Below are 57,671 nucleotides of genomic sequence, written 5' to 3'. Positions count from 1 at the left end.
CCTCCGTGCCATAGGTCTGCGCCGTGTCGATATGGCGATAGCCGAGATCGATCGCTGATGAGATCGCAGCCAACCCTTCGGCCTCCGTAAGGCCATAGGTGCCAAGCCCGACCCTGGGAATCTTGTCGTTCCCACCAAGCAAGAAAATGACCTCCCCGAAGCACCACTCTCGCGGCCGATTTGCGACCGATGATCACAAGCCCATTGACGTAGCGCTAAATCTAGCGTTATATTAACGTTAATACAAGGCACATTTTGACCGGTGTCGCACGGCCGTGTGGGGGAGGGCCCGCATGCTCGAGGGAGGAGATGATGGCAGTTCGATGGAGCTGGGCGTCGCCTAGGATTGCGTTGGTGCCCGCATTGGCAGTCACTGCCATCGCCTTTTTCGGCGCAATCTGCTGGACCGTCTGGATCTCCTTCACGGCCTCCCGCCGCTTTCCCGACTATGCCATCGACCTCGCAGACTGGACCCGGCAGTATCATCGCCTCTTCCGCGACGGCGCCTGGCAGACCGCACTCCAGAACGTGCTGATCCTCGCAGTCGGCAGCGCGCTCGCCATCGTCTTTGGCTTCATCCTCGCAGCCATGATCGAACGCGAGCAGCGCGGCGAAGGCTTCTTCCGCACGCTCTTCCTCTATCCGCTTGCCGTGTCGTTCATTGTCACCGGAATCGTCTGGCGCTGGATGTTCAATCCCGATCTCGGCATCCAGAGTTTCCTGCGCGGGCTGGGCTGGGAGAGCGCGACATTCAACTGGCTTTCGCATCCGCAGACCGCGATGTACGGCATCATCCTCGCCTCGATCTGGCATGGGCTGGGCTTCTACATGGCGCTGATGCTCGCCGGCCTGAAATCGATCAACACCGAGATATGGAGTGCCGCACGCCTCGACGGCGTCAGCGTCTGGAGGCTCTATCTCGAAATCATCATTCCGATGCTGAAATTCACCTTCCTGACCTGCGCTATTCTGCTCTCGCTGGGCGTGGTCAAAACCTATGACATCGTGCTTGCCATGACCGGCGGCGGTCCCGGCAGCTCGACATGGACGCCGGCCTATTTCGTCGTCAATTCCTATGCCGCCCGTGGCAATATCGCCTTCGCTTCTTCGGCAGCCGTCATGATGCTGTCGATGACAGCCCTGCTCTTCTTGCCGCTCGTTTTGGCCACGGCCTGGCAGGCACGGCGCCGGGAGGCGAGGGTCACATGACGGCAATCATCTCACCTGAAAGCATGGTGAAGATTGCGCCCGGAACGTTGCGCCGCAAACGCATCCGGGGCTCGTCGATCGCGATCCTGGTCTTCCTCACCATGTGCGCCGCCTTCGTGTCGCTGCCGCTCTATGTGGTGATCATCACATCCTTCAAGACTATGGACCAGATCGCGCTTGGCGAGATCTTCGCACTCCCGACCACATGGACCATCGAGCCGTGGCACGAGGCCTGGTCTGAAGTCTGCGCCGGCATGACTTGCGAGGGCGTGCAGGCCGGCTTCTGGACCTCGATCAAGATCCTGTTTCCAAGCCTCATCATTGCGATCGGAATCTCGGCGGTGACGGGATATGCGCTGGCGCTGTGGAAGATCCGCTGGGCAGGTACTTTCCTGTTCATTCTGTTCATCTGCGCCTTCGTGCCCTTCCAGATCATCATGATCCCGCTCGTCGTGCTGATCTCGTCGCTCGGCATTTTCGGCTCGATCTGGGCGGTCGCCATCGTCCACTCCATCCTTGCGATGCCATTGCTAACGCTGATCTTCCGCAACTTTTACAAGGATGTGCCCGAAGAGATCATCAATGCCGCGATCATGGACAGCGGCTCCTTCTGGCGGATCTTCTTCGAGATCATCCTGCCAATGTCGTCCAACATCCTGATCGTGGTGCTGATCCTGATGATCACCACGGTCTGGAACGATTACCTGATCGGCCTGGTCTTCGGCGGCGTCGGCACACAGCCGATGACCGTCATCCTCGCCAACACCGTGATCACCTCGTTCGGGGAGGTCAAATATAATGTCGACATGGCGGCAGCACTTCTGACAGCCATACCGCCGCTCGTCGTCTATTTCGCGCTGGGCAAGTTCTTCGTCCAGGGAATTACAGCCGGAGCCATAAAGGGGTAGCCGTGCCGCAGGTCGAATTCACCAATATCGTCAAGCGTTTCGGCGCGCTCACGGTCATGCAGGATCTCAGCCTGCGCGTCGAGGACGGCGAATTCTTGGTCCTGCTCGGCCCGTCGGGCTGCGGCAAGACCACGCTGCTCAACATGCTGGCCGGCCTGCAGGACGTGACGTCGGGTACGATCACGATCGGTGGCCGCGACGTTACCGAACTTGACCCCAAGGATCGCGGCCTTGCCATGGTCTTCCAGTCCTATGCGCTCTATCCGACCAAGACCGTGCGCGGAAACCTGAAATTCGGGCTCTCGGCGCAGAAGCTGGACAGCGCCGAAATCGAGCGCCGGGTCAACTGGGCGGCGAGGCTGCTGCAGATCGACAAACTCCTCGACCGCAAGCCGGCGCAACTCTCAGGCGGCCAGCGCCAGCGCGTCGCCATCGGCCGTGCGCTCGTCAAGAATGTCGATGTCTTCCTCTTTGACGAACCGCTTTCCAATCTCGATGCGAAGCTGCGCACGGAAATGCGCCTTGAGATCAAGCGGCTACATCACGAACTCGCCAAGACGATCGTCTTCGTGACCCACGACCAGGTCGAGGCCATGACGATGGCGACCCGGATTGCCGTCATGGATGCCGGCGTGATCCAGCAGATCGGCACGCCCGACGAGATCTACGAACGGCCTGCCAATCTCTTCGTCGCCCGCTTTATCGGCTCGCCGGCCATGAACACACTGCCAGCAATCGTGGATCGAAGCAAAGGATCGACAGCCGCCGTCCATGTCCCCACCGGCGCGCGGATCGACCTTTCCGGTTACCGCTTCCTGAAGGAGCCAAGGGATGGCGACGCCGTCGTCATCGGTCTGCGACCCGAACATTTCGACATCGGTGGTCAGGCGCTGTCCGACACAGGCGCGCGGTTCTCGCTGCCCGTCCGCTACACCGAGAAGAACGGCACCGACGTGACCGCCTTCCTCGACTCCAAGGACGGCCAGCTGCTGGCCGCGCGCTTCGACACCAAGCACCATCATGTCCCCGCGATAGGGGAGGTCATGGACATCCATTTTCCAAGGGACCGTTTCGACCTCTTCGACGCGGCCTCGGAGAAAAGAATCTAGGCCACAAGGCCGGATGAACGCAGGGAGGAAATGGCAATGAAATCGATTCTGAAAGGCATTTTTCTCGCATTTTCCATGACTGTCGCGCCGGCCGCCGGCGCACAGGCTGCAGAGCTGACGATGTTTCACTCCTGGTCGAACGAGAGCGAAATTTCGGCCCTCAACGTCTTCGTCAATGCACTTAAGGCGAAAGGCAATACGATCAAGGAACTGGCGATACCCCACGAGCAATCCGGCGCCGGCGGCCCGATCGTCGCGCTCGTGATCGCCGGCACGCCGCCGAACATCTTCCTGACCGGCAATGCCGATGTCTTTCGTGACCTCAAGACCCGCGGGATGAGCCAGAGCGTCGGCGAGTATTTCGACAAGATCGGTGCAACGGAGAAGTTCCCGCCTGCCGTGCGCGAGGCCATCAAGGTCGATGGCGACGTGGTCAAGATCCCCTCGGGCATCCATATCGACGGCATGGTCTACTACAACATCAAGGTCGCCAAGGCAGCGGGCGTCGACCCGAATTCCTGGACCAGTTTCGACGCCATGTTCGCCGACATGGAGAAGGTGAAGGCGGCCGGCTATAATTTCATGGCCATGGGCGGCAACACCTTCCAGGCCGGCTATCTCTTCCATGCGCTGATGGCCGGCATTGCCGGGCCGGACGTCTACAACAGGTTCTATCGCGTCGATGCTGGCGGCAAGCCGGACGCGACCGTGTTTGACGAGAAGGGATTGCGTGACGCCATCGAGGCCTTCCGCAAGATCACCGCGCAGGCCGACGAAGGCTGGACGAACCGGCAATGGAACGAATCCACCAACACTGTGATCGCCGGCAAGACGCTGATGCATTTCCACGGCGACTGGATGAAGGGCCAGTGGAAGGCGAGCAAGAAGGTGCTTGGCGAAGACTATAGTTGCATCAACCTGCCCGGCACAAAGGCACTCTCGGTGACAGTCGATGCGATGGGCATCCTCGGCGGCCCATCCGTTTCACCCGAGCAACTCGCTGCCGAGTTCGACATGGCTTCCATCGCCGTCGATCCTATCAAGAACGCCGAGTTCGCCTCCTTCAAGGGCTCGACGCCGGTCCGCACCGACGCGCCGGTCGATAAGCTCGATGCCTGCAACAAGCTGGTACTGGACTCGCTGGCAAAGGATAATTTCTGGGTGCTCAACCCGTTCTACATCAGCGATTCCGACTGGATCAACTCGGTCTGGAATACGATGTTCGCCTTCCAGGGCGATGCGTCAATGACGACAGACGCCGCCGTTGCCATGCTGAAGAGCGAATACGAGTCGATCTTCAAGTAACAATCGGAGTGCTCCCGAAGGCCGCGTCCCAGGCGGCCATCCTCCCAAGGGCGAGAGCGCAACAAGCTGCGCTCTCGCTTTATTGAGGGGTGTTCAGTCCATCTGGCGACGTCAGCCCCCTCTGCGCGCACCGAATTCTGTGCCTCCAGCATCGCGGGCAAGATCGGTCAGCAAGCCTGCGGCGACGGTGATGCGGGCGAGGTTCGGTTCACCGCTGTCGCTAAGGGCCGAGAGTTCCTCGACGATGCGGTTGATACGAACCTGGTCACCGGAATGCCAGGCCTCGACCGGACGTTTCTCCTTGCCGTGATTGGCGAGCGCGGCGATCACGATGTCACGCCGGGAGGTGGCGATCTGGTCGATACTGCGGGCCAGCGCCAGACTCTCGTAATGGTCCGACGTGACGATCCTGTTGCCCGCCGCAAGAAGGCGCTCGACGCGGAAGGTCTGCGACACGTCGAAATAGCCCTCGGCAGCACGCGCCAGTGGGGCCTCGGTACGCTCGACGATCTGCATGATCTCCGGCAACAAGGCAAACGCCGAGAGGCCCGCGATTTCGTCCGCCAGCTTCTCCGGCACGCCGCCGTCGACATACTCTGTCCGGCGCGTGGTATATTCCGCCGACCGCTGTCCGGCCAACGTCGGCTTGAGTTCCTTGAGCATGGCTTGAATGGTGCCGATGACGCTGGACATGTCATCCTTCACCATAGCGGTCTTCAACAGAAGGCGCGTGAGCACGGTGAAGACATGGCCAATTTCCGCATAAAGACGATTCTGCATCTGTCCGGAAATCTTGCCATCGAGCGCGTCGGTCTCCGTCCATAACCGTGTGAGGTGGAAACCGTCACGGGCGATGATCGACGCGCGCACGACATCCGGCGCGGCGGCGGCCGTCGCATCCATCATGTTGACGACGAAGGGCGGACCGCCACGATTGATCGCCTCGTTGGCGAGGACGGTCGCAATGATCTCGCGGCGCAGCCGATGGCTTGCAATATCGGCAGCGTTCGACTTCCGCATCTTCGCCGGGAAATATTGGGCGAGCGTTGCTTCGAAATAGGGATCGTCGGGCAGCGGGCTCGCGACCAGCGCATCGAAGAGCACGATCTTGGCATAGGAGAGCAGAACGCCGATTTCTGCGCGGGTCAGCGGCTTTCCCGCCGCATAGCGCTCGGCAAGCGCGGCCTCGTCAGGCAAGGTTTCGACCTTACGGTTCAGTTGCTTCGTGGCTTCGAGCACGGCCATGAGGCGCGCCAATTCCAGACCGTTGGCGGTGCCCTTCCGCTCCGTCAGCGAAATCGCCAGCGATTGCAGATAATTGTTGCGCAACACGAGTTCTGCCACCTCCTCGGTCATCGACGGCAGCAGCTGGTCGCGCTTCGCCCGCGTCAGCCGGCCGTCGTGCATGGCAGCGGCAAGCGCGATCTTGATATTGACCTCGACATCCGAGGTATTGACGCCGGCCGAATTGTCGATCGCGTCGGAATTGCAGCGGCCACCCTTCAGCCCATAGGCGATACGCCCCTTCTGGGTGACACCAAGATTTGCACCCTCGCCGATCACCTTGGCACGCACCTCATCCGCGGGAATACGGATCGGATCGTTGGCGCGGTCCCCAACTTCGGCGTCGGTTTCCGAGGCCGATTTGACATAGGTGCCGATGCCCCCGAACCAGAGCAGGTCGACGGAACTCCTGAGGATTGCACTCATGATCTCGAACGGCGTTGCGACGCTCTTGTCGATCCCGATGGCGGATACCGCTTCGGGTGTCAGCGTCACCGATTTCGAGGCGCGGGAGATGATCATCGCCCCTTTCGAGAGCACGCTCTTGTCGAAATCCTGCCAGCTCGAGCGCGGCAGATTGAACAGCCGCTGACGCTCGACCAGCGTCTTTGCCATATCCGGGTCAGGATCGATGAAGATGTCGCGATGATCGAACGCGGCGACGAGCCGAATCTTGGGCGAAAGCAGCATACCGTTGCCGAACACGTCACCCGACATGTCGCCGACACCGGCCACCGTAAACGGCGTGGTCTGGATGTCGATATTCATCTCGCGGAAATGGCGTTTCGCCGTTTCCCAGGCGCCACGGGCCGTAATCCCCATCTTCTTGTGGTCGTAACCCGCCGAACCGCCGGAAGCGAAGGCATCATCCAGCCAGAAGGCCGCCTCCTGCGCGAGCGCATTGGCAGTGTCGGAGAAGGTCGCGGTGCCCTTGTCGGCTGCAACGACGAAATAGGGATCGTCCCCGTCCAGCCTGGCCGTATCCTTCGGCGGCACGATGTCAGCGCCCGAGATGTTGTCGGTGATCGAGAGCAGCGTGCGGATATAGGTCTTGTAGGCCTCGCGGCCGGCATTGAAGACCTCTTCGCGGCTGCCGCCCGTCGGGAGCTTCTTGGGAAAGAAGCCGCCCTTGGCGCCAACTGGGACGATGACGGCATTCTTGACCTGCTGTGCCTTGACGAGGCCCAGCACCTCAGTCCGGTAGTCCTCGGCACGATCCGACCAGCGCAGGCCGCCGCGCGCGACCTTTCCGAAACGCAGATGGACGCCTTCGACCTCGACGCCATAGACGAAGATTTCGCGGAACGGACGCGGTGCCGGCAAGCCATCGACCAGCTTTGGGTCGAGCTTGAACGCCAGCATCGCCTTCGGCGATCCGTCGGAATTGCGCTGGAAATAGTTGGTGCGCAAGGTGGCGTCGATGACGTTGACGTAGCGGCGGAGAATGCGGTCGTCGTCGAGGCTTGGCACGTCGGAAAGCGCAGCTTCGATCGTTGCATGCAGGCCCTCGAGCTTCTTGGTGCGCGCTTTTCCCGCAAGCTTGATGTCGTGCTCATCGTGGAAGAGACGAAACAGGTTCGCGGCGATCTCAGGATATTCATCCAGCGTCTCGGCGATATAGTCCTGCGAATAGGCAATGCCGGCCTGGCGCAGGTAGCGCGCATAGGCTCTGAGCACATTGGCTTCGCGCGCCGAAAGTCCGGCGGAGAGGATCAGCCGGTTGAAGCGGTCATTGTCGATTGTGCCGTTGAAAGCGGCGACGAACGCCTCTTCGAGCGCCGCGCCATATCGTTCGAGATCGATCATGCGGCCACCGACGGCCTCGACCTTCATATCGTGCAGAACGACCAACTTCATTGCGCCCTCGGCAGCCGGCACCTCGATATCGAAGGTTCGTTCGCTGACGGCATTGAAGCCGAGATTTTCCAGGAGCGGCACCCGGCGCGACAGTGCGAGCTGACCGCCTGCATGGAAAATCTTGAGCGACAGGGCCGGGCCGTGCTCCTCCTCCCGGTGATAGAATTTGATGCGGATCGGCTCGCCCGTGGCACAGGCGAGGATGTCAGGAAGATCGGCCACCGTCTCCTCGGGCGTGAAGGAGTCCTGGAAGGCGTTGTCGACGTGGATCCTGCCTGTCTCGTGTCCGGCCAGGGCCTCGAAGCGCTGAACCCAGCGCGTGGTGATGCCACGGATTGCATCTTCGAGCGCTGCCTGGGGAACACGCGGCGTCTTGCCGCCCGACCGGCCGATGATGAAATGCACGCGTGCCACGCCGCCTTCCGGAAAGGCTGGATAATAGGCGGAGACACGGCCCTCATAGACGGTCTTGAGATAGGTCCCGATCTTCTCGCGGACGATGGAATCGTACTCCTCGCGCGGCACATAGACGAGGACGGAGACGAACCGATCGAAGTGATCGATGCGCGGCAGCACGCGCACACGCGGCCGATCGGCCAGATCGTTGATCTGTTCGGCGAAACTTGCAAGCAATGTCGCATCGATCTGGAAGAGGTCGTCACGAGGATAGGAATCGAGCGTGTTGGCCAGCATGCGCCCCGAATGGCTCATCGGGTCGAAACCGAAATGGGCCTTGACCCGATCGACCTTGGAACGCAGGAGCGGGATCTCGTCCGGGGTGGAGGTATAAGCTGTCGACGTAAAGAGGCCCACGATGCGCAGTTCGCCAGTGACATTGCCCTTGTCGTCGAAGCGCTTGACGCCGACATAATCCATATAGCCGCGGCGATGCACGACCGATTTCACGTTGGCCTTGGTCACGATCAGAAAGTCGGGGCCATCGAGGAAGGCAAGGATTTCCGGGGTAGTGGTCACGGCGTCGGAGCCGGTGCGGAGCACACGGACATCGGGGTCCGACAGAATGCCGAGGCCGGCGCCCTTGTCGCGCTCGACCTTGGCGTCCAATCCCTTGCCGGAATAGACATATTCGCGCATGCCGAGGAAAGTGAAGTTGCCGTTGCGAAGCCAGGTCAGGAAGGCGACGGCTTCGTCGCAATCCGCCTTCCGGCGGCCGGCATCATGGGCCGATAGTTCCTCGATGACGGTGTCGACCTTGGCAAGCATCGGTTTCCAATCGGAAACTGCGAGCCGCACCTGCTCGAGCAATGTTTGCACACGCTTCGCAAGATCGGCGGACTGCTGCTCGGTCAGCGGCGCGAGGTGGAGCTGGATGTGGCTGACGCGGCTGGCCTGAGCGCCGGTATGTTCAGACGAATAGAGTTCCGGAGACTTGCCCTTCTCGACAACCAGAATCGGGTGGACCGCCATATAGAGGTCGCGATAGCTGCTCGTCACCTCGCCCATGACCGACTCATAAAGAAAGGGCTTGTTGTGATCGGTGACCGAAAGCACCGAGACCGCCACGCCGCCAGGCTCGACATTTGCGATGGGTTCGATGCTGACGCGGGACATCTTGCCATCCCATGCGGCCAGCTCGCTAGCCGAATGGATGGCCGAAAAGGCCAGCATTTCCGGGGTATAGAGCTTGAGGTCGTCATCGCTCGCTCGATTGAAGAGAATTGCGGGGTCGAGATGCGGCTTCCCAGTCCCCGCGGCAACCTCCCGCGCACTATCGAACTGCTTTCGCCTCTTGAGTTCAGGTTTTCCCGCCATTGGTCGCTCCTCCGATTGACGTATTTTTTTGATATGGCCGCACCAACATCACCATAACCAACTTCTTCTGTTGTGGCTTCGAAAGAAATGCATTGTCCCCCGCGACTGCGCAGCCTTTCCTGTGTGCCTGACCTGAGAGGTAGGCGTGCCGGAGACATGGTTACACTTTTCGGTCTTGATCGGAATCGAACTCACAACCCAGCGATTTCCGCGATCCGGAAGGGCGTCAGGTCATGGATCTCGAAAACGAACCCGCTCGATCGGACATCGGCGATCCGGCAATGCCTCGTCGAAGGCGGTCGGTCTTCCTAATTGAAGCGCTGGATGTTTCCGTCGTGGCGGGCCTGAGCATTGTGCCCCCCATTTGCATCAACGCCGTAGGTCAGCCGGCGATCATTTCGCTCAGCCGGGCAAAGCCGGAATGTGGGCGGAGGTGCCGCCATCGACGACGATCATCTGGCCGGTGATGTAGCGGGCCTCGTCGGAGGCCGGGAAGGCCACGGCGACGTATAGGGAAAGGTCGGCGTCCACCAGACCTCGGTCGACATGCTGTTGCCGCGGTCGCCGAGATTGTCGACAGAGGAGGGAAGAGCAGGCCCGCTGTGATCGTGCAGATCTTCGGCGTGAAGCCGACCTGGATCGCCTGGTTCCAGAACGTGGCGAGATGGTTTTCGAAGGCATGACCCGCGATGATCTCGACGCCGGCATCCTTGAAGGCGGCGATCTGGGTCGAGAAATCGTCGGTGTCCATGCGGAACAGGCCGGCGTCGATGACGTCATAACCGGCGGCCTTGAAGGCGGGCGGGAAGCCGAATTGCGGATGGCTCATCGCGCGGCCGCCATCATTGTCGGCATAGAGCGTGCCGACCTTCTTGTTGGTCGGCAGCGTGTCCCACATCTTGGCATAGGCGGCGCCGAGTTCGTCGGCGCCCTAGAAGAAGTGGTAGGTAAAGGGAAAGCCCTTTTCCGGATTGTAGTTTCGCTGAAAGGCCCAGCCCTGCCAGGGGCCCGCCGGTCGAGATCTGCGGAATGCCGCGCGCATCGGCAATATTGGCGATGGCCGTACCACCCTCGGCGTCGGAGACCAGGATGATATCGGGCTGATCGTTGAGGATCAGTTCGTTGCCGACCTGCAGCGAACGGGTCGGGTTGGACTGGTTGTCCTTGACGATGATCTCGACGGCATAGGTCTTGCCGATGATTTCGATACCGTTCGCCAGTGGGGCATTGATGGCTTCGATCTTATGGTCGGTGGAGGCGCCGAACGAGGCGCGGATACCGGAAAGCGGCACGACGCAGCCGATCTTGATCGTGTCCTCGGCTGCCGACGCCCGGCGGACCCAGGTAGCGACAGCGCCGTGGTCGCCACAGCGAGCTTGCCGGCACCAACCAGCAGGCCACGCCGTTCAATATTGATGCCTGATATGTCCGAACCGGATCTTCCGCTCATCCCAACCTCCCAAGATCGTTCAAGAATCTCGCGTGCGCCATGACCCTGTTCCCTCCCAGGTCGGGGCTTGCCTGCGACAGTTTCTCGTTTATACATTCAACCAATGTTTGGTAAGGACGGATGGTTGGAGATCAGCTATCAGTTTCATCGATAGGCCGGGGGCTATCTGCCGGTGGAACGGGAACAGGAGCTGAACCCGGATCTGAGGAGACGATGATGACGGACGAGGGTGCCGCGAAGAAGAGCAGGCCGGCTGTGACGCAGACACGGCAGAATGGCGAGGAAACCCGCGCCAAGATCATCAACGCGGCCGAATTGCTGTTCGGCAGGCTGTCCTTCGACACGGTGTCGCTGCGCGATATCACGATCGAGGCGGGGGTGACGCTGGCGCTGGCCAGCTATCACTTCCGAACCAAGGAGAATCTCTTTGCGGCCGTCGTTGCGCGCCGCGCCGAAGTGATGAACCGCATTCGGCGCGAGCGGCTGGCGGCCCTGGACAAGAAGGGAAAACTGACACTCGAAGCGCTGCTCGACGCCTTCATGCATCCGCTGTTCGAACAGATGAAGGGCGATGACGAGGGCTGGCGGGCTTATCTTCTGCTACTGGCCTCGATGGGCACGAGCGAGCGCTGGCTGCCCTATCTGCACGAGAATTTCGACGAGACCGCCAATCTGTTCATCGAGCGGCTGAAAGTGCTTTTGCCTGACGTCGAGGAGGAGGACCTGCTGCGCGGCTTCTCGATGATCCTGGTGCTGATGCTGCAGACGGTGTCGAAGAACCGGCGCCTCGATACGCTGTCCGACGGACGCTATCTGAGCTCCGACCTCGACAAGTCCTATGCGCTGCTCTTGAAATTCGCGCTGGCCGGGATCAATGCGCTGAGGAAGGGCTGAAACTCACCCCTTGTGGGCAATTATGATGGGCGCCGCATTCCGCGCGCTTCGCTCGTCGTCAACAATTCACTCAAGATCGACGAGCTCGAGATGAGTGGCGGCTCGCCGCAGGAGAAGGCGGCCTGATGGGCGCTTCGATGAAGGCGATCGCCGAGCCCATAGATAGGGGCAATCGGGAACGCTGGCGGGGCCAGCCGCGCATCGGGCCACTGCGCGCTGGCCTCGTCGGGTGTCACGGCGACCGGCGACATGCTGCAGGGCGGCTTGGCCTGCACCCAGCCGAAGCCGGTCTTCATCTCGATCGGGGCGATGCGGCGAAGCGACCAGTCGTTGATCTGGACAAGCAACCGGATATGGCCGAGCGCGGCGTCGACCGATGTGCCCATCGGCACCCGGTCGGTGATGACGCCATATTCGCCCTCGAAATCGATGTCGTCGCCTTCCGAGGGAAGGGGAATATCATCGGTCGCGCCATAGAAGCAGTCGGAGACGCCCTGATACATCAGCGGCCGGTTGGTCCGTTCCTTCTTGATGCCGAAGATCGTGTCCATGAGGTTGCCGTGGCTTTCGAAGGCCGAGCCGTCGAGCCATTGCCAGGCGCGGGGCAGGGGGGCCATCGCCGCCGAGAGATCGAAGGCGATAGCGGGCGCGGCGTTGCCGGCATTCAGCGCGTCGTATTCCGCGGTCAGATCGGCGACGACGTTGGTCCAGTCCTCGAGCGCCTGCTGCAACGTCTTCGAAGCGGATGCGGGCGCGGCGCGCTTGAGGTCGCGCGAAACGACGTGGAGCCGTCCGTCCGGCGTCCCGTCCCTGAGGGTTGCGAGTTTCATACATCCTCCCTTGAACAGTCTAGAATGATCCGTCGACGAACGCGTCGGCATCGGTGTCGCGATGAAAGCCGAGCCGGTCGGCGATTGCCGTTTCCAGCGGCGGATAGGAGCCGAACAGCGCGACGAGCTGGTCGTCCGGTACGTAGGTCACTTTCGACCGGCTGTCGGGAAAGCGGCGGAAGAGGGCCTGCACCAGCTCCTCGAAGGACAGATGCAGCGCCGGCAGGGTGAAGGCGCGATCACAGCCCAAGACGTCCGCGGCCAGGCGCCCCGCATGCAGGAAATTGCGTGCCGCCGCGTCGACGGACGTGAACCAGGTCCTCGATGACGGATGGACCGGCAGCGCGATATCCTCGCCTCGCATGATCGCGTAGAAAACGCGGCTCATGAAGGCGGTCCGCAGGCGGGCATCGGCGCCATCGCGCGCCATCACGCCCGAGAGCCGGAGCGACACGCCATCAAGCCAGCCGCGGGCGACGAAGTTCGAGATCGCCACCTCCAACATCAGCTTCTGGGCGCCATAGACCATGACCGGCCCTGTTGGCGTCTGGTCGGTCACCAGATCAGGCATCGGCTTGGCGAAGACGGCAATCGTCGAGGCGAAGACGAGCCGCACGCCCGGCACGCGATCGCGCAGGAATTCGATGAGGTCGAGCGAGGCATCGACATTCACCTTGCGGGCGAGCGCATAATTGGCCTCGGCCGCGCCGCCCAGGATCGAGGCGAGGAGATAGACCTCTGTCGCGCCTTCGAGCGCTGCGAGCGCTTGTGGATCGGTGAAACTGGCCTGGATGGACACTACATGCGCGTCACCACCCGGTGCGGTCGTGGGCACGGTGTCGATGAGAACAAGTTCGTCGTCCGCGCGGCTGCCCTCCGCCACCAGCTTCGAGAGGCGCTGCCCAAGGAACCCGCCAGCGCCGATGATGACCGTCTTCATGTTCGATCCGAAATATTGATTGGTTGGTCAAGCAGCAAACTATCCTCTTTGGGACAGAATGCAATCCATGGGTCTATCGGTTCTATCGATAGGCCATATCGAAACCTCCCGTTTGTTCGATCAAACGTTCAGCGTTATCGATGCCCCAAATTTGCCGGAGGAGAGATATGGCTGAGTGGCTCAAGCAGGGGGCTGAACCGTCCAAGGTCGCGGATCAGGACCGGAAGGTCCGCGAGGTCGTCGAGGCCACGCTTCTGGAAATCGAGACCCGTGGCGACGAGGCCGTGCGCGAGCTCTCGATCAAGTTCGACGGCTGGGATCGCGAGGACTATCGCCTGAGCCAGGCGGAGATTGACGACTGCCTTTCGCAGCTCACCCCGCGAGACATTGCCGACATCCGGTTCGCCCAGGCGCAGGTCCGCAATTTCGCCGAGATCCAGCGTGGATCGATCCTGGATGTCGAGGTCGAGACCCTGCCGGGCGTGGTGCTGGGCCACAAGAATGTGCCGGTGCAGGCCGCCGGCTGCTATGTGCCGGGCGGCAAATATCCGCTGCTTGCCTCCGCGCATATGTCCGTGATCACAGCCAAGGTGGCCGGCGTGCCGCGTGTGGTCACCTGCGCACCGCCCTACAAGGGCAAGCTGGCGCCCGCGATCGTTGCCGCGCAATATCTCGCCGGGGCGGACGAGATCTATGCGCTCGGCGGCATCCAGGCCGTTGGTGCGATGGCGCTGGGCACGAAATCAATCGCGCCGGTCGATATGCTGGTCGGGCCGGGCAATGCCTTCGTGGCGGAAGCCAAGCGGCAGCTTTTCGGCCGCGTCGGCATCGACCTTTTCGCCGGTCCCACCGAGACGCTTGTTATCGCCGAGGTCTCCTGACCCGCGACGATGTCGATCATGACAGGATCGGCATTTTCGCCCTGTCGCTGGGCGGTTATTTCGCGCCGCGCGTGGCAGGCATGGACAGCCGCTTCAAGCTCTGCGCCGTGATGGGCGCCAACCACAATTGGGGCGAGATGCAGCGCCGCCGCCAGTCGCGCGAGGGCGACCGGCCGGTCCCGCATTATTGGGACCATTTCATGTGGGTCTTCGGCAGCGCGACCATCGAGGAATTCATGGAATGGGCGCCGAAGATGGATCTGACCGGCGTGGTCAAGAACATCCGCGCGCCCTTCCTCATCACCCATGGCGGCGGCGACCGGCAGATCCCGATCGAATAATGCCCAACAGAGCTATGACGAGGCAGCCGACAGCGCCAAGCGCACGCTCTACATTACCAAAGCTGATGAGTTCGAGATCGAGCATTGCGGTGCCGGCAATGGCACCATCCTGCGCGGCTACATTGCCGACTGGATTTCAGAGACTTTTGGCGAAATGGTGTGAGAGTCCCATACTTTGCTTGAATTCCTCGAATTCTGACGCTATTTTGCGTCAGAATGATTGGCGCCGGAGTTCAACCCATGGCACTCGCCCAATATGCTGATGATGGCATCTTCGCACCGCGCAAGATCGCGGATGCCTTCCGCACGACCAGCGAGGAGATCGCCCAGACGACCGGCCTAGGACGCGATGCGATCCAGCGCAAGGAGCGCATCCGTTCGGACAAGACCCAGCGGCGTCTCAGGGAAATGGTTGAAATCGTCAACAAGATCGAGCCGCGTTTCGGCTCGGCGCTGGTGGCCTATGCCTGGTATCGCTCCGAACCGCTGGCCGGCTTTTCCGGCCAGACGGCCATGCAGCTCGTGCGCAACGGCAGGGCGGCCGAGGTGCTTGACTATGTCGATGCGGTCGATGCAGGCGTTTATGCCTGACGCGCATGCATTATCGGGGCACGCTTTTCCGCGCACTCAATCCCGTCCATGCCCGCGAACCGATGTCCGGTCGAGTCGCGGAGCTTTATGGCGGCCGCTTCAATCCCAAGGGAATGCCCGCGCTCTATACCGCGCTCAGCGTCATGACCGCGCTCCGGGAAGCCAATCAGGTCGGGCATCTGCAGCCGACGACACTGGTGTCCTACCAGGCCGACATCGGCGCGGTTTTTGACGGCCGCGATACAGCGGCGCTCCGGTCCCAGGATCTCGGGCCCGACGATCTCTCCGATCAGAGCTGGCGCGACCATGGAGAAGCCCGGACGCAGACACTGGCGCGACGGCTGATCGCCGCCGGCTATAATGGGCTTCTCGTCAGAAGTTATGCGCCGGGCGCGGGACCCGACGATTGGAATCTGGTTCTCTGGACATGGAGCACATCCGGTGGCGCCCGCCTCACACTGATCGACAACGAGAACCGCCTGTCGCGATAGGCTCTACCAGTAGATCAGAGGCAGGCCCGCCACCGGGCTGCGGAAATAGGGAATGCGGTTGCCGCGGAGCGAGCCGAGATAGACGGTCTTGAGATCCGGCCCACCAAAGGTGAGGCTCGCCATCCACGGGCAGAGTGTGCCGGTCGCCTGCGCCATCAGGTCCGGTGTCACGCGACCTTCCTCCCAGGCCTTGTCGAGAATGGCGGTCTTGTCGGGCTGGCCGTCGTCGAGCAGAGTCAGGAGATCGCCCTCGGGCGTAATGGCGACGAGCCGGTCGGCCATGATCAGCGTCGTCCAAAGATTGCCGAAACTGTCGAAGGCGATGCCGTCGCAGAAGCCACCGACATTGGACGGGCCGTAGACCTCGGGGTTGGTGAGCCGGGCATCGTCCGTGACGCGGAAGCGGGTGATGTTGCGCGAGGTCGTCTCCGCCACATAGAGCCACTCCTCCTTGGCATCGAAGCGCAGCTCGTTGGTGCCGCAGAGGTCTTCGGCGACGATCCGGACTCCGCGCTCGTCGATGACGGCGATGTAGCCGTCCCGGCTCATGGTCTTCACGTGATCCGTCCACGGAATCATCTGGGTGGTGACGGTCAGCCAGAGGCGGCCCCTCCTGTCGCGGGTCACGAAATTCGCCTTGCCGATCGGCCTGCCGTCGATGTTGTCGAGCAGCACTCGGCTCTCGCCATTGCGCCTCATCAGTTCCAGCCGGTCAGTGCCGAAATTGGCGATCAGGAAATCGCCGTTGGCATCGAAGGCGAGCCCGTTCGGCAGGCTTCCCCTGGTGTTGACATAGCGATCCTCGAAGAAAGATTCCTCTGCTGTGCCCAATCCCTTTTGCAGGACCAGTTCCTGCGTGCCGTCGGGCGCGATCCGCATCACGCCGCCCCGCGCGTCCGCGGCCCAGAGCGTGCCGTCGCGCTCCGCCAGAATGCATTCGGGCCTTTCGAGATCATGGCCGATGAAGCGAATGGCCTCGCGTTCGACCACGAAACCTTCAAGCGGATTCTTCACCTTTGTCCTCTCGATTCAATCCAAATACTGCTTGTACAACTAACCAAGAATATTTGCATGGCTTTGTCAAGCCGCCCTCGCCGGAGGCGCTGAAAATCTCGGGGTGGGAACAAATATGTTCCTCCTTCTCAGGCGTTTGAGCCTTCATTAGAACAGGCGGAAGTCGGGGTCGACGTTGGAGGAGGGAGGTTTGGGCAACCATCGCGGCCTTCGTCGGTCTGGTCCATCATCGCCATGAAGGCGCCCATCGGGAAGGGCGGCGCGTAGAGGCCCGACATGAACATCGGCAGGAAGGCCATGGATTTCATCGCAAAGCGCCGATAGGCCTCGGCATCGCGGGCTGAGAATTCGGCGATGCCCTGGCAGGTCCTGTCGAGATCCCTGGAGAGCTTGACTGCGGTACGGGCTCCAGAATGGCGTCGTCGCGGTCAAGCAGGATGAGGCGCGCGCCGGCGGCGCCGAAGAGTTCGGCGATCGCACGGCCCAGCCCGCCACCAGCGCCGGTGATGAGCGCGGTCCGGCCCTGGAGGCCTAAGAGATCGTTGATACCAGCCATTCAGCGCCCCTAAGGCTCTCGGCGATCTCGGGCGCGAAGGCGCCATCGATCAGCACGAACGCCATCCGTGCCATCTGACCGGAGCGGTTGGCCCAGGCATGATTGGTGCCGCGTTGCACCACGACGGAGCCCGGTCGGAGGACAACCAATTAGTCATCGAGGATGAGGATCAGTTCGCCCTGGATCAGGATGCCATAGTCGATCGACTCGGTGCGATGCATCAGCGGATGCGGCGAGTCGGCGCGAACAGTCGAAGCCTTCTCGTCACCGATCTCGGCGAAGGCCGCTTTCATCGAGGCCGCACCATGCCTGAGGAAATCCTCGCTGTCGGGCGGGATGTCGACGAAGCGAATGCGCGTGCCGTGTCGGGGTGGGGCAAGAGCAAGGGCTCCGAGTGTCGGGTCATTGCCGTTGTCGACCGGCGCAGGCGTGGCCGCGGTCGACCAGACTTCATGAAACACCGTGCACGGGATGGCTTCGAGACGGTGAACCGAGGGCAGGGGACCCTTGGAGGTGACGTGAGCCGCGCTATCGAGCCGGTGCCCGGTCACGACCCTTCGATCGGCGGAAGTTCGGCATGGGGCGGCTGCGGCATGGGCCTGTTCTCTTCGATGACGGAACAGTCATACGGACGCTCGGGGCGGGCAGTGAAATCGTTTTTTCGGATTTGCGCTATCGGCCGGGCGAATTGGCGGTGGGGTCTACCTCGACTTGACAACACGCAAGCAAAGCTAATTAGCTGGTCAGCTAACCAATAAAGTGCGGTGATCAAACTCCGGGAGGCCGATCCCGCTTGCTGGTCACGGCGCATCGGGACGGAGAGCAGCAAGGCCTGGTTTGAAACGAGCGCTCATCGCAGCGCAGATCGGCGCCGCCGCGGCACGTGCCGCGCTCTGGGCGGCCGGCAATGCGACGGGGATCGCCGAAACGGGCGTGTGCCCGTATGCAACACTACCGCCCCCCGCATATTAAGGAAGGTGCCAGGAGGACCTGGGGGTTTTGTCCCATCACGCCGCCAAGTGCTCGGCGATTTTTGCCACCGGCAAATGGACGAGATCCTTGTCGAGTTCTCCGACAATCGATGCCCTAACGGCGTCCGAGATGATATTCCTCAGCTCCGCCAGAGCCTTGGGCGGGGCGACAAGAACGAGCGCGTTGAACTCTTCACGACCCTTCGCAATTTCAACAGCCTCTACGGCAAGTTCGAGAAAACGCCGCCCGGCGATAGCATGCCAGTCGGTCTGCTGCACGCTGCTATGATGGCTGCCGGCATACACTGTGCCAGGCGCGTCCGCGCCCTGTTCATGCGTCGACGGATTGTCTGGCGCCTCGAGCACCTTTCTCACCTCCAACTGCGGAACAACGGGCGTGCCTTTGTTGACGAGCAGGATTGCCTTGCTGTGATCGGCGACCATGATCCATGCGCCATTCGGGATACTGACCTTCTTCATCGAACGCTCCTCATCATCTTCAAACCGACTTTGGCCCTGATGGGTCGAGGCGGCTTTGACCGAAGTCAACGAGATTGGCGATGTTTGCGAGAAGGTCATCGCTGAGACGTGACGATGCTGGTCGGAGACGTCATGACCAGAACGGCCGGTCTGGCAAACCAGCTCACTGCGTCCGCCGCGTCGCAAAGCTCATGCTTGATCACCCCGAGCCGTCTTCGCGAAGGAACTCGGCCGCCGCGGGCCGCCGATTTGGTCCGGTCAGGACTCGATTGCCCGCCGGATCTTTCGAATTATCACCCCGCGAGACTTGTCGTCGGCAGCGCTTCGCAACTCGTTGTTCAGGTCTTGGAGCAATACCTGGTAATCGTTGTTCCAGTCACGGTGCCCTGCGAGATCGGGGTCAATGCGTGGCATAGGTACGGAAGTCGATATGTCCACCGGACCTTGGGCTTCCAGCCGGAAGGCCGAGTCGAGACGCGGGATGTAAATTTGATTTTCGGGCACGACATTGCAAGCGCGTGATTTCATCGATGCGAGCGCATCCTCTTCGCCATGGACGAGAAATACCGCTTGTGCGATTGGCAGCCGATCGCGCAGCCACTGTTCCAATTCAGGTCCGTCCGCGTGGCCGCTATAGGCATCAATCGATCGGATGCGGGCGCGCACCGCGATTTCTTCACCCTGTATTCTCACGGTCGGTGCTCCATCCGCCAAAATGCGCCCGAGCGTCCCCGCGGCCTGGAAGCCGACCAACAGCACCGTGCCTTCCTCGCGCCAAAGCCAATTCTTTAGCCGGTGGCGGATGCGTCCGGCCTCGCACATGCCACTTGCCGCGATCACGATGTGGAAGCCCTGGACATAGTCAAGCGACTTCGATTGTTCCGCACTCTCGGTGAAGCGGACGTTTTTCGACCGCATGGCGCGGACCATGGCGTCACCGTGTTCCAGTTCGTTCTTGTGTGCCATGAAGATCTCGCTTGCCCGCGTGGCCAGCGGCGAGTCGATGAAGACAGGACAGGTGGGGATTTCCCCTCGCTCCATGAGCAAGAACAGGTCGGCCAGCAATTCCTGCGTACGTTCGACCGCGAAAGAGGGGATGATCAAGGCGCCGTTCCGGTGGCGCGCTGCGGTGCGGACTTCGTCGCCGAGTATCTTCTGTCGGCCGGCATCGGTGGCGTCAATTCGATCCGTATCGCCATACGTGCTTTCGCAAACCACGTAATCCCAACCCTTCGGCGCCACGGGGCCGGTTTGCAGCAGTTTGTGTTCGGGGCCAATGTCACCCGAAAACAGAATCCGAACGGGTTTCTCGTCGCCGATTTCCATTTCAACCGAGGCCGAACCCAGCAGGTGTCCGGCGTTCCAGAAACGGACGCGAACGCCCGGCGCCACCGCCTGCCAGAGCTCGAAGGGCACCGGTTGAAACTGATGCAGCATTTTGAAAGCGTCGTCAGCGGTATAGATCGGCTCGACGATGGCGCGCGCTTGCAAGCGGTTGCGGCGGTTGCGCTGTTCGACCTCCACTTCCTGGATATGCCCCGAGTCCGGGAGCATGACGCTGCAAAGATCTACCGTGGCTGGTGTCGCGAATATCTTCCCGTCGTATCCCTGCTTCGTGAGCTTGGGGAGAACGCCGGAATGGTCGATATGTGCATGAGTCAAGACGACGGCGTCGATCTGCCCGATTTCGAAGGGAAAGGCGCGATAGTTGAGTTCCTTTTCGGTTTTTGACCCCTGAAACAGACCGCAGTCGACGATCACGAGAGCCGCTTCGGTCTGGATGGCATAGCAGGAGCCGGTGACGGTCCCTGCGGCGCCATGAAATCTGATCGTGGGATATTGCATCTATCGTCTCCCTGAACATCCATGGCATCTATGCAACCTGAGGCAGGCCAGCATTTGTCGGCTCATTCCGTTCGGAACGATCTCCGTCACGTTCGCTTCGCATTCTCGGCAATGCACTCCATGCAGAGTGCTGCATGGGGAACCGCGTCCAGGCGCTCCTCTGACATCGGGCGGCCGCATTTGGCGCAGCGACCGTACGTGCCGTTGTCGATGCGGGCCAATGCTGCCTCGATGGCCTTGAGTTCAGCGAGGCCGGCCTCCCCGAGAGATTCCAGAACTTCTTCATCTTCCCGCTCGGTCGCACGATCATCGTCATCATTGCTCCTGGGAATGTCCAGATCTCCCTCGATTCGCCGAAGGCGGTCCAAAAGCTCATTTTGCCGCCCAGTAAGTCGGCTTCGATAATTTGCTGTCTGCATCTGGAACTCCCATCGGCGAGTGGCAGGGATCGCACATTGCTCACCCCTAATCTTAACTTATGCCTTCACTGCGAAATCGATGACCGCTTACTGGTGCTGCGGGTCTCCGCCACGTCGCTTCAAAAAGCGCAGCAGCAAGCCCAAAAGTGGAGCAACAATGCCAACCAGCGTCCCACCCGTCGTGGCGCTGCGCAGGAGCGCCTGAACATTGGCAAAGTCACTGCCGGCGAGCCGAGCTTCTTCAATCAGCGAGTCAAATGCCATCTTGTGCATATCATGCGCGATCTGCAGATCATTTCTTGGCCGACGATAAGCGGCTAGTGTGACGAGCAACGCGGAAAATGCCAGGCTTCCCAGCCCTACCGCGATGGCTGCCCAGATCATCCCGCACAGATCCCTGAGCGCAAAAAAAATCGCGATCCCAAGCATGACCAGTCCAAACACCCAGACGCAAAAAGCGGCTGCGCGAAGCACGATTTCGGACAGGCGCGCCTTGAAGGCCGCTTCGGCGATCATTGCGTCGGCCTTGGCGAGGAGCCTGAGCGACTGGATCATGTTGTCGATGCGCATGGGTCCCTCCGGCAGCAGAAGCTGCCCGTTGTGCTTGGAAAGGGAGCGCCGTTCTATGCGAGACAGCCAAGCATGGGCATGTCCAATGGCGCGCTCCACCGCTTCCCGTCGTTCGTCAATGCGCCATGAGAACCGGCGTATCGACATGGCCCAGCATGGTTTGCGTGGTTCCGCCAAAAATGCGCTCACGCAAGCGTGAGTGGCCATATGCGCCCATCACGACAAGCTCGGCGCCGATATCGCTGGCATGTCGCTGCAGAACGAGCGCGGGATCGCGGCCGCCGCTTGCGAGTGTCTCGACGGTCACCTTGACGCCATGTCTTGACAGGTATGTGGCCACGTCAGCGCCGGGTTCCTCACCCATTGCATGAGGGGTTGCGTTGGGATCGACGACGACGACGTGAACGTTTTCCGCATGGGCGAGCATGTCCAGCGACTGGCGCACCGCGGCGCCCGCTTCGAGTTTGGAGTTCCACGCGACCAATACGGTCTTGGGCGCGAGGGTTACCTTCCGATTCTGGCCCGCGAGGATGACAGGCGCAGGGGATGCGAAAAGAGCGCCATCCAGAACGCGCTTCAGCAAGTGATTGTCCTTGAGCATCCTGGTTCCGACGAGGGTTACGTCGACATAGGCCGCTCTCGTGGCGACCTCTTCATGGACACTCTCATTCAGGCAATAGACAGGCTGAACATCGCCCTCGAGACCGTGCTGGGAAAGCAGTTCGCGCAACTCGGCGGCCCGTGCAGTCACTCGGTCACTCTCCTCCTCCCATGCAAAAGCGTAGGTGGAGTAGGTCTGACCGACAAGGTCGCCGACCGGCAGCGGCGGCACGCAAGAAATGACAATGGCGTTCAGATGCGCACCGGATTGCCGCGCCACTTCCGCGGCAGCGAGAAGGTCTTCATTGCCATGATCGACCCCCACAACGCTCAAAATAGTCTTCGCAGGCATGACGCGGTCCTTTCGCATGAAGTTGATACGCGAAGCCTAGAAAGAGTTTGCCGTATTCACATTGATTTGCGTCAAGCTGTTGATCGATTGCGCGAAATCAATTGCGGATGCGATCGGTGAGATAGATTACGCGGAAATGCTTGGAGACAGTGAAATGGCAAAGCGCATTCTTGTGATCAATGGCCATCCGGACCACCGACATCACCACCTCTGCACCGCCTTCGCTGAAGCATATATCGAGGGTGCTTCGGGGGCCGGACATGAAATCCGGCGCATCGATCTCGCGGGATTTCAATTTCCGATGCTGCAGTCGCAGAGCGAATTCGAGAACGGCGACCTTCCCGAAGAACTCGATGTCGCCGTGGAGAATATTCTCTGGGCAGAACATTTGGTGTTCGTCTTTCCCCTTTGGCTGGGAACCATGCCCGCTCTGGTCAAGGCCTTTCTGGAACAGGTCATGCGGCCGGGGATTGCCTTTGAATACGGAGCCGGTGGCATGTCGACCAAGGCCCTGCTTAAGGGTCGAACCGCCCGACTCATCGTGACCATGGGGATGCCGAGCTTTGTCTACAGGTTGTGGTTCATGAACCATGGTATCGCCGCGTTGCGTCGAGGCATTCTGAACTTTGTGGGCATCAAGCCGGTCCGCGAGAGCCTGTTCGGCATGGTCGGCAATGCAGGCGAAAGCAAGTGTCGCAAGTGGTTGAAACAGGTGAAACAACTTGGCAGTCGGGGGGCCTGAATGCCGGCTGGACGAAACCTTCTAGCACTATCGACGGCGGCGCGTTGCCCGTCCGGATGAGAGACCATGGTAGCTCCGGAACGACGGCGCACTGCTGGAGCCACGCCTGAAGAAACCTCGTTCATCGTCATCAGACAGTTTAAGTCGTCGATACCCTCAAGCGCTGGGTCACTTATTCCTCGGCAGTTTGGCGGCCACTCATTCGATCAATCGAGATCGTATAGAACAGATGTGACCTGCTCTCCACGATGGCATTCGAGGATTTCGGCTTGAGTGCACCAGGCTCCCACCAGGTGCTCTGGTGCTGCAAAATTTCCCAGGCCCGCTGACAATCGTCAACTTCGGACAGTTCGCGATACCGGCCCTCGATAATCACGGACTTCCAGTGCCGATGATCCTGCAATTCATCCACCTGAAGACAAACATTGGGATTTTGTCGCATGTTGTCGATCTTCCGCCCAGGCAGGGAAAAGCTATAGAGCAGTCCTCCAGAGGCAACATATTGCACCGGGACGACATAGGGTTGGTCTTTCGCGCAACTTGCGAGCCGGCCAACGAACTGCTTGTTGATGATCCCGTAACAATCGGCATCGCGCATTTCACACACAATCATCTCGCATCTCCTTATCAATGAAGTTCACTTCCTGATCGATACCGCCCGTTCCGGCGCCGCTCAGTCTTGGTGCGGATGCGCCCATCGACCGGCGATCAATGCGACATCAGAACAGGGAGCTTCGGCTTCGAAAGGACTTCCGCGGTCGCGCCGCCGAGCACAAACTCTCGCAAACGGGAGTGACCGTAGCCGCCCATGACGAGCAGATCGGCCCTCAATTCCTGCGCCTTCGACTGGATGGCTTCGCCGATCGATCCTTCGCTCGCATGAAACGAAAAGGCATCCGCCTTCACGCCTCGCGAGACCAAAGCGTCGGCCAGCTGGCTCGCAGCACTTTGACCGATCGGCTTTTCGCCCAAGGCAGAGATGACGGAAACCTGCAAAGCGCCGTCGATGAAGAAGGTGGCGTCCGCCAACGCCCGGGCCGCCGCCCGGCTGCCGTCCCAGGCGACGGCAACACGCTCGATCCGACCAGAACAGGTCCGATCCGGATACAGAATGACCGGCCGGCCGGCGCCAAAGATCAGCGCTTCGGCGAACGCTGCGAATGGTGCTTCCGATTGCGCGAACGTCACATCGTAGAGGCGTGCTTGTTCCGTCGCAAAATCAATCGCGTCCGGCTGGGAGACATTGCTTGTCACGATCTCCAGAACGACGCCCGCTTCGGCGCAGCGCTTGCGGAGCGCGCCCTCCAGGGCCTCGCCGTTCTGCCGGCTTTGGCGCTCGGCCTTTTGAATCATTTCGTCCGTATCAAGGAACAGGGGCCAGGGATTGACGATGGGCGGTATGGAAACATCGAAGATGTTCGCACAAAGGACGGCGTCGAGATTGTTCGCAAGGCTCACCGCATTCTCGAGTATCGTCTCCGAGGACGAATCCGGATAGGTCAGCAGGGGAAGAAAGAGGCGCTTTTTCATCGTCGATCCTCTGGGCGCTCAAGCCCGGCGAGCCTCGGCACCAACAACCGGGGCCCCGCTGATGTCTGGCAAGAAACTTGCCGCGAGGGCCGATTTTACCAGCGGTTTTCGCGCTCACCTTGACGAGGATCAATTCGGAGTGCGATAATCGAGGTCTAACGCTCAATCTCATTTGAGATCGTCAAAGTGACGCGGACAGATCCGGGTTCGTTCAGACGGCTGCTTCTTTCGAACCCCTGCCTTTCGCAAAGCTCCAGCATCCTGCTGTTTTCCTCGAGAACGATGCCCTCGATAACGCCTATCCCCCCGGAAGAGGCGTAGTCGCGCAAATGAGACAGAAGCGTGGAGCCAAGCCCTTGGCCCTGCAAATCGCTCCTGACGAGAAGCGCGAATTCAGCCCGTTCCCGATCCGGATCACAGACAAGCCTGCCGATCCCTGCCAATGCGCCGCTGGCTTCCAGGGCGACGAAAGCCATCTCGCGATCGTAGTCGATCTGCGTCAATCGTATCAGCATCTTGTCTGATACGGTTACCGGCGCGAGGAAGCGCAGTCGGAGATCGTGCTGTGTCGTGTTCCGCAGAAAGGCGGGATAGAGCACAGCGTCATCGGGAACGATGGGCCGGATCGAAAGGACTGTGCCGTTTGCCAAACGGGCCTGTCTGTCCCATCCTTCGGGCACCGGCCTGATCGCGAGACTGGCGTTCGGCCCCTCATCCTCCACATGATCGGGATCGATCTCGATCCGGGCATCGAGCGCCATGGCACCGTGCTCATCGGCAAGCAGCGGATTGACGTCAAGCGCGGTCACGCAGCGAAAATCGACCGTCAGCTGGGATAGTGCACAAATAGCCTCGACAATCCTGGCCCGATGCGCCGGGGGGCGGTCGCGATACCCCGCCAGCAGCTTGCCGATCCGGGTGCGATCGATCAGGTCCGCCGCGAGCACGTCATCGAGCGGCGGGAGCGCCACCGCCGTGTCGTCGACCACCTCGACCGACACGCCGCCGGAGCCGAACAGGATCGCCGGCCCAAGCAGCGGATCGCGGGTCAAGCCGAGGATCAACTCATGGGCGTGTTTGCGTTCGACCATCTCCTGCACCGTAAAGCCATCGAGCTGAGCGCTTTTGCCGAGCCGCTCGAGATTGACGGCGATCTGCTCAGCGGCCACTCGCGCCGCAGCCGGTGTGTCCAGACCAAGCACGACCCCGCCGACATCGGACTTATGGGTCAGCGTCTTGGAAAGCAGCTTCACTGCCACTTTGGGCGATCGCTGCAGCAACTCTGCCGCAGCAGCCTCGGCCTCCTCCGGCGTCGAAACGAAAACGGTCTCGGGTGCAGGAATGCCGTATGCGCGGATGACGATCTTCGCCTCGACCTCAGTCAACATCCGTCTGCCTTCGGCCGCCGCCATGCGGAACACGTCGCGCACGGCCGTCCGATCGGGCTTGAGATGCCCTCCAGCGCGCGGCGTCCTGACCAGGCTGCGCTGCGCTCCCGACCAATCCGTCAGATAAGTGATCGCCGCCGCCGTTTCCGCGGGCGTATCGTAGGTTGGAATGCCGCTTGCAGCCAGCACCGACCGCCCTTCGCGGGCAGCGTAACTGCCGAGCCAGCAGCCCAGAACGGGCTTGCCCTCAATCAAGCCGGACGGCGCCGTGGCGGCGACTGCCCCGGCTGCGAATTTCGGCGAGGCGAGCCCCGTCGGGCAGTTCATCACCACGATGATGTCAACGTTGGGATCGGCCGCAACCTTCTCGATGGCGGCTGCGTAGCGCTCCGGCGGCGCATCACCAATGATGTCGACGGGATTGGACCGTGACCAGTTTTGGGGCAGGACCCGGTCCAGCGCCTCGAGTGTGGTCTCCGAGAGCGGCGCCAATTTGTGGCCTCTGTCCAACAACTGGTCGACCAACAGCACGCCTCCGCCTCCACCATTCGTGATGACAGCGACCTGCGACCGCGGCTGAGCGGCAAAGCGTCCGATGGTTTCAGAGGCGGCGAACAGTTCGCCGATGTCGTCGATCCTGAGTATGCCCGCGCGCCGGAAAGCTGCATCGACCACACGGTCGGCACCGGAGAGCGCGCCGGTGTGCGTTGCGGCGGCCTTTGCCGCTTCCGCGTGCCGGCCGGCCTTGATCGCCACCACAGGCTTGAGCCGGGCGGCGGCGCGGGCGGCCGAGATGAATTTTCGGGGATTGGGAATGGATTCCAGATACATCACGATCGCTTTGGTGCTCGGGTCACCCGCCAGGAGGTCGAGGAAATCTCCGGCGTCGGCGTCGGCCATGTCGCCCAGCGAAACGACGTGTGAAAACCCGACATTGTTATCCGCTGCCCAATCCAGGAGCGATGTCATGATCGCGCCCGACTGCGAAAGGAGCGCGATGCCGCCAGGTGCAGCGGAAAGATGAGCGAAACTGGCATTCAGCCCGATCGATGGAATGTTGAGACCCACGGTGTTGGGGCCCACGATACGGAAGAGATACGGCCTGGCGGCATCAAGCATCGCCTGCCGCAGGCCATTGCTTGCGGTGAGCCCGGCCGTAATGACGACTGCGGCACGGGTCCCCTTGCGTCCCAATTCGTCGATGATCGCGGGCACCGATGCGGCCGGCGTCAGAATGATCGCGAGGTCCGGCACGCCGTCGATGTCGTCGATGCGCCGGAAGCACCTCAAACCGGCCACGTCGTCATATTTGGGGTTGACGGGCCAGACTGATCCCGAAAACCCCGCCGACAGTATGTTCGACATGACCACCCGGCCGAGCGAGCCTTCGCGGTCAGACGCACCCACCACCACCAGAGATTCCGGCTTAAGCACATGGTTCAGATTGCGGACCGTCATCGGCTTGTTGCCTCACGAAAATCACTGGCTGCCGTGCGCCTGCGCTCCACGAACTTATCCAGTTCCAGTACCGCCATCAGCAACAGGGCCGGAGCGATGAGAATCGCCCAATCCGAAGGGGAGATCGGCTCGATCTCAAGTGTTCCGCTCAGGGCCGGGAGATACATGGCAGCCGCATGCAGCAACTGCGTGACGACAACACCCCCGAGCAGCAACGGATTGCGGAAAAAGTTGCGGCCAAGGACCGAAGACCGCTCTGAACGGGCACAAAGAGTGAGGACGTTCTCGAAGATGACGAATTGCAGCAGGAGCTGATTGCGAACACTTTCGAGCGGCACGCCGCTGTGCAGCTGCCAAATGAACAGCCCCACTCCGCTAACAGCCATCAATGCCGCGGAGAGAACGATGCGCCTCACCATGATGCGATCGAAAAGCGGATCGCCCGGCCGGCGCGGCGGCTGGGCCAGTTCGTCGCCCTCGGCCTTCTCGGCGGCCAACATGACGTCCTGAATTCCGTTGGTGACGAGATTCAGCCACAGCAATTGAACGGCTAGCAAGGGTATGGGCAATCCGAACGGGACGGTGGCCAAAAACAGAAGCACTTCTGCGGCTCCGGTCGCCACCAGCATGAAAACCACCTTCCGGATATTGGCATAGGCCACGCGGCCCTCCCGTATGCCGGCGACGATCGAGGCGAAATTGTCATCGGTCAGGATCACATCGGCGCTTTCGCGTGCGATGTCGGTACCGTTCCGGCCCATTGCCACCCCGACATGAGCATGCTTGAGCGCCGGCGCATCGTTCACGCCGTCCCCGGTGACCGCTACGACGTGACCGTTGCGCGCAAGCGACTCCACGATGCCGAGCTTTTGCAGCGGCTCCACCCGCGCGAAGACGTTTGCGTCACGGGTCAAGACATCGAGTGCGGCATTGCCTTGCTGCTCGGCAGCGCGCAACTCGGTTCCGGTGACCGATTTCAGACCAGCCATGTCCAGGCCCGCGTCGCGCGCAATCGCCGAGGCGGTCGAAGGATCGTCGCCAGTCACCATTGCCACGCGGATACCGGCCGCTATGCAAGCGGCAATCGCGGCGGGAACTTCCGGCCTCAGCGGATCCTTCATCCCGGCAAAGCCGAGAAATGTGAGATCGGCGAGATGACTGTGGCCGAGCGAGCCATCCTGGTCGGCGCTGATATGTCCTTCGGCGAAGGCAAGCACCCTGAGCCCTTGCGAGGCCAGCTCCTGTTTCTGAGCAAGGAGCAGAGCGCGATCTATCGCAACCACGCTTCCGTCGTGCAACATCGTCTCGGCCATGGCGATCAGAGTCTCGGGCGCTCCCTTGACGAAAATGGCAATGTTATCCTCCGCGTGGTGGAAGGACGCGGCGTACTTCTTCTCGGGCTCATAAGCGATGCGCGAAATCAGCGGATGGGCATCACAGACGCTGCCATGCGACAGGCCGGCGCGACGCGCAGCGGCGAGGAGAGCAAGATCGACGGCGTCACCCGACCCAACCCAATTGCCATCGTCAAAATTCAGGCTCGCCTCGTTAGGCAGAACGGCTGCCCTCAAAAGGGATGTCATTTTTCCTTGTGCAACTGGTGTTTCATGGTCGAGGCTTTCTTTCCTTCCCAGGCCCGGTTCGAACGATACGCGGGTTCCGTCCGGCAGCAGGACATCAGTGACGGTGAGCTCGTTGATCGTCAGGGTGCCCGTCTTGTCGGTGGCAATCACGGTGCAGGACCCCAGGGATTCCACTGCTGGCATATTGCGCACGATCACATGTCTCCCGGCCATGCGCCGAGCCGCGATCGCGAGCGCCACGGTGATCGCCACCGGAAGTCCTTCCGGGATGGCACTGACGGCGAGACCGACCGACGCCATGAAAAGCTCGGTCGGATCCATCCCCCGGATCAAACCCGCCGCGATGAGCACCGCAATGGCGACGAAAACACCAATGGCGAGCGTGCGGGCAAAACCCTCCAATCGGACCAGCAGCGGTGGCTTCGCCACGGGCTGGGTGCCAAGCGACGCAGCGATCTTGCCAAGCTCCGTGGACATGCCGGTCGCCAGGACTTCGCCGCGACCGGTGCCGCGCATGATCATTGTGCCCGCGAAGACCATGGACGTTCGATCATTCGGCGCCTCGTCAGCCGAACATTTCCGCACGGGAACGGATTCCCCCGTCAGCAACGATTCGTCGCTTTTCAAACCGTCCGAGACCGAAAGCCTGATATCCGCAGGCACACGCCGGCCCGCTTCGAGCACCACGCAATCGCCCGGAACAAGATCGCGCGCATCAATGTCGCGGCGCGTGCCATCGCGAAAAACGGTAGCAAGCAGTCGTTCGTAGGATCTCAGCCCAGCTGCCGCCCTTTCCGCCGAGTATTCCTGGATCGTGCCGACGACCCCGTTCACAAGGAGCACGACAGCTATGAACACGGCATCCTTGATATCGCTGAGAAACGCCGACACCACGGCGGCTGCGACAAGGATATAGATCAACGGGCTGAGAAACTGCCTCAAGAAGATCTTGAATACAGATTCGCTTTGCGATTCAGGCAACGCGTTGATGCCATGTCGCCCTCTTCGCAAGGCGACTTCCTGCTCCGTCAATCCCACCTGCGACATGCTGCTCCATCCTGCTGGCCGCGAGTAAGAGACCATATAGCGTGTCGTCATTCCTTGATTTCAGTCAAGCAACATCGCGACTGCGCAGTTAACATGGCTCCGATACCGCTCGGTAGGATCTGGTCGGAATTCAACAGGTTGCTCGGGAATGCCGGAGATTCGCATGATTGATACGTTGCTCATATTGAATGCGGGCTCATCGACGCTCAAGTTCCAGGTCCTTCGCTATGATGACCTCGAGGTTCTGCTCAGTAGTAAGGTCGCCAATATTGGCGAGGAAGCCTCCATCTCCGCGCGGCTTGCCGGGCGTGATGGAAAACTGGCCTCAACACTCGCGGGTAGCGATCATGATGCTGCGCTCAGGTCGGTGCTCGACCTGGTCGAACAACATGACGACGACTGGAAGATCCTGGCAGTGGTGCATCGGGTCGTTCACGGCGGATTGCGTTTCGCTGCCCCGGTCATCGTTACACCGGATGTCGTCAAGCAACTCAAAGCACTCGTCCCCCTCGCCCCGTTGCACCAGCCGCACAACCTGGCCGGCATAGTAGCCTCGAGGCGACTTGCCGGGCATGCGACCGACATCGCCTGCTTCGACACCGCTTTCCATTCGGGCCAGGAGGAACTCTTCCGTTCTTTTGCGATCGGAAAGCGCCTTCGCGACCAGGGAATAAGACGCTACGGTTTTCATGGCCTGTCATACGAGTGGATCGCCCACGTCCTCAGGGATCAGCACAGCGATCTTCACGGTGGCCGGGTGGTCGTCGGCCATCTTGGTAACGGCGCAAGTCTTTGCGCGATGCGGGGCGGCGTGAGCATCGACACAACGATGAGCATGACGGCGCTGGATGGCCTGCCGATGGGCACTCGCAGCGGCGCCGTCGATCCCGGTGCGGTCATCTACATGCTCAGGGATCTTGGCATGGACGCAAACCAGATCGAGCACGCGCTCTACGAGGAGTCCGGGCTCAAGGGCTTGTCGGGCATCAGCAACGACGTCGAAACACTGCTTTCCAGCAAGGATCCCCGCGCCGCCTTCGCGCTAGACTTCTTCGCGATGAAATGCGCCCAGTTCGCCGCGATGATGGCGGTTTCGATGGGCGGCATGGATGGTCTCGTCTTCACCGGTGGTATCGGCGAACATGCTGCGCCCGTGCGGCAGGCGATTGTTGAACGCCTGGCGCTCCTTGGGGACTTTCGGACACTGGTGGTGCCCGCGAACGAGGAGCGCATGATGGCCATCCACGCCAAACGTCTGCTGGAGGGATAGTTCGCAGCATTTTGTCTTTCATTCAATAACGCCACGTCCAATTCAGTATCTCGGGCATGTCCTGACCTTGTTCGCGGATGTATTCGCTGTGCGTGTCGAGCTTGCCCCGGAGAGCCGCTAGCGCCTCGCCAGCCTTCGCCCGGAGGCCAGGCACGCGCTCTATGGCGTCGATTGCCAGGTGATAGCGGTCCAGTTCGTTCAGCACCGTCATGTCGAAGGGCGTGGTCGTCGTCCCCTCCTCAATGAAGCCGCGCACGTGGAAATTCTCGTGGTTGGTGCGTTTGTAGGTCAGGCGGTGGATCAGATAGGGGTAGCCGTGATAGGCAAAGATCACCGGTCGGTCGGTGGTGAACAGCGCGTCAAAGGCTTCGTCGGTCAGCCCGTGCGGGTGCTGATCGTGCGATTGCAGCGCCATCAGATCGACGACATTGACCACGCGTATGCGAAGCGAAGGAAGCATCTCGCGAAGCAGCGAAACGGCCGCAAGCGTCTCCAGGGTCGGCACATCGCCGGCACAAGCCATCACGACATCGGGTGCCGGTGCGCTCTCCTCCGTACCTGCCCAGTCCCAGATACCGATCCCGGCCTCGCAATGCTTGACCGCCTCGTCGATAGTCAACCACTGCTGCTCGGGCTGCTTGCCGGCAACGATGACATTGATGCGGTCATAGGTCTTCAGGCAATGGTCTCCGACCCAAAGCAGCGTGTTGGCATCCGGCGGCAGATAGATGCGGACAATATCGGCCTTCTTGTTGGCGACAAGATCGACGAAACCCGGATCCTGGTGGGAAAAGCCGTTATGGTCCTGCCGCCATACATGTGAGGTGAGCAGATAATTGAGCGACGAGATGGGTCTCCGCCACGGGATTTCCCGCGTCACCTTCAGCCATTTGGCGTGCTGATTGAACATGGAATCTATGATGTGGATGAATGCTTCGTAACATGAAAACAGGCCATGGCGTCCGGTGAGCAGATAGCCTTCGAGCCAGCCTTGGCAGAGATGCTCGCTCAACACCTCCATGACGCGGCCCTTCTGCGCTAGATGGACATCATAGGGTTCGATTTTCTCCATCCACACGCGGTCGGTGACCTCGAAGACGCTGCCGAGCCGGTTGGATTCGGTCTCGTCAGGACCAAAGATACGGAAATTGGCATTTTCGCTGTTCAGCGTCAGTGCGTCGCGCAGATAGCGGCCGAGGATCTCGGTCGATTGCACCATTTTCGAGCCGCGGGCGCCGATATCCACCGCGTGCGCGCGCATATCCGGTAGCACGAGTTCCTTACGCAAGAGTCCGCCATTGGCGTGGGGAGTGGCGCTCATCCGCCGCGTGCCTGATGGTGCAAGTGCCCGAAGCTCTGGCCGCAACTGTCCGTTTTCGTCGAAGAGATCCTCCGGATGGTAGCTGCGCATCCAGTCTTCGAGGATTTTCCTGTGCCCGTCATCCTCACGGCAATTGGAGACCGGCACCTGATGCGACCGCCAGAAATCCTCGACCTTCTTGCCGTCGACCTCCTTCGGACCCGTCCATCCCTTGGGACTGCGCAGCACGATCATCGGCCAGCGCGGGCAGCCTTCCGGGGCCTTGCCAGCGCGGGCGCCGGCCTGGATAGCACGGATCCGGTCAAACGCCTGGTTAAGGGTCGCTGCCATTTTCCGGTGCATATCGCGAGGCTCGCTGCCTTCCACGAAGAAGGGCTCATAGCCGTATCCTTCGAAAAGGTGCTTCAGGTCATCGTGTGCCGCCCGTCCAAGAATGGTCGGATTGGCGATCTTGTAACCGTTGAGATGGAGGATCGGCAACACCGCACCGTCGACAGCAGGGTTAAGGAATTTATTGGAATGCCAGCTCGCCGCCAGCGGCCCCGTCTCGGCTTCACCGTCACCGACGACGCAGGCGACGATCAGGTCGGGATTGTCGAATGCCGCGCCAAAGGCATGGACCAGAGCATAGCCGAGTTCTCCGCCTTCATGGATTGATCCGGGGGTTTCCGGCGCTACATGGCTCGGAATACCGCCGGGAAAGGAGAACTGCTTGAATAGCGTCTGCAATCCCCCGACGTTCTCCGCCACATCGGGGTAAACTTCGCTATAGGTGCCCTCGAGGTAAGCATTCGCGACCATGCCAGGCCCGCCATGACCAGGTCCGCAGACATATAGGACGTCCAGGTCGCGGGTGCGGATAGTCCGATTGAGATGAGCGTAAATGAAATTGAGGCCCGGCGTCGTGCCCCAATGACCGAGCAGCCGCGGCTTGATATGCTCGGCTTTGAGAGGTTCGCGCAGCATCGGATTGCCGAGCAGATAGATCTGGCCGACCGAGAGATAGTTTGCCGCCCGCCAATATCGGTCGATAAGAGTTGTTTCGGTGTCGTCAAGGGTGTTGGAGATGGTCATGCTTGCCTCTTCCATCGCAGTTGCGAGATTGATGTGGCTTGCCAAATGGCTAGCTGAGCAGGCCGTCGATACTTTGACCGGGATCAATCAAGCGGATGATTGTGAGAAGTACGAGAGCGCCTTTGCCGAACTCAGACCATCTAGGCGCCTGCGATGACACGCAAGCAAGCGTTGAAAACGCGATCTGCCGGAATTCACTCCAAAGATTGGATGGGGCTTTGACTATACAATGATCGAGGTCAAAGCGTCGTGGCCGAAAGCACTGTTATCGAAGTGCCAGAACACGTCAGAAAAGCCTGCAACAGACTGACTTTGCGATATGCGGGGTTATGGCAGTTCCGATCCGATCACTGAAAACGGAGAGAGGACAGGCAGCGAGCCACCATCGGCGCTCAGTTTGCCTCCGCCCTTTCCGCTGAGCCAACCCGCGAGGTCGCGGGCGGTCCCCCTGATGGCTATTGCTGGCGCCCGGCCCATGATCAGCGGTGCGGCCCGATCGGTCGCCACCAGCGCGAACCTCCCGGCAGGAAGCCGTCGCGAGGCCTGATCGAGAATCAGGGCATCGACGAAATCCGCCGGCATATCCGCAAACCGGCCGCCGGAATTCAGATCGATGGCAAGAAGCCAGAGTATGCGGGCCCGCATCAAGGGCGTGTCCCGGAGCGGGGTCGTTCGACCCGTTGTGTCGGCCACCGAACGGCCCCAGTCTTCATTGCTCAAGTCGCGCCATTCGACATTGAGATGAACCGCGGAATGGTCAAAGAGATAGCGCAACGCCCGCGAAGGCTGGGTGATGCCGAATTCGAGATCGTCGGCGGAAACCTCGAGATTGCGTGGAAAGGGTCCGGCCTCGCCGGTCCTGCCCCAAGCCAGGAATTCACTCATGAGACGCGCATGATAGCCGACATAAGCCACCAGCCGGCGGCGGCTGAAACCTTCCACGCCACTTGCCTCATCAAGCGCGCGATCGGAGAGGTCGTTGAGAAGCCGCGCGAAATAAGCGGTGCCCCGCCGGGCCCAGTCGAGCGCGTGCGAGGGCGCGAGCGCGGCGTCGTGGCGCGCCCCGCTGCCCTGCCTTTCGCGCAGTGCGATCCGGGCCTTCTCCAGCGTCAGGTTCATGTCCCGGCCGCTTCGACATGGCTGCGCATGAAATTGAGCCGCTCCATGATCGGCGCATCGGAAAAGCGAAACAGGTCGAATTGCGTTTCTGACTGCAACGACCAGGGAACCCAGGACGGGATCACGAAGATATCTCCGATATCCAGCTCGTGCGTAACGTCGCCGATTACCGCCGCACCCTTGCCGTCGAAGACCTGGAACACCGTCGAACCAACCTCGCGGCGCGTCGGCGTCTCGGTGCCCGCACGCAAGCGGTGGAATTCGCAGCGGATGGTAGACATGACATCGCCGCCGGTCGTGGGGTTGACGTAGCGGATGGCGGCATGACCTTGCTCGACGGTCGCGGGCTGACCTTCCTCCTCGAGCAGCAACTGCTCGGTCAGCGCGCGGTCCGTATGTTCCCAGCGATAGGCACCGATCGGAGAGGCGACGGTGTCGCGCAGGCCGGACAGCGGACGAAGGCCCGGATGGCACCACAGCCGTTCTCCCCGCGAAAAGCGTGGCGTCGCGTAGTCCGTCACCCGGTCGGAACCGAGTTCGAAGAAGCCGACATCGTTCTGCTGCGCAAACGGAATATCAAGTCCGTCGATCCAGGCCATCGGCTTGTCGGTGTCGTTGTGATGGCCGTGAAAATGCCAGCCGGGCGTCAGCAGCAGGTCGCCCCGGCTCATGCGAACAGGATCGCCATTGACGACGGTCCAGACGCCTTCGCCTTCGACCACGAATCGGAAGGCGTTCTGCGCGTGGCGATGCTCCGGCGCCGTTTCGCGCGGGCCGAGATACTGGATCGCCGCCCAAAGCGTGGGGCTGACATAGGCATGCCCGCCGAGGCCCGGATTGGCCAGGCCGATGGCGCGTCGTTCACCACCGCGTCCCACGGGCACGAGATCCCCCGACCTCTGCGCCAGCGGCAACAGATCGGCCCATTTCCACACATGTGGCACAGCCTTTGGCTTCGGATGGCGCGGCATCAGATCGCCGAGCTGCGTCCAGAGCGGCATCAGATGCTGCGCCTCGAAGCCCTCGTAGAGCGCACGCAGTTCCGGTGTCTCCTCCGGGTTCATGGCATTGGCCGGCGTGCCTGGTGTCTGATCGTGCATGGCGTGTTCTCCTGCTCGCGCGGTCAGGCCGCATCGGGTTGCCGGGACGGCGCGGCGTTGCTGAATGCCGGAATCGCGTCAAGCCGCGCAAAAATCCATTCGATCGTCGGCCACGCCGATGTGGCAATCCCGAAGCGCTGATTGTTCCAGACCTGCGCATAAAGGCAAATGTCCGCGAGGCCCGGCGTGTCGCCGTGGCAGAAGGTGCGCGTGCGCGGATCGGAAGCCAGCGTGATCTCGAGCGCGTCGAACGTCGTGGCCACCCAATGAGTGAACCATTCCTTCTGCCCATCCTCGCCTGCGCCGAAGCGGTCTGCGAGATAGCCGAGCACGCGCAGATTGTTCAGCGGATGGATTTCGCAGGCGATCATATAGGAAAGCGCCCTCACCCGCGCCCGCCCGTCGGGATCGGCGGGCAGAAGCGCCGGCGTCGGATGCGTCTCCTCCAGCCACTCGATGATCGCAAGCGATTGCGTCAGGAAGCTGCCGTCTTCCCGCTCCAGTACAGGCACGAGGCCCTGCGGGTTCATTGCCAGATAGTCAGGCTTTCGCGTATCGCCACGGCGCAGGACATAGGGGACATAATCATAGTCCAACGCCTTGAGATTCAGCGCCGCACGCAGCCGCGTCGATGTCGATGAGCGGAAGAAATTGTGGAGCTTGAGGACCATTGTCAGGCCCTCGGTCCGATCGTGGTGGAAATCTCGCCGAGCCCCGCGATGCTGACAGTACAGACATCGCCAGGCAAAAGTGGACCGACGCCGGCCGGCGTTCCTGTCATGATAAGATCGCCGTGCGCCAGTGCGATGGAGTGCGAGAGATAGGAGATGATCTCCGGAACCGACCAGATCAGTTCGCGAAGATCGGCATCCTGCTTGACCACGCCGTTCACCGCCAAGCGAATCGACCCCTTCGCCAGATGCCCCGTCTGCGATACCGCATAGACCGGGCCGATGATGGCGGAGCGGTCGAACGCCTTGCCGAAATCCCAGGGGCGGCCCATGTCACGCGCGGCGAACTGCAGGTCGCGCCGCGTCAGGTCGTTGCCGACTGCGTAGCCCCAAACGTGCTCGAGCGCGTCGGCTTCGGCAATGTCGCGGCCGCCCTTGCCGATCGCCACGACCAGTTCAGCCTCGTAGTGAAAATTCTCGGTCTGGGGCGGATAGGCCACGGTCTCACCGGAATCGACCACGGCATCGGCAGGCTTGCTGAAGAAGAACGGCGGCTCCCGATCCGGATCCTTGCCCATTTCGCGCGCATGCGCCGCATAATTGCGGCCGACGCAGAATATCCTGCGCACCGGAAATCTGGCATCCGATCCGGCGACGGCGACGGTGGGGGTGGCAGGAGCGGGCAGAACCAATTTCATCTAACTTTCCTTGTTACAGTTCAGCCCCGCGGCGATACCGCGGAGCGTTGGGCCTTCGCCTTGGCGAGACTAGCGGTTTCAATCTCGTCCGGCTTCCATGATCTTCTCGCCCAGCAGTATGGGCGCGGTCACATGGGTCGAATGGCTGCCAGGCATGTTTACCAGCCGGTAGAGCCCAAGCTTTTCGGACAGGCGCGGATGAAAGGGCATGGACTGCGGCAGCGACGTGTCTTCCGTGCAATGCAGGAAGGACTTGCCGATCATGAACTCGGCGGGATTCTTCGACAACCTGATCCTGTCATTCATGGTATTGAACGGCTGGGCGTTGAGACTGTCGAAGAGCGACTGTGCCTGCTCCTGGCTTCCGTCGTTGATAAAGGCTTCGCGCAGGATCGGAAAGGGGAACAGAACTTCCCCGGTGTCGCCGGCTAGCTGCGGGAACAGCGCCTGATAATGCGGCGGGCACATGTCGATCAGGCTTTCGCCATTGTTGGGCACGAAGGCGCTGAAATAGACGAGACGGCGCACGCGGCCCGGACCCAGCCGGTCGGCCGCTCCGGTGATTGCCATGCCGCCCCAGCTGTGGCCGACCAGAATCGCGTCGTGGATGTCGTTCTCCTCGAAGAACGCGACCAGGGAGTCGATCGCATCGTCCAGCGTCACGGCCTTGCGGTCGTCGCCTGGCCGGTTGCCCTTGAGCGTCGGGCAATGGACGGTATGCCCGGCCGCGCGGATTGGCGCGGCGCAGGCTTCGAAATGGCTGCCGTCATGACATGCGCCATGAACAAGTACATAAGTTCCCATGGTTTACCCTCCTCTGGTCATGGTCTTCAAAGTCCGATTGCCGCATCCTGCCGCACCGGCATCGCGGCCAGCGCTTGGCGATCGATCTTCCCCGTTCCGGTCTTCGGCAGGTCGGCGACATAATCCACGATGCGCGGATATTTGTAGGGCTGCAGCCGCGTCTTCACATAGGCGCGCAACGCATCCGACTGCGCGTTGCTGGCCAGCCGGCCCTCCCTCAACCGGATCACGGCCCGCAGCGTCATCCGGCGGTCTTCGAGCTGATGGGCCATGACAGCGCATTCATGAACGTCCGGATGCTCGTTGAGGCACCGTTCGACCTCGAGCGGCCAGACCCATTGGCCCGAGACCTTGATGAGTTCGTCGGCACGGCCCTGGAAATAATAGTGGCCGTCGATCTCGACGAAGCGATCGCCGGTATAGATCCAGTCGCCCCGCATCGTCTCCTTCGTCTTGTCCGGTCGGTTCCAGTAGCTCGGAGCCGATGAATCGCCGCGCACGAACATGACGCCTTCTTCGCCGGGCTCCGGCACCCTGCCATCAGGCGTCTCGAGCCGGATCTCATAGCCCGGCACGCGCTTGCCCGCCGAGCCGATGCGATGATCGGAGAGGCTGTTCGAGAGATAGATGTGCAGCAGTTCGGTCGATCCGAGGCCTTCGGTCGGACCGTGGCCGGTCAGGCCTTTCCAGGCATCGTAAATATCCTGCGACAGGATTTCGGCCGCCGACATCGACTGCCGCAGCGAGCTCAGATCGCGCGCGCCGACACTCTCCGCCCGCGCCAGCGCGGTGTAGAGCGTCGGCAATCCGAACAGCACCGTCGGCCGGTATTTTTCGATCGTATCGAGCACCGCGTCGGGCCTTGGCTGGCCCGGCATCAGAAGCGTGGTCGCACCGATCGAGAACGGGAATGTGAGCGCATTGCCAAAGCCATAGGCAAAGAAGATCTTCGGGACGGAGAAGCAGATGTCGTCCACGTCCAGCCTGAGCGCATGCCGGCCGAAGGAGGCCTGCGTATAGGCCATGTCGTGGTGCAGGTGGACGATCCCCTTGGGCCGGCCCGTCGAGCCCGAGGAATACATCCAGAAAGCCATGTCCTCCGGCCCTGTATCGGCGCAATCGAGCGTATCGGGCTGGCGGGCGAGAAAGTCTGCCGCCGCAACCCGACCGTCTCCCCCGACCATGCCATTGACGATGACCACTTGCTCCAGCGTCGTGCCCTGAATCGCCTCGCCCTCGAAGCGCCCGGCAAGCGCGGCTTCGCAGAGCGCGATCCTCGCGCCGGTATCCTGAAGGAAGAAATTCAGCACATCGGGCGTGGTCTGGGTGTTGAGCAGGACCGGCACGAAGCCGGCGCGGACGGCTCCGAAGAAGGCTGCCGGATAGATGGGCGTGTCATCGAGGAAGAACGGGATACGGTCGCCACGTTTCAGTCCCGCGGCAATAAAGGCATTTCCCCAGCGCGCTGCGTCGGCAACCAATTCGGCATAGGTCAGCGATCCCGCCGGGCCGATCAGGGCCAGCTTGTCGCGATTGCGAGCGAGATTGTCCCAGAGGATCGAAGAGCCATTCGGATGGTCTTCGCGCCGGAAACCGATTTCCTTGGCGCCGGCGCTATCCAGACCGACGGGATCGGCGATGTTCGCACCGCTCTTCTCCGCATCATATCGCGCCATGAAACCGGGGGCCATCCGGCGGAGCCGCTCCATGTCGATGCGGCCGGAGCGCATCAGATAGTCGAGCCCGAAATCGACCGGCGACAGATCGATCTTGGCGGCAAAATTCTCATACCATCTGGCGGAGGTGTTGGCGGCATCGACGATCTTGCGGGCGATCGGCTGGCGCTCCGCCTGATAGGCCGCGAGCGCCTGGTCGACATCCTCATGGGACGACAGCGCCCGGACGAGCGCAATCGCGTCTTCCATCGCAAGCCGCGTGCCGGAACCGATGGAGAAGTGGGCGGTGTGCGCCGCGTCGCCGAGCAGCACGGCACGCCCGGCCACCCAGTTTTCGCACCACAGGCGCGGAAACTGCCGCCAGGCGGATTTGTTGGTGCTCAGGGGCGCGCCATCCAGCACGTCGCCGAAGATCGCTTCGCAGGCCCGAGCGCTTTCCGCTTCCTCCATGGCCGCGAAGCCATAGGCGTTGAACGTGGCGTCGTCGCATTCAACGATGAATGTGCTGCGATCGGGCTGATATCGGTAATGATGTGCGTTGAACGCACCCCTCTCCGTCTTTACAAAAGTCTGGGTCAACGTATCGAAAGGCCGGGCCGTACCGAACCAGGCGAAGTGATTGCTGAAATGTTCGATCGTCGGCGCAAATACCGCCTCATGGGAACGCCTGACGTGCGAATTCAGCCCATCGGCGCCAATGATCAGGTCGGCCTGCAATTCGTCCAGCGATCCGACCGCATGCGAAAAGCGGAGTTCGACACCCAACGCTTCTGCGCGCTTGCGCAGGATCTCGATCAGTTCGAGCCGCCCGATGGCCGAAAAGCCGACGCCATCGAGTACCGCCTGCCCACCCGGCAGGTTCAGGGTCATGTTGCGCCAGCGCTCCATGGCGGGCGTGACCAGATCATGGGTTTCAGGATCGTCGGCCCTGAGGAAATCCAGCGCCTGATCGGAAAAGACCACGCCAAATCCAAAGGTCGCGCCTTCGGGATTCTGCTCCGTCACCCGGAGGCGAACATGCGGCATGGCGCGCCGCAGAAGAATTGCTGTGTACAGCCCCGCCGGACCTCCCCCCAGTATCTCCACGCTAGACAGTTGCGACACGCCTTCCCCTCCAAAGTCACTCGACAATTCCCAATCCCCATGATAGATATTTTTCCGCACAGCGCAATAGGTTTCACATAGGAGAAAAATGGAACCCGTCCATGAGCTTGAATATGCGGTGAGTTTTGGTGACTGCGACCCGGCGGGGATCGTCTTTTATCCGCGGATCTACGCCTGGTTCGACCGTGCCTTTCACGACTGGCTGCGCGGATTTGGAGGCCACGGAAAGGTCTGCGAGGCCCTCGGCGCCGTCGGCATCGGCCTCTTGGAAGCAACGGCACAGTTCCGCAGGCCGATGCGCGACGGGGACAGGCTTCGCATCATGCTTTCCATCGAGGCGTGGGGCCGCAGGACTTTGCGGCTCGCCTATGAGATTACCGTCGATGGCGAGGTCGCCGCTGTGGGTTGCGAGGTCCGGGGCCTATTCAAGTTGTCGGGCAATGCTATTGTCGCCGGCGAAATGGAAGCGCTTCGCAAATTGCTGGATCAAGATGGATAAGGACGACGAAAGCGACCGCCAGTCCGGCGGGATCCATTCCCTTGACGCGGCGTTAAAGCTACTCAAGGCGATGGGAGGCTATCCTGGTCCGACGTCGCTCTCCGAACTGGCGCGCGACTGCGCCATGCCGCCGAGCAAGGTACACCGCTATCTGACGTCCTTTCTAAATGCGGGCCTGGTCATCCAGGCCGGCAAATCCGGCAAATACGATCTCGGCGAAGGCGCGATTGCATTGGGGCTTGCAGCGCTCGCCCGGCACGATTTCGTCAATCGCGCGTCCGATGGCCTGCCCGAACTCTGCCTCGAAACCGGCCTGACGGTGCTTCTCTCGGTCTGGGGCACGCATGGCGCCACCGTCGTCCGCTGGGAGCGCGCCGCCACGCCCACGGTCACGTCGATGGGCCTCGGCACCATCCTGCCACTCCTCAATTCCGCGACAGGCCGGGCCTTTCTCGCCTGGGCGCCACCTGCGCCGCTCGAGGCAATCCGCCAGACGGAATTGCGCGCCGCCCGCAAGGCTTCCTCCACGATCGGCGATCAGTTGCGAACGGATCAGGAGATAGAAAGAATGACCGAAAAGATCCGTGCGCGCGGCTATTCCTCGGTTGAGGGACGCTTCATTCCCGGCCTCGTCGCGATCGCAGCGCCGATCCTCGATTGGCAGGGAAAGGCGCAATGCGTCGTGACCTTGATTGGCACCGATCCCGCAGTCACGGAACCAGGCTCGCAGGCCGTCGAGCAACTCATAGGCTTTTGCGAGAAACTGTCTTTTTCACCGGTCATCACCGCAATGAGAAATGCCGATCTACCCAGGACATAACAAGCAAATGGTCATTTGCTGCCGATGCGGCGTCAAACCGATGTTAGCGAATGATATTTTCCCGCCAAACGACGTCGATATGTCTGAAATCGAGCGGGGGATACGTTCCCGATAACAGCGCGAGAACGCGCGGTGGAGTGAGGGGTAGGCTCTGCACCCTGTTGCCCGTGGCATTCGCCACCGCGCAGGCAACGGTGGCGCCGACATTGAGAATTGGCACTTCCCCCGCCCCCTTGGTGCCGAGCGGACCGATCGATGGTGCGCCTTCGTAAAGATCGATCGCTACAGGCACGACATCCTGGGCCAGAGGCAGCCGGTAGGTCTCGAACCCGGACTGGGCGATGCGGCCCGTGGCGTCAATGGTCACGTCCTCATGCAGCGCATAGCCTAGCCCCTGGACCACCCCACCCTGAATCTGGCCGTGGATTGCGCGGGGATTGAGCGCCCGGCCGACATCCTGCACCACGGTATAGGACAGGATTTCGACATGTCCGGTCTCCCGATCGACGGCGACCTCGCAATCGTGGACGGCGAAGACCGGAATGTCGATCGCGTCAATGAAATGCGCCATGGCACAACCGGCCATCGCCTGCACGCCGGGCTTGGTAAAGGCGCCTGAACCCATGACGGGGCCCGAAAGCTGCTGCACGCGCTCGACCACCTTGGCGATTGTCGTACCGGAGCCTTTTCGGCCGGCGATTTCGACCCGGCCATTGGCGAGCACCAGTTGGTCGTGGGGCGTCTGCAGCATTTCGCTCGCGACAGGCAGGATCCTGTTGCGGACTTCCTCGCAGGCCTTGAGGCTTGCCGCCCCGATCGAGACGGTGGTGCGGCCACCGCCGACGCCGAGATCGAGCCCGGCTGCATCCGTATCCGCTGCCTTGACCACGACGTCTTCCGGCCGGAGGCCGAGTTCTGCGGCGACGATCTGCGGCAGCGACTGGACCATGCTGCCCGAACCGATCTCGACGCCTGACGTCACAAGCGTCGCACTTCCATCTGCGTTAAGATTGACGGTCGCGGAAGAAGGCCCGACGAAGATGAACCACGTGCCGACCGTCGTCGCCCGGCCGTAGAGCCTGCCGTCCGCCAGCGATGCTCTCGACGGCACACTCGCCTTCAGTGCTTCCATGCGCTCCAGCATCGGCCGCAGCACCTCGCCTTCAAAGACCTGACCGGTCGCGCCGATGTCCCCGTCGCCGAGCACGTTGCGCCGCCTGAATTCCAGCGGGTCCATGCCGATCGCAGCGCAGATTTCATCACTGTGACGCTCGAGCACGAAGGTATTGTAGACGCCGTTGCAGGCGCGGAAGGCGCCATTGGGTGCGGTGTTGGTATAGACCGCACGGCTGTTGAGGCGCACCGAGCCGAGTTTGTAATTGCCGCCCAATGTGTGGGCGGTCATCGTCGTCAGGAAGATCTGCTCGCCGCCATAGGCGCCGCAATCCATCAGCACCGTGGCTTCCCGGCCGACGATCTCGCCTTCCTTCGTCACGGCGGAACGGATGCGAATCTCGGCATTCTCGCGGCAGAGACAGGTGATCTGCTCCTCATACCGCGAATTGATCATCGCGACGCGCCGGCCGGTCCGCCTGGCCAGCAGCGCGGCGATCGGCTCGATCGTGCAGTCGAACTTGAGGCCGAACCCGCCGCCGACGGCAGGAACGGTTACCCGCACCAGCGACGAGGGGACGCCAAGGACTTCGGCCGTGACCTTGCGGACGGTCCAGGGCACCTGGGTCGAGCAGATGATGTGATAGCGGCCATCCTCGAAGGTGGCGACCGCCGAGCGCGGCTCGAAAGGCACATGGCTCTGGCGGCCGACGGCGAAGCAGCTATCGACAATCGTGACATCAGGCCGCGCGAAGGCGGCATCAGTATCACCGCGAATGACCTTGGCCTCCCAGGCCACATTGCCCTCGCGCGCCGCGCCATCGAGCTGGACCTCGTAGCTCTTCCAGTCGGGATGGACGAGCGGCGCACCGGCCGCCAGTGCCTCCGTCATGCTCAGGACTGGAGTGAGGGCCTCCGTTTCCACCAGAATGGCCGCCACCGCCGCGCGCGCCTGTTCGATCGTATCAGCGGCGACGGCAGCGAGCGGCTCGCCGTAGTAGCGGATGACATCGCGGACAAAGAGCGGGTGATCGATGACCCCGATCCCATGCCGGCCCGGTGCATCCCCAGCCGTGATCACGGCGCGGACGCCGGGCATAGCCCGGGCCGTCGATACGTCGATACTGAGAATGCGTGCGGACGCGATCTCCGATCGGAGGATTGCGGCTTGCAGCGTCCCGGGTCCGGCCTGGTCGGTCGTGTAGCGCGTCCGTCCGCTCAGCTTGTCGCGCGCGTCGCGCCGGGGAAGGTTCATGACGGCGCTCGCGTCGGGCAGGACCATGTTCATGCAGGACGTTCCTTTCGCATTGCCGCGACGAGTGCCGCGTCGACGATCCGCTCATAGCCCGTGCAGCGACAGATATTGCCCGTCAGCGCGGCCTTCACAGCCGCGCGATCCGCGCCAGGATGCTCATCGACATAGGCGGTCAAGGTCATCACCATTCCGGGAAAACACATGCCGCATTGAACGGCGTCGAGGTCTTCGAAGGCTCGCTGGACGAGGTTCGGGGCCCCGTCGGTCGCAATACCCTCGATCGTCGTCACCTCCCGGCCGCCAACGAGAGCGACAGGACATAGGCACGAAGCTGTTGGCACCCCGTCGATATGCACCATGCAGGCGCCGCAGAAACCCTCGCCGCAGACCGCCTTGGTACCGGTCAGAAACAGGTTGTTGCGCAACACATCGACGAGCGGTGTCAGCGGATCGCCATGGATGTGGTGCAGTTCGCCATTGACCTTCAGCGTGATGGTCATCAATTGCTCCATTGCCGATCGAGGCTTTCGAATGCGCGGCGAACAAGGGCTGGCAGCACTTGGACGCGATACCAGCCAGGTGCTTCGATGCCATCGCGACCGGAAAAATCGCCGGCCAGGTCGGTCGCGACGGCAGCGATCTCGGAGGCGCTCAACGTCCTGCCCTCGATAGCAGCTTCGAGCGCCCGCCATCGACGCGCGGTTGGCTCGACCGATCCGACGGCGATACGCGCGGTGTGGAAAGCGCCATCCGGACCCCGGCTCGCTTTCACCGAGACGATGGCGACGGGATAATCGCCGGCGTTGCGAAGCGGTAGGCGCGCATGCGCGGTGCGAAAGCTGCCGCGCGGAACCCGTATGCGCGTGATCAATCCTGGCCCGAGCGTGGTTCGCGTGGCGAGAAAAGTCTCAAGGCCCATGCGCTTTGCCCCGTCGGCGGCGTGATAGTCGATCTCCGCCTCGAGAGCGAGCAGAGCCGGCACCAGATCGGCAGCGGCGAAGTCGACAGTCGACAGATTGCCGCCCACGGTCGCCACGGAACGGATTGCCGGATTGGCCGATTGCCCCGCGGCATCGGCCAATCCGCGGCATTCGTCGACGGTCGCAAGCGTGGCTGCGAGCCTCTTATGGGTGACGCAGGCGCCGATCGAAAGGTGAGTTGCGCCGATTTCGATTTCGCAAAGCTCCGTGATGCCGGAGATCGAGACGACGGATTTCGGTAGATCTTCCCCGCGCAGCGGTGCCCGCATCAGCCATGTGGCCCCGGCGACGACCTGCGCACCGCCATGGTTGCAAAGCGCCGACACGGCCTCCGCCACTGATGTGGCGCCTATGAATTCCGTTGTTGTCATTGGCTGCCTCAAAATCTGGTGCGACGACACGACGCCGGCCTCGCATGCCGCCGCAATCCGACATCACTTCCAGTGCGCGACGGTTCGCTTTTCGTGCATCTCGCGGAACTGGCGGGTGGTCTCCGGCAGCAGATCGCCATTGTCCCAGTCGAGGATCACGGCGTAGTGGCGAACGACATCGAGCACATCGATCCGGCCCGCCTTGTACATGGCGGAGACATCAGCAGGATCAGTGGCCGCCCATCCCCGGCGCTCGGCGCGGATGGCCCTCCGCACACGCTCGGTCGCCGCCTTGTCGACCGCATAGTCGGCGAGGTCTCCATCGACGAGCTCGAGCACCACGCCATAGTCCTTGCGGGCACGGTCGACGGAGACATAGTCGTGTTCGACGTCCTCTCGCACCATTTCGGGATCACGCTCCAGTGGATCGCCGAAACCACCGCCGCCGGCGGTGGGTCGGGAGAAGATGTCGCCGGTTCCGAGCGGCACGTCCGAGAATACGGAACCGAGCCATTCCTCCCGATCCTGACCGGCGCGGCGGATGGTCAGACCATGCGGCATGGACGGCAGACCCCCATTGGTGCCCCAGACCACGGCCCGTTCGCGGTCGCAGATATAGGAAATCACCGATTTCTCCGCTTCGAGCAGGACCGAGGTTTTCTCGACGCCGGCGCCACCGCGGAACTTGCCCGGTCCGGGCGAATCCGTCTTGATCTCGAATTTCGTCGTCAGGACCGGATTGACCCGCTCCTGCCCCTCGACCGGCTGCGCCATGAGCCCGGTGCCGAAGCAGGCGGTCGTGGCGTTGCAGCCATCCAGCCCGTTGCGGCCACCCCAGCCGCCGGGAAGCCAGTCGTAGAACATGAAGATCGGTTTGTCGGCCCGGCGCAGGTCGTGGCCGCCGGTGAGCAGATATTCGAGGTTGAACGAGCAGGAAATGGCGCGTTCGGGGATGATCTTCGACCACATTTCGAAGATCGAATTCATGATCTTCTCGAAGGGCATCAGGAAGCCGGTGACGGCGACCGGCCATTGCGCGCTGACCACGCTGTTTTCCGGGCTGACGATCTCGAAGATGCGATAGAAACCGCTGTTGAGCGGAAGATCGGGGAAGAAGGTCTTCATGCCAGCCGCGACCGCGGAGAAGGTGGCGCCGGGCGCCGAGTTGTAGATCGAGCCGATCGTTCCATGGCTGCCGCTGAAGTCGTAATAGACCTTGTCGCCCTTGATCGTCATCTTGATGCGGATCGGGATCATGCCCTCGCCAGCAGCCGGGTCGCGATCGATATAGTCGACGGTTTCCCAAGTGCCGTCAGGCAGGGCCGCGATGCGCTGGCGCATGGCGCGCTCGACATAATCCTGAACGGCGGCCATGCCCGATGTGACCGTCTGGCGGCCGTATTTCTTGACCAGCCGCAGCACGTCGCGCTCTGCCACATGGGTCGCCTGGGCCTGGGCATGGATATCGCCGATGATCGAGCGCGGGTCGCGGGTATTGGCGGCAATCAGGTTCGCGACGTCGCTGCAGAAGCGGCCGCCATTGAACAGGCGTACCGGCGTAATGCGCAAGGCTTCGCGGAACATGTCCTTGGCCGTAACATCGAAGGAGCCGGGAACACTGCCGCCGAGATCCGACCAGTGGCCGTTCGACTGGCTGAAGCCGATCAACTCATCTTCATCGAAGATCGGGCGGATCAAGCGGACGTCACTGAAATGCGTGCCGCCCGCATAGGGATCGTTGATCGCATAGACGTCGCCCGGCAGCATATCGCCTTCGAAGGCGCGGATGACCTCCTTGCAGGTGAAATGCAGCGTGCCGACGTGGACCGCGATATCCTGCGTGCCCTGCGCCACCGAATTGCCCTCGGCATCATGCAGACCATTCGAGAAGTCGCGATTGTAGATCACGAAGGAATAGCAGGTTCGCAGCATCTGTTCGGCCATCTGATCGACCGAAGTAATGAACGAATTCTTGAGCACCTCGAAGGTGACAGGGTCGAGCCCGTCCGACTTTCCGTTGTTCATCGGGGATCTCCTCAGAGATGAATGAGAATGTTGAGGTATTTGTCGACCACGGCCGTGGTGTTCGGCGGCACGACCACGGTCGAGTCGAACTGCTCGACGATCGCGGGACCCGTGATCTTGAAGCCGGCCGGCAGATTGCTGCGTTCGAAGACAGGCGTGTCGTGCGGCTGTCCCTCAAACCAGACGTGACGGCGGACCTTCGGGGCCGGCTTTTCCATGCTCGGCTTGTGCTCGGACAATTGCGCCTTCGGCACCATGCCGATCGCCTTCAGCGCAACACGAAAAAGGCTGACCGGAGCGTCGTCGCGGCGGAAATTGTATTCCCGTTCATGCTCGCGATGGAAACTGTCGACAAGGGCTGCGACGTCGGCAACGGGGCTCGGCGCCGACACCGAGAGCGAGCGCCACTGGCCTTGATACATCATCTCGATGCTGCGCTGGAGAACGATGTCCTTGTGGGCCACGCCCTCATGCAGCAGGCGCTCGAGTGCTTCCCTCTCCAGCCGCTGGAAAGCCGCCTCGACATCGCCGGGCGTGGTTGTCGCGGCGTCTGCCATGAAGCTGTCGGAGAAATCGTGCTGAATATCGACCAGCAGGCAGCCGAGCGCCGATGTCACCCCGGGATTGGGCGGCACAATGACGACGGGAATGGCGAGTTCCTGGGCAATCGCGGCACCATGGAGCGCGCCTGCACCGCCGAAGGCCACCAGCGCGAAGTCGCGCGGATCGTACCCGCGGCTGATTGAAATGAGCCGGACGGCATTGGCCATATTGGCATTGGCAACCTTGACGATCGATTCCGCTGCGGTGTGAATATCGATGCCGAAGCGCTCGGCGACGCCTGACCGGACTGCCTGTTCGGAGAGCTCGGGGCGCAGCGTCAACTTGCCGCCGGCGAGGCTCGTTCCGAGCCGGCCGAGCACGACATTGGCATCGGTATTGGTGGGCACCGTATTGCCCTTGCCGTAGCAGGCCGGGCCCGGCTCTGAACCGGCAGATTGCGGGCCGTTGCGGAGCGAACCGGCCTCGTCGAGCCAGGCAAGCGAACCACCGCCGGCACCGATCGTCAGCACTTCGATGCTTGGAAAGCGGATCGGGTAGCCGAATTCGATATACCAGTCCTTGCTGACGCGGGATTCACCCTCATAGGCCATGGACACGTCTGTGGACGTGCCGCCCATGTCGAGCCCGATGGAGTTTGGATAGCCGCACAAAGTCGAAATGTAGCGGCTGGCAATGGCGCCTGCGGCAATGCCCGAGCCCGCCAGCCGTGCGGCGAAATCCTTCACGCTCTTCGGCGTCATCACGCCGCCGCCGGTGTGCAGCAGCAGGAGATCCCGCTTGTAGCCCTTGCTCTGAAGGCTCTCGCCGAGCTGGGTCGTATAGTCGACGACGACGGGGCTGAGTACAGCGTTGGCGACCGTCGTCGAAAAGCGCTCATGCTCGAAGATTTCAGGCATGACCTCGGATGAGATCGAGACCGGAAGCCCGGGGATCTCGTCCTGGAGAATGGAGCGCATGCGCCTTTCGTTCTCGCCATTGACGAAGGAATTCATGAAGCAGACCGAGATCGCCTTCACGCCGCGCTTCCTGAGGACGTGGGCGACGCGCCTGGCGCCCACTTCATCGAGCGGGGTTACGACATTGCCGGAAGCGTCAATGCGTTCGGCGACCGTCAAGCGGTCCTTGCGCGGCACATAGGGCTTGGCCACGTCCTTGTAGGCGTCCCAGAGATCCTGCTTGTTGGCGCGGCGGATCTCGATCACGTCGCGGAAGCCTTCTGTGCAGATCATGGCGGTGCGTGGCAGCCGGCGGGTGATCAGTGCATTGGTGGCGACAGTGGTACCATGCGAAAACATCGAGACCTGGGAGAGATCGACCTTGGCGTCCTCCACGCCCGAAATGATCCCGTCGATCGGGTCCGGCGTCGAGGAGGTCTTCTCGATCCTGATCTCTCCGGTGGTTTCGTCGAGGATGCAGATATCGGTGAACGTGCCGCCGACATCCACCGCAACGCGGATGGTCTCCATTATACTGTCCTTTCGATAGGCAAGCGGAAGCCGTTCGCTGACGCAACGAATTGCCGCTTTCATGCAGACGTTTGAATGTGATGGGTGACCGCCGCTCGGCGGTCAGCTGGTTTCAGCCCTTAGCAGAAAGCGTTCTGCCGATACTGGACGCGCGCCTCGCTGGGCGAACGGCCGAAATGGGCACGGTAGTGCTTGGAAAACTGTGACTGGTCGGAGAACCCCCAGTTATAGGCGATTTCCGAAATCGTCAGATGCGAGTTCTTCTTGCGCAGTTCCTCATCGCACATCAAGAGCCGCTGCTCGCGGATCCATTCGCAGATGGACCGGCCGCTGTCTGTGAAGAGCCGCTGCAGATATCTGAGCGAGATGCCGCAGGAATCTGCGATGTCCTGGGGCAGGAGCTCCTGCTTGTTGAGATGGTTGCGGATGAATTGCTCCGCCCTGAAGAGATGCGCCGAACGTACTGAACTGAGACTGCTGCTCAGCACGCGCTGATCGCCCTGGATTGCGAGACAAAGTAGGTCGACCAGCTGCTGGCCGATCATCTCATGCGCTGCCGCATCCATCTCGCCGATCCGACGTGCACTTGTCCTGACGGCATCCACGAAATAGGCGCCCACACCCTTGGTGGCATCGAAGGACATCGCCGAAAGCCGCTCCGGCGGCCCGACCCGCGCCCTCAGCGCTGCGGCCGGTACCTTGAAAACCCAGAGCAGGTTGGCGCCCGGATGGCAGAACTCGTAAGGCGCGTCGCCGCGCTCGAGGATGAAGCCGCCCGGTGCGCAGGAAACTTCGCGTCCGTCCTGAGCAAAGCTGATATCGGCAAGATCGGGAATGGTGACCAGGAAGCTTTTTTCGCGCTCGCTGATGATCTGCCGTTCGTGGCGCTTGTAGAGGATCGCGTCGCATTTGATCCGCGAAAGCGATACGCTTCCCATCGACCAGTAGTCCAGGGAGCCGTTGAACCGCTCCTCATCCCGATACTTGAGGTCGAGCGGGAAATAGGCATTCGAAATGATGTTCTGCCAGTAGCCCGCACGCGCGGCCTGAGGCGAATTCGCCGTCGAATAATGCAATGTCCAGTCCTCCTGTGCGAAGGCGGCGGCCGGCTTCTGCCGGTCTCACCAATTCGTTCCCATTCGTTCTTTTGTCGAAGATACCATGAATTGGCCGGGTGTCTTGTCGCTATGCGCATAAAATCTCGTCAATCTTGGCATAGGGCGCCCTGCACACCAGACCAAAACGCCCTGCTTGTCAGGCCGCTGAACTCAAAGATTGTGGAACATGACCCGCATCGCCTATTTGTATCCGAATTCTTCGCGCGCGCGTATCTATTCATTAATTGTCGACCGAAAGGCAGTATAGATAACCGCATCCATGGTCTCGGCCCGAGACGACTGTGCGCAGTCGAACCAGAGTTTGTTCGCGCAGAAATGATGTATTTCCCGGCCCCTCTGCTACGTTGGTGGACGTTGCGCATGGCGCGAAGGACGGGCACGTCACAGGCACTTCGACGCTCGGATGCAGGCGGGCCCCATTCGGTGCGTCGAGGTGCAAGAGTTTAAGATTCATGCGCGCAAATATAATTCCAATAAAAGAGGTGGAACCAATGAAACGCGCAACTATCAGGAAAATGATGCTGTCAGGTCTCCTGGCGCTTATTCACCCCACATTGTCCAACGCCGCCGATCTGTGGCCGTTCGACGTCACCGATGTCGTCGCCGGCAAGACCGTGCCCTATCAGGGCCTCGATAAGGCGTCGAAGAAGTGGCACATCTGCGTGCTCTTCCCGCATATGAAGGACAGCTATTGGGTGGGTGTCGACTACGGTATTGCCGACCAGGCGAAGAAGCTCGGCATCAAGGCGACGATCTTCCAGGCCGGCGGATATACGGAGGCCGCCAAGCAGGTGGCACAGTATAACGACTGTGTGGCCCTCGGCGTCGATGCCATCGTCATCGGCGCGATTTCCGAAGCCGGACTTGCGAAGAGCATGGCCGAGGGCAAGGCGAAGGGCATCGTACAGGTCGGCGTCATCAACCCGCTGCAGGGCGACGTCGCCGATGCCAAGATCTACGCCAATTACGATGTCGCCGCTGCTGCCGGCGCCAAATTCCTGGCCGAGAAATTCAAGGACAGCGCGGAGCCCGTCAAGCTGCTGCACTTCCCGGGTCCACAGGGTTCCGGTTGGGCCGAAGCGTCGACCGAGGGCGTCAAGCTCGGCATCAAGGACTCCAAGATCGAGCTCGCGGACGCCAAATACGGCGATACCGGCAAGAGCATCCAGCTGCAGCTGGTAGAGGATGCGCTGCAGACCTATGACGATGTCGGCATCATCTACGGCACGGCGGTGACCGCCGAGGTCGCCAAGCAGGCGCTCCAGGAAGCCGGTATCGACCGGGATATCACCATCGCGTCCTACTACTCCAACGAGGGCATCGTCGATCTCGTCAAGAAGGGCGACGTGACCGCCACCGTTACGGAATCGCCTGTGATGGAGGCCCGTATCGCGGTCGATCTCGCCGTCCGGATTCTCGAGAAGAAGGAACACTACAAGCACCTCAATCCGGGGATGAGCATTGTGACCAAGGACAATATCGATAGTATCGATCTGACCCGCTCCTTCGCTCCCGCCGACTGGAAGCCGGTCTATTCGGTCGATTGAAGGTCATGTTGATGAAGACTGCCAACGTGGACGATGCGGGTTTGAAAGAGCCCGCATCGTCGGGCCCGATCCTTTCGATGCGGGCAATCGTCAAGCGGTTCGGCGCATTCGCAGCACTCTCGGGGGTGGATTTCGATCTTCAAGCCGGCGAAGTGCACGTGCTGTTCGGCGAGAACGGGGCCGGGAAGTCGACGCTCATCCAGATCATGGCCGGCGTCCTGCAGGCCGACGAGGGCGAGTATCGGCTGCTCTCCCAGACCATCGAGAATGCCACACCGGCCAGGATGCAGCGCGCCGGGATTTCCGCGGTGTTCCAGGAATTCAGCCTGATCCCTGAGATGTCCGTCACAGAAAATCTCTTCCTCGGACGGGAATTGATGCGCCGGGGCCGGCTGGACAAAAGTGCCATGCGCAAGGCGACGCAGGAGATACTCGGCAAGCTCGGTTTTCCGCTCGACCCCGATGCCAGGGTAGTCACGCTTAGGCGTGCCCACAAGCAGATGGTGGAGATCGCCAAGGCACTGCTGCACGACGCCAAGGTCATGATCTTCGATGAGCCGACCGCGTCGCTTGCCGACCAGGAGGCGGCCGCGCTGTTCGATCTGATCGAAACCTTGCGCGAACAGGGCCTCGGGATCGTCTATATCACCCATCGCATGGCGGAGATCGATCGCCTCGCCGATCGCGTCACCGTGCTGCGCGACGGCAACTATGTCTGCACCCTTTCCCGCGACGAGATCAGCCATCCGACGCTCGTCAAATCGATGACCGGGCGGAGTTTCGAGACCTTTTATCCGAGGATCGAGCGGAACGCATCGTCGACGGCTGTCGAGGTCAGGGGATTGAAGGCCGCCAACGGTCTCGTGAACGCCGTCGATGTTCAAATACGCCGTGGCGAAGTGCTCGGGATCGCTGGGCTGGCCGGCTGCGGCAAATCCGAACTGATCCGCGCGATCTACGGCCTCGAGCCCATTCAGGACGGCACGATCACGCTCGACGCCGAACCGGTGAAGAAGCCGACACCCGACGCGATGCTCGGCCGCAGGCTCTGCTATTTCCCGTCCGACAGGGCGACAGAAGGCCTGGCCATGCGCCAGAGTCTCGGCTGGAACGCGACGATTGCCGCGCTTGACGATGGTGCCTTCTCGAAGAGCAGGCTCTGGCTGCGGCAGCGCGCCGAAAGGCTGTTCGCCCAACGCATGATCGACCGCCTCGGCATCAAGGCGCGCGGCGTGAACGCCGCGGTCGAAGGAATGTCGGGCGGCAACAAGCAGAAGGTCCTGCTCGCACGCGGGCTTTCCCGCGATCTCGACATCTATCTGTTCGACGAACCGACCGTCGGCGTCGACGTCCAGGCCAAGATCGAGATCTACAATTTCATCAAGGAACTGACCGAAGCCGGCAAGGCCGTGGTCGTCTGCTCGTCCGACATGGCCGAAATAATCCATATCTCGCATCGGCTCCTGGTGATGCAAAACGGCGAGGTCGTCGCGGAACTGGAAGGTGATGGTATATCGGAAGCAGCACTTTTGTCCGCCTTCTTCGACCATCCCGTCGAGGCCGAGGACGTGGAAAGCGAGTTGCCGGAAGGAGTAGCGTATTGAACACCCTCGTGGAACGCCCCATGCTCTGGAGCAAGGTGGCCCGGCCCCCGGCCCTGCCGCTTCTTCTTGCCGCGACCTGCCTGCTGTTCGCTCTCCTCGAACCCAAGTTCCTTCGGTTCGAGAACATCATGAACATCCTGCGCAACACCTCCTATCTCTCGCTGGTGGCCGCGGGCCAGATGCTGGTGATCGTGGTCGGCGGCTTTGACATTTCGGTTGGTGCGGTCATCGCGCTCACCAGCGTCACGAGCACATTGTCGATGGTCTATTTTCTCGAGATGGTGCCGGACTTCGCGGTCGCCGGCGTGGTCTTCGGCTGCCTTGCCGGACTGCTGGTCGCCGGCCTGCTGGGTCTTGCAAACGGAGCCTGCGTCGCAATCCTGCGCGCACCGCCCTTTATCGTCACCATCGGCACGATGTCGATTGCCGCCGGCCTTGCGCAATATCTCTCGGGCGGCACGCCGCTCTACGGACTTCCCGAGAACTTCACCGACACGATCGGACGGGGGCGCTTCCACGGCATGCCCGTGGTGATCGTGATCGCCGCCGTCATTCTGGCCGTACTTGGCTATGTGCTGACGTCGACGCGAACGGGCAGGTATTTTTACGCCGTCGGCGGCAACGAACGCGGCGCACATGTCTCGGGTATCAATGTGAGGCTCGTCACCATCCTCGCCTATTGCCTCGGCGGCCTGCTCGCCGGGGCGGCGGGTCTGCTGCTGACCGCCCGGGTGGGGTCGGGAGAGGCGACGCTTGGCAGTTCCTTGATGCTCGACAGCATCGCGGCGGCCATCTTGGCCGGCGTGTCGCTCAAGGGTGGTTCGGGCCGCCTTTCCATGGTGGTAACGGGCGCCCTTTTCCTGTCGGTGCTCGCCAACGGCATGAACCTTGTCCGCATCGACAGCCGCTATCAGGTCATCCTGGTGGGAGCCATCGTCATTGCCGCGGTGGCGCTCGACAATTTCAAACGCCTGCGGAGCACCAGCCCATGAAAGCGGCGACCTTCATTCCCTCGTCCCCGATCCGCGCGTTTGGCCTGCCGATCGTCATCCTGGCGGCTTTCGGTCTGTTCGCGATGCTCCAGCCGGCGATGGCGTCGTTCGCCAATCTCGAAAACCTGCTCAAGCAGGCGTCGCTGCTGTTCATGCTGGCGGCCGCGCAATTGCTCGTGCTGATCGGCCGTGGCTTCGATCTCTCGGTCGGCGCTAATGTGTCGGTCGTTTCCGTGACGTCCTGCATGGTCATGGTCGCCATTCCGCCGGATCAGGCCGGCATGGCTGTTACGGCCGCGCTTGTTGTCGCGCTGGCGATCGGCTGCGTGATCGGCGCGATCAACGGATTTCTGATCGCCTATCTCGAAATCAACCCTTTCGTCGTCACGCTCGGCACTATGAGCATCGTCACCGGTCTGGCGACGACGATTTCGAACGGCTTTCCCGTCTTCGGCGTGCCGCCCGCTTTCAGCTACGTCTTCAACCAGATACATGTGCTCGCCCTGCCCGCGCCGTTTGTTGTGGCCGCTCTGCTTGCCACGATCCTCCATGTTCTTCTCTCGAAGACGGTGTTCGGCCGAACACTCTATCTGATCGGCGACAACGCACGAGCCGCCATGGTCGCCGGCCGGAATGTCAGGCTGCATCTATTCCTCGCCTATACGGGTTGCGGCGTGATCGCGGCCATGGCCGGGCTCATGATGACGGCAGGAACCGGGTCGGGCGAGCCCAGTCTTGGAGCCAGCCTTGTGCTCAACAGCATAGCGGCAGCTGTCGTTGGCGGCGCCTCGCTCCGCGGTGGGGTGGGCTCGGTGTTGGCGCCAGTTTTCGGCGCCCTGCTCGTGACGATCGTCTCGGTTGGAATGAACTTGGCGCAGATCGACGGATCGCTTCAGTCCGTCATCATCGGCTTGATCGTCATCTTTGCTGCTTTTGCGGGATCGATCGGCCACGCACAGCGCGGCTAGCTTCCCGCGGATAGGCCGGGCTCCTCAGCGGATGGGCAGCCCATCCACCGCCTGACGCACCCAATCCAGACGCTTGGCCGGGATCAATCCGTAATTGTAGAAATTGATGCCATCGGCACCCGCCTCCATTGCCGCACGGGACCGGATAGCAAGATCGTCAGCGGACTTCATTTCGGGATAGAAGACGCGGAAGCCGGCACCGAGATATTTTTCCGGTCCCAACCGTGCACGGCCGTGTCTCACCACGGCTGCCAGTTCCTCTGCCGTCATGTCGTAACAGCATAGAATCGCGCCGTCGCAGAGCCTGCCCACCGCCGTAAGGTCGACGCCACCGAGCCAGCCGTCCTTGAGGTCGATCAGCACGATCCTGGTGGCCGGATCGGCGCTTTGCCTGATCTCTCCGATCAGGCTGGTCACCGGTTCGGAACGCCATTGAAGAAAGGCGTGGAGTTCCGACCATGCCTTGAAGGCATCGATGCCGGCCGCTGGGAAGCCCGGAAACTGCCTTGCCGGGATTTCCCTTTCGCACATCTCTGCAATGAAACGAGCGACTGTCTTCCGCGCCTCGCCGATCGGCACGCCCGCATTCTCTGCCCGCGTCGCACAATGTTTGCAGAAGCAGAGCGAGAGCAGGAAATCGTCCTCCGCATTGAGGCCGACGCCATCCTTTTCGTGATGGTATTCATGCGCGAAACTCATGAAATTCGGGCTTTCGAGCTCCAGCATGTCGGGCTTGTAATGTGTGGTCACGTCCCTGACGAGGGTCACGACATAGTCGCGGGCGGCCGGGCTCGACGGGCAGAGATTGTAGTAGTTCGCATTGCCGAAGGCATTGCGCGTCACATGACCGGGATGCGCCATGCCGAGCCGCGTATTGTGCAGGCACACCGTCCAGCATGAAACCCCCATGCCGCCACGGTCACGTTCATCGATCAGCGCGCCGAGCATGTCGCCGCGTTCGGCGACATTGCGCGCCATCAGCGGCCGGATCTTCTTGTCCTTCCAGAGGCTCTCATCCGGCCGGAAGTAGACGGTGCCGTCTTCGGGGAAATAGGCCTTCTGCGCGGGACTGCGCGGCTGCAGGAAGCGCCCCG

49 protein-coding genes and 2 pseudogenes (2 of these 51 only partly in view) are annotated in these 57,671 nt (G+C 61.6%); 18 read left to right on the top strand and 33 right to left on the bottom strand.

Annotation, left to right across the window (positions count from 1 at the left end; genetic code table 11):
* A protein-coding gene (locus AC2YI2_RS17800; protein ID WP_487387829.1) for an aldo/keto reductase crosses the window boundary here: on the bottom strand, positions 1 to 142 show its start. The gene continues 668 nt to the left of window position 1, outside the view; only the first 142 of its 810 coding nucleotides appear in the window; it begins with the start codon at positions 140 to 142; its stop codon lies beyond the left edge, outside the window.
* A 212-nt stretch (positions 143 to 354) separates the two neighbouring features.
* On the opposite strand from AC2YI2_RS17800, the gene AC2YI2_RS17795 reads away from it, so the two are divergent.
* From AC2YI2_RS17795 to AC2YI2_RS17780, 4 genes are read left to right on the top strand one after another with little or no spacing between them, the layout of a single operon-like run.
* A complete protein-coding gene (locus AC2YI2_RS17795) occupies positions 355 to 1,209 on the top strand; it encodes a carbohydrate ABC transporter permease (RefSeq protein ID WP_487387828.1) in 855 nt (284 codons plus the stop codon).
* Positions 1,206 to 2,117: a carbohydrate ABC transporter permease gene (locus AC2YI2_RS17790; RefSeq protein ID WP_487387827.1), complete on the top strand. Its 912-nt coding sequence runs from the start codon at positions 1,206 to 1,208 to the stop codon at positions 2,115 to 2,117. The genes AC2YI2_RS17795 and AC2YI2_RS17790 overlap by 4 nt, the downstream gene beginning before the upstream one ends.
* A 2-nt stretch (positions 2,118 to 2,119) precedes the next feature.
* Positions 2,120 to 3,226, top strand: coding sequence for an ABC transporter ATP-binding protein (locus AC2YI2_RS17785; RefSeq protein ID WP_487387826.1), 1,107 nt, complete (start codon positions 2,120 to 2,122; stop codon positions 3,224 to 3,226).
* A 36-nt stretch (positions 3,227 to 3,262) separates the two neighbouring features.
* The gene (locus tag AC2YI2_RS17780; protein ID WP_487387825.1) at positions 3,263 to 4,531 is read left to right on the top strand and encodes an ABC transporter substrate-binding protein; all 1,269 of its coding nucleotides are present in this window, start codon (positions 3,263 to 3,265) and stop codon (positions 4,529 to 4,531) included.
* Positions 4,532 to 4,642: 111 nt separating this feature from the next.
* Here AC2YI2_RS17780 and AC2YI2_RS17775 read toward each other — a convergent pair whose 3' ends face one another.
* The 3 genes from AC2YI2_RS17775 to AC2YI2_RS17765 form a co-directional block, all read right to left on the bottom strand.
* Entirely contained in the window at positions 4,643 to 9,445 is a 4,803-nt protein-coding gene (locus AC2YI2_RS17775; protein WP_487387824.1) for an NAD-glutamate dehydrogenase, read from the bottom strand.
* Positions 9,446 to 9,827: 382 nt separating this feature from the next.
* A complete protein-coding gene (locus AC2YI2_RS17770) occupies positions 9,828 to 10,343 on the bottom strand; it encodes an ABC transporter substrate-binding protein (protein WP_487387823.1) in 516 nt (171 codons plus the stop codon).
* Complete coding sequence (locus tag AC2YI2_RS17765; protein WP_487387858.1) at positions 10,288 to 10,749, bottom strand: ABC transporter substrate-binding protein; 462 nt, start codon at positions 10,747 to 10,749, stop codon at positions 10,288 to 10,290. The genes AC2YI2_RS17770 and AC2YI2_RS17765 overlap by 56 nt, the downstream gene beginning before the upstream one ends.
* A 362-nt stretch (positions 10,750 to 11,111) precedes the next feature.
* Here AC2YI2_RS17765 and AC2YI2_RS17760 point away from each other — a divergent pair, with 362 nt between their 5' ends.
* Positions 11,112 to 11,789, top strand: a complete 678-nt coding sequence (locus AC2YI2_RS17760) for a TetR/AcrR family transcriptional regulator (RefSeq protein ID WP_487387822.1) — start codon at positions 11,112 to 11,114, stop codon at positions 11,787 to 11,789.
* A 20-nt stretch (positions 11,790 to 11,809) separates the two neighbouring features.
* On the opposite strand, the gene AC2YI2_RS17755 is transcribed toward AC2YI2_RS17760, so the two are convergent.
* Entirely contained in the window at positions 11,810 to 12,619 is an 810-nt protein-coding gene (locus AC2YI2_RS17755; protein ID WP_487387821.1) for a fumarylacetoacetate hydrolase family protein, read from the bottom strand.
* A gap of 19 nt (positions 12,620 to 12,638) precedes the next feature.
* Entirely contained in the window at positions 12,639 to 13,559 is a 921-nt protein-coding gene (locus AC2YI2_RS17750; RefSeq protein WP_487387820.1) for an NAD-dependent epimerase/dehydratase family protein, read from the bottom strand.
* A gap of 167 nt (positions 13,560 to 13,726) precedes the next feature.
* Between AC2YI2_RS17750 and AC2YI2_RS17745 the strand changes: the two are divergent.
* From AC2YI2_RS17745 to AC2YI2_RS17725, 5 genes and pseudogenes are all read left to right on the top strand, one after another.
* Positions 13,727 to 14,431: pseudogene (locus AC2YI2_RS17745) on the top strand (histidinol dehydrogenase); the annotation flags it as partial.
* Positions 14,432 to 14,520: 89 nt separating this feature from the next.
* A complete protein-coding gene (locus tag AC2YI2_RS17740) occupies positions 14,521 to 14,781 on the top strand; it encodes a hypothetical protein (RefSeq protein ID WP_487387819.1) in 261 nt (86 codons plus the stop codon).
* Positions 14,747 to 14,944 carry a hypothetical protein gene (locus tag AC2YI2_RS17735; protein WP_487387818.1) on the top strand — a complete coding sequence of 66 codons (198 nt, stop codon included), beginning with the start codon at positions 14,747 to 14,749 and terminating at the stop codon, positions 14,942 to 14,944. The genes AC2YI2_RS17740 and AC2YI2_RS17735 overlap by 35 nt, the downstream gene beginning before the upstream one ends.
* Positions 14,945 to 15,021: 77 nt before the next feature.
* Positions 15,022 to 15,372: an antitoxin Xre/MbcA/ParS toxin-binding domain-containing protein gene (locus AC2YI2_RS17730; RefSeq protein ID WP_487387817.1), complete on the top strand. Its 351-nt coding sequence runs from the start codon at positions 15,022 to 15,024 to the stop codon at positions 15,370 to 15,372.
* Positions 15,373 to 15,377: 5 nt separating this feature from the next.
* On the top strand, positions 15,378 to 15,863 hold the full coding sequence (locus AC2YI2_RS17725) for an RES family NAD+ phosphorylase (protein WP_487387816.1): 486 nt from the start codon (positions 15,378 to 15,380) through the stop codon (positions 15,861 to 15,863).
* 3 nt (positions 15,864 to 15,866) lie between these two features.
* On the opposite strand, the gene AC2YI2_RS17720 is transcribed toward AC2YI2_RS17725, so the two are convergent.
* From AC2YI2_RS17720 to AC2YI2_RS17680, 9 genes and pseudogenes are all read right to left on the bottom strand, one after another.
* Positions 15,867 to 16,877 (bottom strand): SMP-30/gluconolactonase/LRE family protein, encoded by a 1,011-nt coding sequence (locus tag AC2YI2_RS17720; protein ID WP_487387815.1) that lies wholly within the window; start codon positions 16,875 to 16,877, stop codon positions 15,867 to 15,869.
* A gap of 128 nt (positions 16,878 to 17,005) precedes the next feature.
* Positions 17,006 to 17,185 (bottom strand): hypothetical protein, encoded by a 180-nt coding sequence (locus AC2YI2_RS17715; protein ID WP_487387814.1) that lies wholly within the window; start codon positions 17,183 to 17,185, stop codon positions 17,006 to 17,008.
* Positions 17,182 to 17,433 (bottom strand): SDR family NAD(P)-dependent oxidoreductase, encoded by a 252-nt coding sequence (locus AC2YI2_RS17710; protein ID WP_487387813.1) that lies wholly within the window; start codon positions 17,431 to 17,433, stop codon positions 17,182 to 17,184. Before AC2YI2_RS17710 ends, AC2YI2_RS17715 begins: the two co-directional genes overlap by 4 nt.
* Positions 17,409 to 17,984: pseudogene (locus tag AC2YI2_RS17705) on the bottom strand (cupin domain-containing protein). The gene AC2YI2_RS17710 and the pseudogene AC2YI2_RS17705 overlap by 25 nt, the downstream one beginning before the upstream one ends.
* Before the next feature lie 456 nt (positions 17,985 to 18,440).
* Positions 18,441 to 18,884: a baeRF12 domain-containing protein gene (locus AC2YI2_RS17700; RefSeq protein WP_487387812.1), complete on the bottom strand. Its 444-nt coding sequence runs from the start codon at positions 18,882 to 18,884 to the stop codon at positions 18,441 to 18,443.
* Between the two features lie 258 nt (positions 18,885 to 19,142).
* Positions 19,143 to 20,729: an MBL fold metallo-hydrolase gene (locus AC2YI2_RS17695; protein ID WP_487387811.1), complete on the bottom strand. Its 1,587-nt coding sequence runs from the start codon at positions 20,727 to 20,729 to the stop codon at positions 19,143 to 19,145.
* A gap of 86 nt (positions 20,730 to 20,815) precedes the next feature.
* Positions 20,816 to 21,148: a TraR/DksA family transcriptional regulator gene (locus tag AC2YI2_RS17690; RefSeq protein WP_487387810.1), complete on the bottom strand. Its 333-nt coding sequence runs from the start codon at positions 21,146 to 21,148 to the stop codon at positions 20,816 to 20,818.
* 87 nt (positions 21,149 to 21,235) lie between these two features.
* Positions 21,236 to 21,718 carry a hypothetical protein gene (locus tag AC2YI2_RS17685; RefSeq protein WP_487387809.1) on the bottom strand — a complete coding sequence of 161 codons (483 nt, stop codon included), beginning with the start codon at positions 21,716 to 21,718 and terminating at the stop codon, positions 21,236 to 21,238.
* Positions 21,719 to 21,833: 115 nt separating this feature from the next.
* Entirely contained in the window at positions 21,834 to 22,670 is an 837-nt protein-coding gene (locus AC2YI2_RS17680) for a universal stress protein (RefSeq protein WP_487387808.1), read from the bottom strand.
* Positions 22,671 to 22,824: 154 nt separating this feature from the next.
* Here AC2YI2_RS17680 and AC2YI2_RS17675 point away from each other — a divergent pair, with 154 nt between their 5' ends.
* Entirely contained in the window at positions 22,825 to 23,412 is a 588-nt protein-coding gene (locus AC2YI2_RS17675; RefSeq protein ID WP_487387807.1) for an NAD(P)H-dependent oxidoreductase, read from the top strand.
* Positions 23,413 to 23,584: 172 nt separating this feature from the next.
* Here AC2YI2_RS17675 and AC2YI2_RS17670 read toward each other — a convergent pair whose 3' ends face one another.
* From AC2YI2_RS17670 to AC2YI2_RS17655, 4 genes are all read right to left on the bottom strand, one after another.
* Positions 23,585 to 24,010, bottom strand: coding sequence for a pyridoxamine 5'-phosphate oxidase family protein (locus AC2YI2_RS17670; RefSeq protein ID WP_487387806.1), 426 nt, complete (start codon positions 24,008 to 24,010; stop codon positions 23,585 to 23,587).
* Between the two features lie 110 nt (positions 24,011 to 24,120).
* The gene (locus AC2YI2_RS17665) at positions 24,121 to 24,942 is read right to left on the bottom strand and encodes a universal stress protein (RefSeq protein ID WP_487387805.1); all 822 of its coding nucleotides are present in this window, start codon (positions 24,940 to 24,942) and stop codon (positions 24,121 to 24,123) included.
* Between the two features lie 155 nt (positions 24,943 to 25,097).
* Positions 25,098 to 27,788, bottom strand: coding sequence for a bifunctional acetate--CoA ligase family protein/GNAT family N-acetyltransferase (locus AC2YI2_RS17660; protein WP_487387804.1), 2,691 nt, complete (start codon positions 27,786 to 27,788; stop codon positions 25,098 to 25,100).
* Positions 27,785 to 30,418 carry a cation-translocating P-type ATPase gene (locus tag AC2YI2_RS17655; RefSeq protein ID WP_487387803.1) on the bottom strand — a complete coding sequence of 878 codons (2,634 nt, stop codon included), beginning with the start codon at positions 30,416 to 30,418 and terminating at the stop codon, positions 27,785 to 27,787. The genes AC2YI2_RS17660 and AC2YI2_RS17655 overlap by 4 nt, the downstream gene beginning before the upstream one ends.
* A 163-nt stretch (positions 30,419 to 30,581) precedes the next feature.
* On the opposite strand from AC2YI2_RS17655, the gene AC2YI2_RS17650 reads away from it, so the two are divergent.
* On the top strand, positions 30,582 to 31,688 hold the full coding sequence (locus AC2YI2_RS17650; protein ID WP_487387802.1) for an acetate/propionate family kinase: 1,107 nt from the start codon (positions 30,582 to 30,584) through the stop codon (positions 31,686 to 31,688).
* Positions 31,689 to 31,710: 22 nt separating this feature from the next.
* Here AC2YI2_RS17650 and AC2YI2_RS17645 read toward each other — a convergent pair whose 3' ends face one another.
* From AC2YI2_RS17645 to AC2YI2_RS17615, 7 genes are all read right to left on the bottom strand, one after another.
* On the bottom strand, positions 31,711 to 34,083 hold the full coding sequence (locus tag AC2YI2_RS17645; RefSeq protein ID WP_487387801.1) for a phosphoketolase family protein: 2,373 nt from the start codon (positions 34,081 to 34,083) through the stop codon (positions 31,711 to 31,713).
* A gap of 327 nt (positions 34,084 to 34,410) precedes the next feature.
* A complete protein-coding gene (locus tag AC2YI2_RS17640) occupies positions 34,411 to 35,202 on the bottom strand; it encodes a maleylpyruvate isomerase N-terminal domain-containing protein (protein ID WP_487387800.1) in 792 nt (263 codons plus the stop codon).
* On the bottom strand, positions 35,199 to 36,302 hold the full coding sequence (locus AC2YI2_RS17635) for a cupin domain-containing protein (RefSeq protein WP_487387799.1): 1,104 nt from the start codon (positions 36,300 to 36,302) through the stop codon (positions 35,199 to 35,201). The genes AC2YI2_RS17640 and AC2YI2_RS17635 overlap by 4 nt, the downstream gene beginning before the upstream one ends.
* Before the next feature lie 23 nt (positions 36,303 to 36,325).
* Complete coding sequence (maiA, locus tag AC2YI2_RS17630) at positions 36,326 to 36,973, bottom strand: maleylacetoacetate isomerase (RefSeq protein WP_487387798.1); 648 nt, start codon at positions 36,971 to 36,973, stop codon at positions 36,326 to 36,328.
* Positions 36,974 to 36,975: 2 nt separating this feature from the next.
* Positions 36,976 to 37,671, bottom strand: coding sequence for a fumarylacetoacetate hydrolase family protein (locus AC2YI2_RS17625; RefSeq protein ID WP_487387797.1), 696 nt, complete (start codon positions 37,669 to 37,671; stop codon positions 36,976 to 36,978).
* Between the two features lie 78 nt (positions 37,672 to 37,749).
* A complete protein-coding gene (locus tag AC2YI2_RS17620) occupies positions 37,750 to 38,475 on the bottom strand; it encodes an alpha/beta hydrolase (protein ID WP_487387796.1) in 726 nt (241 codons plus the stop codon).
* 26 nt (positions 38,476 to 38,501) lie between these two features.
* Positions 38,502 to 41,255, bottom strand: a complete 2,754-nt coding sequence (locus AC2YI2_RS17615; RefSeq protein ID WP_487387795.1) for a benzoate-CoA ligase family protein — start codon at positions 41,253 to 41,255, stop codon at positions 38,502 to 38,504.
* An 88-nt stretch (positions 41,256 to 41,343) separates the two neighbouring features.
* Here AC2YI2_RS17615 and AC2YI2_RS17610 point away from each other — a divergent pair, with 88 nt between their 5' ends.
* Positions 41,344 to 41,754 (top strand): acyl-CoA thioesterase, encoded by a 411-nt coding sequence (locus AC2YI2_RS17610; protein WP_487387794.1) that lies wholly within the window; start codon positions 41,344 to 41,346, stop codon positions 41,752 to 41,754.
* A complete protein-coding gene (locus AC2YI2_RS17605) occupies positions 41,747 to 42,574 on the top strand; it encodes an IclR family transcriptional regulator (protein WP_487387793.1) in 828 nt (275 codons plus the stop codon). Before AC2YI2_RS17610 ends, AC2YI2_RS17605 begins: the two co-directional genes overlap by 8 nt.
* 43 nt (positions 42,575 to 42,617) lie before the next feature.
* Here the strand turns inward: AC2YI2_RS17605 and AC2YI2_RS17600 are convergent, their stop codons facing one another.
* The 6 genes from AC2YI2_RS17600 to AC2YI2_RS17575 form a co-directional block, all read right to left on the bottom strand.
* Entirely contained in the window at positions 42,618 to 44,975 is a 2,358-nt protein-coding gene (locus tag AC2YI2_RS17600) for a xanthine dehydrogenase family protein molybdopterin-binding subunit (RefSeq protein WP_487387792.1), read from the bottom strand.
* A complete protein-coding gene (locus AC2YI2_RS17595) occupies positions 44,972 to 45,442 on the bottom strand; it encodes a (2Fe-2S)-binding protein (protein WP_487387791.1) in 471 nt (156 codons plus the stop codon). Before AC2YI2_RS17595 ends, AC2YI2_RS17600 begins: the two co-directional genes overlap by 4 nt.
* Positions 45,442 to 46,293: an FAD binding domain-containing protein gene (locus tag AC2YI2_RS17590; RefSeq protein ID WP_487387790.1), complete on the bottom strand. Its 852-nt coding sequence runs from the start codon at positions 46,291 to 46,293 to the stop codon at positions 45,442 to 45,444. The genes AC2YI2_RS17595 and AC2YI2_RS17590 overlap by 1 nt, the downstream gene beginning before the upstream one ends.
* A 63-nt stretch (positions 46,294 to 46,356) precedes the next feature.
* Positions 46,357 to 48,318, bottom strand: a complete 1,962-nt coding sequence (locus AC2YI2_RS17585) for a hydantoinase B/oxoprolinase family protein (protein ID WP_487387789.1) — start codon at positions 48,316 to 48,318, stop codon at positions 46,357 to 46,359.
* 11 nt (positions 48,319 to 48,329) lie between these two features.
* Positions 48,330 to 50,348, bottom strand: a complete 2,019-nt coding sequence (locus AC2YI2_RS17580) for a hydantoinase/oxoprolinase family protein (protein WP_487387788.1) — start codon at positions 50,346 to 50,348, stop codon at positions 48,330 to 48,332.
* Between the two features lie 119 nt (positions 50,349 to 50,467).
* Complete coding sequence (locus AC2YI2_RS17575; RefSeq protein ID WP_487387787.1) at positions 50,468 to 51,424, bottom strand: AraC-like ligand-binding domain-containing protein; 957 nt, start codon at positions 51,422 to 51,424, stop codon at positions 50,468 to 50,470.
* Positions 51,425 to 51,957: 533 nt separating this feature from the next.
* Here AC2YI2_RS17575 and torT point away from each other — a divergent pair.
* The 4 genes from torT to AC2YI2_RS17555 are packed head-to-tail and all read left to right on the top strand — an operon-like array spanning position 51,958 to position 56,577.
* On the top strand, positions 51,958 to 53,013 hold the full coding sequence (torT, locus tag AC2YI2_RS17570; RefSeq protein ID WP_487387786.1) for a TMAO reductase system periplasmic protein TorT: 1,056 nt from the start codon (positions 51,958 to 51,960) through the stop codon (positions 53,011 to 53,013).
* An 11-nt stretch (positions 53,014 to 53,024) separates the two neighbouring features.
* Positions 53,025 to 54,617 (top strand): sugar ABC transporter ATP-binding protein, encoded by a 1,593-nt coding sequence (locus AC2YI2_RS17565; RefSeq protein ID WP_487387785.1) that lies wholly within the window; start codon positions 53,025 to 53,027, stop codon positions 54,615 to 54,617.
* Positions 54,614 to 55,609, top strand: a complete 996-nt coding sequence (locus tag AC2YI2_RS17560; RefSeq protein WP_487387784.1) for an ABC transporter permease — start codon at positions 54,614 to 54,616, stop codon at positions 55,607 to 55,609. Before AC2YI2_RS17565 ends, AC2YI2_RS17560 begins: the two co-directional genes overlap by 4 nt.
* Complete coding sequence (locus AC2YI2_RS17555; protein WP_487387783.1) at positions 55,606 to 56,577, top strand: ABC transporter permease; 972 nt, start codon at positions 55,606 to 55,608, stop codon at positions 56,575 to 56,577. Before AC2YI2_RS17560 ends, AC2YI2_RS17555 begins: the two co-directional genes overlap by 4 nt.
* A 24-nt stretch (positions 56,578 to 56,601) precedes the next feature.
* Here AC2YI2_RS17555 and AC2YI2_RS17550 read toward each other — a convergent pair whose 3' ends face one another.
* Positions 56,602 to 57,671, bottom strand: the 3' portion of a protein-coding gene (locus AC2YI2_RS17550; RefSeq protein WP_487387782.1) for a hypothetical protein. 121 nt of this gene lie beyond the right edge of the window; 1,070 of the gene's 1,191 nt are visible here — the last part of the coding sequence; its start codon lies beyond the right edge, outside the window; its stop codon occupies positions 56,602 to 56,604.

This window comes from Rhizobium sp. SRI_017, from assembly GCF_057586295.1.
The sequence above is the reverse complement of the archived record's forward strand: the minus strand, read 5'-3'. Positions and strand labels throughout refer to the sequence as shown.

Coding starts and splice junctions, on each gene's coding strand:
- AC2YI2_RS17635 (WP_487387799.1), bottom strand. CDS start 36,302: ATGCACGATCAGACACCAGGCACGCCGGCCAATGCCATGAACCCGGAG.
- AC2YI2_RS17620 (WP_487387796.1), bottom strand. CDS start 38,475: ATGGGAACTTATGTACTTGTTCATGGCGCATGTCATGACGGCAGCCAT.
- AC2YI2_RS17605 (WP_487387793.1), top strand. CDS start 41,747: ATGGATAAGGACGACGAAAGCGACCGCCAGTCCGGCGGGATCCATTCC.
- maiA (WP_487387798.1), bottom strand. CDS start 36,973: ATGGTCCTCAAGCTCCACAATTTCTTCCGCTCATCGACATCGACGCGG.
- torT (WP_487387786.1), top strand. CDS start 51,958: ATGAAACGCGCAACTATCAGGAAAATGATGCTGTCAGGTCTCCTGGCG.
- AC2YI2_RS17685 (WP_487387809.1), bottom strand. CDS start 21,718: ATGCGCATCGACAACATGATCCAGTCGCTCAGGCTCCTCGCCAAGGCC.
- AC2YI2_RS17670 (WP_487387806.1), bottom strand. CDS start 24,010: ATGCGCGATGCCGATTGTTACGGGATCATCAACAAGCAGTTCGTTGGC.
- AC2YI2_RS17645 (WP_487387801.1), bottom strand. CDS start 34,083: ATGACCATCTCCAACACCCTTGACGACACCGAAACAACTCTTATCGAC.
- AC2YI2_RS17700 (WP_487387812.1), bottom strand. CDS start 18,884: ATGAAGAAGGTCAGTATCCCGAATGGCGCATGGATCATGGTCGCCGAT.
- AC2YI2_RS17640 (WP_487387800.1), bottom strand. CDS start 35,202: ATGAACCTGACGCTGGAGAAGGCCCGGATCGCACTGCGCGAAAGGCAG.
- AC2YI2_RS17585 (WP_487387789.1), bottom strand. CDS start 48,318: ATGAACAACGGAAAGTCGGACGGGCTCGACCCTGTCACCTTCGAGGTG.
- AC2YI2_RS17755 (WP_487387821.1), bottom strand. CDS start 12,619: ATGAAACTCGCAACCCTCAGGGACGGGACGCCGGACGGACGGCTCCAC.
- AC2YI2_RS17740 (WP_487387819.1), top strand. CDS start 14,521: ATGGACAGCCGCTTCAAGCTCTGCGCCGTGATGGGCGCCAACCACAAT.
- AC2YI2_RS17590 (WP_487387790.1), bottom strand. CDS start 46,293: ATGACAACAACGGAATTCATAGGCGCCACATCAGTGGCGGAGGCCGTG.
- AC2YI2_RS17695 (WP_487387811.1), bottom strand. CDS start 20,729: ATGCAATATCCCACGATCAGATTTCATGGCGCCGCAGGGACCGTCACC.
- AC2YI2_RS17580 (WP_487387788.1), bottom strand. CDS start 50,348: ATGGAGACCATCCGCGTTGCGGTGGATGTCGGCGGCACGTTCACCGAT.
- AC2YI2_RS17660 (WP_487387804.1), bottom strand. CDS start 27,788: ATGACGGTCCGCAATCTGAACCATGTGCTTAAGCCGGAATCTCTGGTG.
- AC2YI2_RS17675 (WP_487387807.1), top strand. CDS start 22,825: ATGGCAAAGCGCATTCTTGTGATCAATGGCCATCCGGACCACCGACAT.
- AC2YI2_RS17655 (WP_487387803.1), bottom strand. CDS start 30,418: ATGTCGCAGGTGGGATTGACGGAGCAGGAAGTCGCCTTGCGAAGAGGG.
- AC2YI2_RS17780 (WP_487387825.1), top strand. CDS start 3,263: ATGAAATCGATTCTGAAAGGCATTTTTCTCGCATTTTCCATGACTGTC.
- AC2YI2_RS17710 (WP_487387813.1), bottom strand. CDS start 17,433: ATGGCTGGTATCAACGATCTCTTAGGCCTCCAGGGCCGGACCGCGCTC.
- AC2YI2_RS17725 (WP_487387816.1), top strand. CDS start 15,378: ATGCATTATCGGGGCACGCTTTTCCGCGCACTCAATCCCGTCCATGCC.
- AC2YI2_RS17750 (WP_487387820.1), bottom strand. CDS start 13,559: ATGAAGACGGTCATCATCGGCGCTGGCGGGTTCCTTGGGCAGCGCCTC.
- AC2YI2_RS17790 (WP_487387827.1), top strand. CDS start 1,206: ATGACGGCAATCATCTCACCTGAAAGCATGGTGAAGATTGCGCCCGGA.
- AC2YI2_RS17715 (WP_487387814.1), bottom strand. CDS start 17,185: ATGAAATCCATGGCCTTCCTGCCGATGTTCATGTCGGGCCTCTACGCG.
- AC2YI2_RS17610 (WP_487387794.1), top strand. CDS start 41,344: ATGGAACCCGTCCATGAGCTTGAATATGCGGTGAGTTTTGGTGACTGC.
- AC2YI2_RS17735 (WP_487387818.1), top strand. CDS start 14,747: ATGGCGGCGGCGACCGGCAGATCCCGATCGAATAATGCCCAACAGAGC.
- AC2YI2_RS17690 (WP_487387810.1), bottom strand. CDS start 21,148: ATGCAGACAGCAAATTATCGAAGCCGACTTACTGGGCGGCAAAATGAG.
- AC2YI2_RS17760 (WP_487387822.1), top strand. CDS start 11,112: ATGACGGACGAGGGTGCCGCGAAGAAGAGCAGGCCGGCTGTGACGCAG.
- AC2YI2_RS17730 (WP_487387817.1), top strand. CDS start 15,022: ATGGCACTCGCCCAATATGCTGATGATGGCATCTTCGCACCGCGCAAG.
- AC2YI2_RS17625 (WP_487387797.1), bottom strand. CDS start 37,671: ATGAAATTGGTTCTGCCCGCTCCTGCCACCCCCACCGTCGCCGTCGCC.
- AC2YI2_RS17775 (WP_487387824.1), bottom strand. CDS start 9,445: ATGGCGGGAAAACCTGAACTCAAGAGGCGAAAGCAGTTCGATAGTGCG.
- AC2YI2_RS17565 (WP_487387785.1), top strand. CDS start 53,025: ATGAAGACTGCCAACGTGGACGATGCGGGTTTGAAAGAGCCCGCATCG.
- AC2YI2_RS17770 (WP_487387823.1), bottom strand. CDS start 10,343: ATGTGGGACACGCTGCCGACCAACAAGAAGGTCGGCACGCTCTATGCC.
- AC2YI2_RS17665 (WP_487387805.1), bottom strand. CDS start 24,942: ATGAAAAAGCGCCTCTTTCTTCCCCTGCTGACCTATCCGGATTCGTCC.
- AC2YI2_RS17600 (WP_487387792.1), bottom strand. CDS start 44,975: ATGAACATGGTCCTGCCCGACGCGAGCGCCGTCATGAACCTTCCCCGG.
- AC2YI2_RS17595 (WP_487387791.1), bottom strand. CDS start 45,442: ATGACCATCACGCTGAAGGTCAATGGCGAACTGCACCACATCCATGGC.
- AC2YI2_RS17650 (WP_487387802.1), top strand. CDS start 30,582: ATGATTGATACGTTGCTCATATTGAATGCGGGCTCATCGACGCTCAAG.
- AC2YI2_RS17555 (WP_487387783.1), top strand. CDS start 55,606: ATGAAAGCGGCGACCTTCATTCCCTCGTCCCCGATCCGCGCGTTTGGC.
- AC2YI2_RS17680 (WP_487387808.1), bottom strand. CDS start 22,670: ATGCCTGCGAAGACTATTTTGAGCGTTGTGGGGGTCGATCATGGCAAT.